Origin of the sequence: Agrobacterium sp. CNPSo 2736 (assembly GCF_004005385.1) — a bacterium.
GTDB classification, from domain to species: Bacteria; Pseudomonadota; Alphaproteobacteria; order Rhizobiales; family Rhizobiaceae; genus Agrobacterium; species Agrobacterium leguminum.
This window is the reverse complement of sequence record NZ_RZTX01000014.1, coordinates 57,000-112,511: the sequence shown is the minus strand read 5'-3', so window position 1 is coordinate 112,511 and position 55,512 is coordinate 57,000. Positions and strand designations below refer to the sequence as shown.

The 55,512-nt window shown below is 60.5% G+C and carries 55 protein-coding genes (2 of these 55 running past the window's edge); 30 read left to right on the top strand and 25 right to left on the bottom strand.

Features of this window, described 5'->3' with window-relative positions; genetic code table 11:
• Both EM858_RS20570 and EM858_RS20565 read left to right on the top strand, forming a co-directional pair.
• On the top strand, positions 1–818 hold the 3' portion of the coding sequence (locus EM858_RS20570) for a DMT family transporter (protein ID WP_003522862.1). Its footprint begins 85 nt before the window's first position; 818 of the gene's 903 nt are visible here — the last part of the coding sequence; its start codon lies beyond the left edge, outside the window; the stop codon is at positions 816–818.
• Between the two features lie 444 nt (positions 819–1,262).
• The gene (locus EM858_RS20565) at positions 1,263–1,478 is read left to right on the top strand and encodes a cold-shock protein (protein ID WP_003494703.1); all 216 of its coding nucleotides are present in this window, start codon (positions 1,263–1,265) and stop codon (positions 1,476–1,478) included.
• A 145-nt stretch (positions 1,479–1,623) separates the two neighbouring features.
• Here the strand turns inward: EM858_RS20565 and EM858_RS20560 are convergent, their stop codons facing one another.
• On the bottom strand, positions 1,624–2,268 hold the full coding sequence (locus EM858_RS20560) for an MBL fold metallo-hydrolase (protein ID WP_080816329.1): 645 nt from the start codon (positions 2,266–2,268) through the stop codon (positions 1,624–1,626).
• A gap of 231 nt (positions 2,269–2,499) precedes the next feature.
• Between EM858_RS20560 and EM858_RS20555 the strand changes: the two genes are divergently transcribed.
• From EM858_RS20555 to EM858_RS20535, 4 genes are all read left to right on the top strand, one after another.
• The gene (locus tag EM858_RS20555) at positions 2,500–3,099 is read left to right on the top strand and encodes a DUF1236 domain-containing protein (protein WP_127757815.1); all 600 of its coding nucleotides are present in this window, start codon (positions 2,500–2,502) and stop codon (positions 3,097–3,099) included.
• A 242-nt stretch (positions 3,100–3,341) separates the two neighbouring features.
• Complete coding sequence (locus EM858_RS20545) at positions 3,342–3,845, top strand: MarR family transcriptional regulator (RefSeq protein ID WP_127757814.1); 504 nt, start codon at positions 3,342–3,344, stop codon at positions 3,843–3,845.
• A gap of 2 nt (positions 3,846–3,847) precedes the next feature.
• The gene (locus tag EM858_RS20540) at positions 3,848–4,561 is read left to right on the top strand and encodes a response regulator transcription factor (RefSeq protein ID WP_003522866.1); all 714 of its coding nucleotides are present in this window, start codon (positions 3,848–3,850) and stop codon (positions 4,559–4,561) included.
• Between the two features lie 31 nt (positions 4,562–4,592).
• On the top strand, positions 4,593–5,972 hold the full coding sequence (locus tag EM858_RS20535) for an ATP-binding protein (protein WP_059757454.1): 1,380 nt from the start codon (positions 4,593–4,595) through the stop codon (positions 5,970–5,972).
• A gap of 131 nt (positions 5,973–6,103) precedes the next feature.
• Here the strand turns inward: EM858_RS20535 and EM858_RS20530 are convergent, their stop codons facing one another.
• The 4 genes from EM858_RS20530 to EM858_RS20515 all read right to left on the bottom strand — a co-directional run bounded on the left by EM858_RS20530 (position 6,104) and on the right by EM858_RS20515 (position 8,469).
• Positions 6,104–6,445 carry a tRNA-binding protein gene (locus EM858_RS20530; protein WP_003522868.1) on the bottom strand — a complete coding sequence of 114 codons (342 nt, stop codon included), beginning with the start codon at positions 6,443–6,445 and terminating at the stop codon, positions 6,104–6,106.
• A gap of 12 nt (positions 6,446–6,457) precedes the next feature.
• The gene (gene proC, locus EM858_RS20525) at positions 6,458–7,276 is read right to left on the bottom strand and encodes a pyrroline-5-carboxylate reductase (RefSeq protein ID WP_127757813.1); all 819 of its coding nucleotides are present in this window, start codon (positions 7,274–7,276) and stop codon (positions 6,458–6,460) included.
• A 1-nt stretch (position 7,277) separates the two neighbouring features.
• Complete coding sequence (locus EM858_RS20520; protein WP_003522870.1) at positions 7,278–7,778, bottom strand: YbjN domain-containing protein; 501 nt, start codon at positions 7,776–7,778, stop codon at positions 7,278–7,280.
• A gap of 427 nt (positions 7,779–8,205) precedes the next feature.
• On the bottom strand, positions 8,206–8,469 hold the full coding sequence (locus EM858_RS20515; RefSeq protein ID WP_003522871.1) for an accessory factor UbiK family protein: 264 nt from the start codon (positions 8,467–8,469) through the stop codon (positions 8,206–8,208).
• A 308-nt stretch (positions 8,470–8,777) separates the two neighbouring features.
• Between EM858_RS20515 and lgt the strand changes: the two genes are divergently transcribed.
• From lgt to EM858_RS20485, 6 genes are all read left to right on the top strand, one after another.
• Entirely contained in the window at positions 8,778–9,590 is an 813-nt protein-coding gene (gene lgt, locus EM858_RS20510) for a prolipoprotein diacylglyceryl transferase (protein WP_164865503.1), read from the top strand.
• Positions 9,591–9,605: 15 nt separating this feature from the next.
• Positions 9,606–10,706, top strand: a complete 1,101-nt coding sequence (locus EM858_RS20505; RefSeq protein ID WP_127757811.1) for a class I SAM-dependent methyltransferase — start codon at positions 9,606–9,608, stop codon at positions 10,704–10,706.
• A 151-nt stretch (positions 10,707–10,857) separates the two neighbouring features.
• Entirely contained in the window at positions 10,858–11,652 is a 795-nt protein-coding gene (gene pgeF, locus EM858_RS20500; protein WP_127757810.1) for a peptidoglycan editing factor PgeF, read from the top strand.
• A gap of 1 nt (position 11,653) precedes the next feature.
• Positions 11,654–12,805, top strand: a complete 1,152-nt coding sequence (locus tag EM858_RS20495) for a Xaa-Pro peptidase family protein (RefSeq protein WP_127757809.1) — start codon at positions 11,654–11,656, stop codon at positions 12,803–12,805.
• A gap of 89 nt (positions 12,806–12,894) precedes the next feature.
• Positions 12,895–13,644: a hypothetical protein gene (locus EM858_RS20490; protein WP_127757808.1), complete on the top strand. Its 750-nt coding sequence runs from the start codon at positions 12,895–12,897 to the stop codon at positions 13,642–13,644.
• 221 nt (positions 13,645–13,865) lie between these two features.
• Positions 13,866–14,798 (top strand): ribose-phosphate pyrophosphokinase, encoded by a 933-nt coding sequence (locus EM858_RS20485; protein WP_003522877.1) that lies wholly within the window; start codon positions 13,866–13,868, stop codon positions 14,796–14,798.
• Between the two features lie 250 nt (positions 14,799–15,048).
• Here the strand turns inward: EM858_RS20485 and EM858_RS20480 are convergent, their stop codons facing one another.
• The 4 genes from EM858_RS20480 to EM858_RS20465 are packed head-to-tail and all read right to left on the bottom strand — an operon-like array spanning position 15,049 to position 18,517.
• Entirely contained in the window at positions 15,049–15,897 is an 849-nt protein-coding gene (locus EM858_RS20480; protein WP_080816313.1) for a phosphatase PAP2 family protein, read from the bottom strand.
• The gene (locus EM858_RS20475) at positions 15,887–17,395 is read right to left on the bottom strand and encodes a glycosyltransferase family 39 protein (RefSeq protein ID WP_164865501.1); all 1,509 of its coding nucleotides are present in this window, start codon (positions 17,393–17,395) and stop codon (positions 15,887–15,889) included. The genes EM858_RS20480 and EM858_RS20475 overlap by 11 nt, the downstream gene beginning before the upstream one ends.
• Positions 17,370–17,657, bottom strand: a complete 288-nt coding sequence (locus EM858_RS20470) for a lipid-A-disaccharide synthase N-terminal domain-containing protein (RefSeq protein WP_031233742.1) — start codon at positions 17,655–17,657, stop codon at positions 17,370–17,372. Before EM858_RS20470 ends, EM858_RS20475 begins: the two co-directional genes overlap by 26 nt.
• Before the next feature lie 20 nt (positions 17,658–17,677).
• Complete coding sequence (locus tag EM858_RS20465) at positions 17,678–18,517, bottom strand: glycosyltransferase family 2 protein (protein WP_127757807.1); 840 nt, start codon at positions 18,515–18,517, stop codon at positions 17,678–17,680.
• 189 nt (positions 18,518–18,706) lie between these two features.
• Here EM858_RS20465 and EM858_RS20460 point away from each other — a divergent pair, with 189 nt between their 5' ends.
• Complete coding sequence (locus EM858_RS20460; RefSeq protein ID WP_127757806.1) at positions 18,707–20,971, top strand: methyl-accepting chemotaxis protein; 2,265 nt, start codon at positions 18,707–18,709, stop codon at positions 20,969–20,971.
• Positions 20,972–21,103: 132 nt separating this feature from the next.
• Here the strand turns inward: EM858_RS20460 and adh are convergent, their stop codons facing one another.
• From adh to EM858_RS20445, 3 genes are all read right to left on the bottom strand, one after another.
• Positions 21,104–22,621, bottom strand: coding sequence for an aldehyde dehydrogenase (gene adh / locus EM858_RS20455; protein ID WP_127757805.1), 1,518 nt, complete (start codon positions 22,619–22,621; stop codon positions 21,104–21,106).
• A 173-nt stretch (positions 22,622–22,794) separates the two neighbouring features.
• Positions 22,795–23,754, bottom strand: a complete 960-nt coding sequence (locus EM858_RS20450; protein ID WP_003522885.1) for a helix-turn-helix domain-containing protein — start codon at positions 23,752–23,754, stop codon at positions 22,795–22,797.
• Positions 23,755–23,859: 105 nt separating this feature from the next.
• Positions 23,860–25,944, bottom strand: a complete 2,085-nt coding sequence (locus tag EM858_RS20445; RefSeq protein WP_127757829.1) for a bifunctional diguanylate cyclase/phosphodiesterase — start codon at positions 25,942–25,944, stop codon at positions 23,860–23,862.
• Between the two features lie 305 nt (positions 25,945–26,249).
• Between EM858_RS20445 and EM858_RS20440 the strand changes: the two genes are divergently transcribed.
• From EM858_RS20440 to EM858_RS20420, 5 genes are all read left to right on the top strand, one after another.
• Entirely contained in the window at positions 26,250–26,858 is a 609-nt protein-coding gene (locus tag EM858_RS20440) for a 50S ribosomal protein L25/general stress protein Ctc (protein ID WP_003522887.1), read from the top strand.
• A 297-nt stretch (positions 26,859–27,155) separates the two neighbouring features.
• On the top strand, positions 27,156–29,543 hold the full coding sequence (locus tag EM858_RS20435; protein WP_127757804.1) for an EAL domain-containing protein: 2,388 nt from the start codon (positions 27,156–27,158) through the stop codon (positions 29,541–29,543).
• Positions 29,544–29,559: 16 nt separating this feature from the next.
• The gene (locus EM858_RS20430; RefSeq protein ID WP_127757803.1) at positions 29,560–30,273 is read left to right on the top strand and encodes a transporter substrate-binding domain-containing protein; all 714 of its coding nucleotides are present in this window, start codon (positions 29,560–29,562) and stop codon (positions 30,271–30,273) included.
• A gap of 89 nt (positions 30,274–30,362) precedes the next feature.
• On the top strand, positions 30,363–31,079 hold the full coding sequence (gene pth, locus EM858_RS20425; RefSeq protein ID WP_080816291.1) for an aminoacyl-tRNA hydrolase: 717 nt from the start codon (positions 30,363–30,365) through the stop codon (positions 31,077–31,079).
• Between the two features lie 7 nt (positions 31,080–31,086).
• Positions 31,087–31,539 carry a GNAT family N-acetyltransferase gene (locus EM858_RS20420; protein ID WP_127757802.1) on the top strand — a complete coding sequence of 151 codons (453 nt, stop codon included), beginning with the start codon at positions 31,087–31,089 and terminating at the stop codon, positions 31,537–31,539.
• 3 nt (positions 31,540–31,542) lie between these two features.
• Here the strand turns inward: EM858_RS20420 and clpS are convergent, their stop codons facing one another.
• Positions 31,543–31,854, bottom strand: a complete 312-nt coding sequence (clpS, locus tag EM858_RS20415; protein WP_026363868.1) for an ATP-dependent Clp protease adapter ClpS — start codon at positions 31,852–31,854, stop codon at positions 31,543–31,545.
• A gap of 241 nt (positions 31,855–32,095) precedes the next feature.
• On the opposite strand from clpS, the gene ychF reads away from it, so the two are divergent.
• The 3 genes from ychF (at position 32,096) to EM858_RS20400 (ending at position 34,436) form a co-directional block, all read left to right on the top strand.
• Positions 32,096–33,199 (top strand): redox-regulated ATPase YchF, encoded by a 1,104-nt coding sequence (gene ychF, locus EM858_RS20410; protein ID WP_035260423.1) that lies wholly within the window; start codon positions 32,096–32,098, stop codon positions 33,197–33,199.
• Positions 33,200–33,498: 299 nt separating this feature from the next.
• Complete coding sequence (locus tag EM858_RS20405; protein WP_127757801.1) at positions 33,499–33,972, top strand: MaoC family dehydratase; 474 nt, start codon at positions 33,499–33,501, stop codon at positions 33,970–33,972.
• Positions 33,969–34,436, top strand: a complete 468-nt coding sequence (locus EM858_RS20400) for a MaoC family dehydratase (RefSeq protein ID WP_003523106.1) — start codon at positions 33,969–33,971, stop codon at positions 34,434–34,436. The genes EM858_RS20405 and EM858_RS20400 overlap by 4 nt, the downstream gene beginning before the upstream one ends.
• 43 nt (positions 34,437–34,479) lie before the next feature.
• Here the strand turns inward: EM858_RS20400 and EM858_RS20395 are convergent, their stop codons facing one another.
• From EM858_RS20395 to petA, 5 genes are all read right to left on the bottom strand, one after another.
• Positions 34,480–35,022 (bottom strand): adenine phosphoribosyltransferase, encoded by a 543-nt coding sequence (locus EM858_RS20395; RefSeq protein ID WP_003494623.1) that lies wholly within the window; start codon positions 35,020–35,022, stop codon positions 34,480–34,482.
• A 92-nt stretch (positions 35,023–35,114) separates the two neighbouring features.
• A complete protein-coding gene (locus EM858_RS20390) occupies positions 35,115–35,507 on the bottom strand; it encodes a GFA family protein (protein WP_080818658.1) in 393 nt (130 codons plus the stop codon).
• 84 nt (positions 35,508–35,591) lie between these two features.
• Positions 35,592–36,503, bottom strand: coding sequence for a cytochrome c1 (locus EM858_RS20385; protein WP_127757800.1), 912 nt, complete (start codon positions 36,501–36,503; stop codon positions 35,592–35,594).
• Between the two features lie 22 nt (positions 36,504–36,525).
• Positions 36,526–37,848 (bottom strand): cytochrome b N-terminal domain-containing protein, encoded by a 1,323-nt coding sequence (locus EM858_RS20380; RefSeq protein ID WP_080816276.1) that lies wholly within the window; start codon positions 37,846–37,848, stop codon positions 36,526–36,528.
• Between the two features lie 14 nt (positions 37,849–37,862).
• Positions 37,863–38,441: a ubiquinol-cytochrome c reductase iron-sulfur subunit gene (petA, locus tag EM858_RS20375; protein WP_080816272.1), complete on the bottom strand. Its 579-nt coding sequence runs from the start codon at positions 38,439–38,441 to the stop codon at positions 37,863–37,865.
• A gap of 309 nt (positions 38,442–38,750) precedes the next feature.
• On the opposite strand from petA, the gene EM858_RS20370 reads away from it, so the two are divergent.
• A complete protein-coding gene (locus EM858_RS20370; protein ID WP_127757799.1) occupies positions 38,751–39,683 on the top strand; it encodes an endonuclease/exonuclease/phosphatase family protein in 933 nt (310 codons plus the stop codon).
• Between the two features lie 9 nt (positions 39,684–39,692).
• On the opposite strand, the gene EM858_RS20365 is transcribed toward EM858_RS20370, so the two are convergent.
• From EM858_RS20365 to EM858_RS20355, 3 genes are all read right to left on the bottom strand, one after another.
• Positions 39,693–41,561, bottom strand: coding sequence for an ABC transporter ATP-binding protein (locus EM858_RS20365; protein ID WP_127757828.1), 1,869 nt, complete (start codon positions 41,559–41,561; stop codon positions 39,693–39,695).
• Between the two features lie 293 nt (positions 41,562–41,854).
• The gene (locus EM858_RS20360) at positions 41,855–43,705 is read right to left on the bottom strand and encodes an ABC transporter ATP-binding protein (protein ID WP_065655704.1); all 1,851 of its coding nucleotides are present in this window, start codon (positions 43,703–43,705) and stop codon (positions 41,855–41,857) included.
• 380 nt (positions 43,706–44,085) lie between these two features.
• Positions 44,086–44,961 (bottom strand): phosphodiesterase, encoded by an 876-nt coding sequence (locus EM858_RS20355; protein WP_127757798.1) that lies wholly within the window; start codon positions 44,959–44,961, stop codon positions 44,086–44,088.
• A 246-nt stretch (positions 44,962–45,207) separates the two neighbouring features.
• Here EM858_RS20355 and EM858_RS20350 point away from each other — a divergent pair, with 246 nt between their 5' ends.
• Both EM858_RS20350 and EM858_RS20345 read left to right on the top strand, forming a co-directional pair.
• A complete protein-coding gene (locus EM858_RS20350) occupies positions 45,208–45,669 on the top strand; it encodes a tRNA (cytidine(34)-2'-O)-methyltransferase (RefSeq protein WP_174025446.1) in 462 nt (153 codons plus the stop codon).
• A gap of 172 nt (positions 45,670–45,841) precedes the next feature.
• Complete coding sequence (locus EM858_RS20345) at positions 45,842–47,494, top strand: Na/Pi cotransporter family protein (RefSeq protein ID WP_127757796.1); 1,653 nt, start codon at positions 45,842–45,844, stop codon at positions 47,492–47,494.
• 62 nt (positions 47,495–47,556) lie between these two features.
• Here EM858_RS20345 and EM858_RS20340 read toward each other — a convergent pair whose 3' ends face one another.
• Positions 47,557–47,832 carry a hypothetical protein gene (locus tag EM858_RS20340; RefSeq protein ID WP_003523094.1) on the bottom strand — a complete coding sequence of 92 codons (276 nt, stop codon included), beginning with the start codon at positions 47,830–47,832 and terminating at the stop codon, positions 47,557–47,559.
• A 129-nt stretch (positions 47,833–47,961) separates the two neighbouring features.
• Between EM858_RS20340 and hemF the strand changes: the two genes are divergently transcribed.
• The 3 genes from hemF (at position 47,962) to EM858_RS20325 (ending at position 49,679) form a co-directional block, all read left to right on the top strand.
• Positions 47,962–48,873 (top strand): oxygen-dependent coproporphyrinogen oxidase, encoded by a 912-nt coding sequence (hemF, locus tag EM858_RS20335; protein WP_127757795.1) that lies wholly within the window; start codon positions 47,962–47,964, stop codon positions 48,871–48,873.
• A gap of 123 nt (positions 48,874–48,996) precedes the next feature.
• Positions 48,997–49,266 carry a hypothetical protein gene (locus tag EM858_RS20330; RefSeq protein WP_127757794.1) on the top strand — a complete coding sequence of 90 codons (270 nt, stop codon included), beginning with the start codon at positions 48,997–48,999 and terminating at the stop codon, positions 49,264–49,266.
• A gap of 227 nt (positions 49,267–49,493) precedes the next feature.
• Positions 49,494–49,679 carry a DUF1059 domain-containing protein gene (locus EM858_RS20325; RefSeq protein WP_003523091.1) on the top strand — a complete coding sequence of 62 codons (186 nt, stop codon included), beginning with the start codon at positions 49,494–49,496 and terminating at the stop codon, positions 49,677–49,679.
• A 24-nt stretch (positions 49,680–49,703) separates the two neighbouring features.
• On the opposite strand, the gene EM858_RS20320 is transcribed toward EM858_RS20325, so the two are convergent.
• The 3 genes from EM858_RS20320 to EM858_RS20310 are packed head-to-tail and all read right to left on the bottom strand — an operon-like array spanning position 49,704 to position 52,221.
• Positions 49,704–50,960, bottom strand: coding sequence for a CCA tRNA nucleotidyltransferase (locus EM858_RS20320; protein ID WP_127757793.1), 1,257 nt, complete (start codon positions 50,958–50,960; stop codon positions 49,704–49,706).
• Entirely contained in the window at positions 50,957–51,595 is a 639-nt protein-coding gene (locus EM858_RS20315) for a CoA pyrophosphatase (RefSeq protein WP_080816253.1), read from the bottom strand. The genes EM858_RS20320 and EM858_RS20315 overlap by 4 nt, the downstream gene beginning before the upstream one ends.
• Positions 51,592–52,221, bottom strand: coding sequence for a DUF1285 domain-containing protein (locus EM858_RS20310; protein WP_127757792.1), 630 nt, complete (start codon positions 52,219–52,221; stop codon positions 51,592–51,594). The genes EM858_RS20315 and EM858_RS20310 overlap by 4 nt, the downstream gene beginning before the upstream one ends.
• Positions 52,222–52,396: 175 nt before the next feature.
• Between EM858_RS20310 and EM858_RS20305 the strand changes: the two genes are divergently transcribed.
• The 3 genes in view from EM858_RS20305 to EM858_RS20295 are tightly spaced (at most 36 nt apart) and all read left to right on the top strand, a layout consistent with a single transcriptional unit that may run on beyond the window.
• Positions 52,397–53,407, top strand: a complete 1,011-nt coding sequence (locus EM858_RS20305; RefSeq protein ID WP_065113889.1) for a MoxR family ATPase — start codon at positions 52,397–52,399, stop codon at positions 53,405–53,407.
• A 36-nt stretch (positions 53,408–53,443) separates the two neighbouring features.
• Positions 53,444–54,358, top strand: a complete 915-nt coding sequence (locus tag EM858_RS20300) for a DUF58 domain-containing protein (RefSeq protein WP_004430192.1) — start codon at positions 53,444–53,446, stop codon at positions 54,356–54,358.
• Positions 54,355–55,512, top strand: partial view of a DUF4159 domain-containing protein gene (locus EM858_RS20295; protein WP_127757791.1) — the 5' end (the start) only. It continues 1,653 nt past the right edge of the window; only the first 1,158 of its 2,811 coding nucleotides appear in the window; the start codon lies at positions 54,355–54,357; its stop codon lies beyond the right edge, outside the window. The genes EM858_RS20300 and EM858_RS20295 overlap by 4 nt, the downstream gene beginning before the upstream one ends.

The following is a 55,512-nucleotide window of genomic DNA, read 5'->3' as shown; positions in this document are numbered from 1 at the left end:
CCTCCATCGGCCCGTTCTGGTTCGTCGGCCTGCGTTTCGCCATCGCCGCCATCGCCGTGCTACCCTTCGCGCTCATGGAAACACGGTCGCTGAAATCGCCGCCGCGCCGGCGCGAAATCGGTAGCTTCATCCTCGTGGGTCTTGCCCTGTTCGGCGGCGCCACCACCCAGCAGGTCGGGCTCCTGACCACGACCGTCACCAATTCCAGCTTCCTGACCGGGCTTTACGTCATCTTCGTGCCTGTCATCGCCGTCGTGCTTTACCGCCGTCATCCCCACTGGATTGTCTGGCCATGCGCGCTGATGATGCTGGGCGGCATCTTCCTGCTCTCCGGCGGCGCATTCGAGGCACTGACCACGGGCGATATTCTCAGCATCATCTGCGCCTTCTTCTGGGCGATCCAGATCACGCTGGCCGGACGCTTCGTTTCCGAAAGCGGAAGGCCGCTGGCGCTTTCCTGCACCCAGTTCGCCGTTTGCTCCCTTCTTAGTTGCATGATCGGCGTTGTGTTCGAACCGATCAGCATGGCCTCCATCGAGGCGTCGCTGGCGGAAATCCTTTACGTCGGCCTCGTCTCCTCCGGCCTCGCCTTCGTACTGCAGGTCATCGGCCAGCGTTACACCACCGCCCCGCAGGCCGCGATATTCCTGTCCTCGGAAGCGCTTTTCGGCGCTTTGCTGGCTTCGGTGTTCCTGAAGGAAACCATTTCAGGCGCCGGCTATATCGGCTGCCTGATCATATTCGTCGCGATCCTGATCGTGGAACTGGTGCCGGAACTGACGCGCAAACGGCAAAAATCCATGGCTGGAGCGGCCTGACGCAAAAAGAACTTATTTTTCTCTTTCCGCCATAAATCCAGATAGGGCATTCAAATTTTGCCGTGAAATCCTGCGGCAAACGGCAATTATTTCATCAATTGTCGCTTCTGCGGAAAAAATATGCGATTGCGCGATGTTATTCTACCGCAGGTTTTTTATCTGACAAAAAGCCCGTGAAAACTTTTGCTTGCCAATTTTCGATAAACGCATCACTCTACCGCGGTTCGGGCAATTTGCGAGCATGGGAAGGCCTATAAATTTGCGCACTGGGGACGCTATAAACCTCGGGCGGTGGGACGAAAAACGTTGGATGAGAACGCCATTACTTCCCGCTGCGAAGGTCCATTTTCTCAATAGTCAAAAACTGCCTGCCAACGCCCACGCGGGGCAAAACTGTAATGCTGCCTGTAGCTGAACGCGGGCAGAGCGAAAAGGACCTGATGCATGGCCGAAACTGGCACCGTAAAATTCTTCAATACAGACAAAGGCTTCGGCTTCATCAAGCCAGACAATGGTGGCGCTGATATCTTTGTTCACATCTCTGCCGTACAGGCTTCTGGCCTGTCCGGACTTTCAGAAAATCAGAAAGTGAGCTTCGACACGGAACCGGATCGTCGCGGCAAGGGGCCGAAGGCAGTCAATCTGCAGATTGCTGGCTGACCCTAAAACGGCTTTCTTTTCTAGTTGAAGCCCGGCAGGAATGCCGGGTTTTTTTGTGCGGTCCAGCAGGACTTAGAGCATTTCCAGGAAAAGTGGAATCCGGTTTTCCGTCTGGAAATGCGGAAAAACTCTAATGGGCCGGCGCTCAGAGCCCTTTGAGATAGGGGTTGGTGAGCCGTTCCTCGCCCAGCCGTCCACCCGGACCATGGCCGCAGATGAAACCGACATCGTCACCCAGCGGCAGGAGTTTGTCGCGAATGGACGCCATCAATTGCTCGTGGTTTCCGCCCGGCAGGTCCGTGCGCCCCACCGATCCCGAAAACAGCACGTCGCCGACATGGGCGAAGTTCTGATCGCGGTTGTAATATATGACGTGGCCGGGCGCATGACCCGGGCAATGATAGACCTCGAAGACGTGGTCTCCAAATGAGACCTTGTCGCCTTCCTTCAACCATGTATCAGGCACCACATTCTTCAGACCGCTGATGCCGTATTTCTCCGCCTGCACCTCGATCCTCTCCAGCAGAGGCCGGTCGTCCTCATGCGGCCCGATGACCGGCAAGGAAAGTTTCGCGCGCAGTTCGTCGGCACCGCCGGCATGATCGAGATGCCCATGCGTCAGCCAGATTTCCTTCAGCGTGATGCCGTTTTCAGACACGACCTGCAGAATGACGTCCACATCCCCACCAGGATCGACGACGACGCCCTCCTTGGTGTCCTGATCGAACAGGATGGTGCAATTCTGCTCGAATGGCGTGACCGGAATAATGCCCGCCTGCAATTTTCCCATATCCTGTATCTCCTGTCTGAAAGCTCCCGCCTCCTATAGCCCGCGACCGGGTGCGGCACAATGGCGGCGGAAAAGACGCCGGCTTTCAGTGACTCTACCATTCTAAAAATCATCGTGGAAACAGTGCGATAGCAATGGATCTTCGGTTCTTGACGGGAATTGCCGGCAAAAAATGTGGAACGCCCCGATGGTTGCGACGTTCTAGCTCCAGTCTTGAAAGGAGTGAGACACATGGACAAGACGCTTAAAATGCTCATGGCTGGCGGCGCCTTCGCCTTGATGGCCGGTTTCGCGAACGCCGCCATGGTCGCCACCACCGCATCGGATATTTCCGTTCGCTCAGGCCCCGGTGAAGACTATCCCGAAGTGGGTCTGGCCACCCGCGGCAGCAATGCGGTTCTGGATGGCTGCATGGAAGGCAGCAGCTGGTGCCGCATCGAAGTCAACGGCCTGCGCGGCTGGGCCCATGCCGATTATCTGAATGTCATGTATGAGGGCTCCCCGGTCATTCTCGAACAGCGTCGCTCCGAACTCAGCGTGCCTGTCGTGACCTATGAAACGACCTCGAGCGTACAGGCTGAACCCAATGCCGGCGATCCGAATCTCGGCCGCGTCGGCGAGGTCGATCCGCCGCAATCGGTGATGACCTATATTGACGAACATCCCGCAGACACCGTTACTTATGACGGCGACATAGCCGTCGGTAGCGTGTTGCCGTCGGATACACGTCTCGTCGAAATTCCGGACTATGAATATCGTTACGTCCGGGTGAACGACGTGCCGGTTCTGGTCGAACCTTCGACGCGACGGATCGTCTACGTCTATCAGTAAACGCCCGACCGGTCATCAAGAGACGGATGAAGAGCGCGGAGTTTCCGCGCTCTTTTCTATTTCCAGTAAAGGCCACTCAGGATTCCAGTTGCACCCGCACCCGCGCCATATTATCCACCGCAACAGAAAATGATCGCGGCATTCTCCCGAGCGGACGCATTTTCGGCTATGTTTACAGAATATTGGCGCATCGACGCCTGTCAGCCTATGATCAGACAGCCGCAGAATATGAAGGAACCGCAGTGCCACCGCAATCGCTCAAAACCGCAGCCGCCAGGCAGACACCGGCACTCCCGAAGGTTGACGACGGCAAGATCGACTTCGACACGATCGAGGCGCTGTTTTTCGCCTATCGCGATTTCGTCTCCGATCCAGATGTCATTCTGTCGAAACTTGAATATGGGCGGGCGCATCACCGTGTGGTCTATTTCGTCAGCCGGCAGCCGGGCATGACGGTGGCGGATCTGCTAGATACGCTGCAGATCACCAAGCAGAGCCTTGCCCGTGTGCTGAAGCAATTGATCGACGACGGTTACATCCGCCAGATGGCGGGCCCGGAAGACCGCCGCCAGCGCAGGCTTTACCCAACGCTGACGGGCCGCGAACTGGCGCTGGCGCTGAGCGAGCCGCAATCGCGCCGCATCGACCGCGCGCTGGAAGGTCTGGGGCCGGACGCCCGCGCCTGCGTGCGCAAGTTCCTGGCGCAGATGCGCAGCCCGACGACGACCACCGTGGAGGACGAGTGACGATGGCGACAGCACCGACAAAACGTCCACCGGCGGATGACGATGCGGCCCACCTCCTGATCGTCGACGACGATGCCCGCATTCGCGATCTCCTGCAGCGCTTTCTGGGCGACAAGGGCTATCGCATCTCCGTGGCTGCCGATGCGGCCGAAGCCCGGCGCAAAATGGTGGGCATCCGTTTCGATCTGCTCATCCTCGACGTGATGATGCCGGGCGAAAACGGGCTTTCGCTGACCCGCTCGCTGAACGAGGACAAGTCCGTGCCGGTCATCCTTCTGACCGCCCGCTCGGAAGCGGATTCGCGCATCGCCGGGCTGGAAGCGGGTGCGGACGATTATCTCGCCAAACCTTTCGACCCGCGCGAGCTCGTCCTTCGCATCAACAATATCCTGCGGCGCAATACCTCGCCCGATACGCCCAAGATCGAACAGATCATGTTCGGCCCCTACAGCTTCTCTATCCCCAAAAAGGAATTGCGGCGCGGCCCCGAAACGATCCGCCTGACGGATCGCGAACAGGAGATCATGCTGCTTTTTGCGCTGCGCGCCGGCGATACCATTCCCCGCCACGAGCTGGTGGAAGCGGAATCGGAAGTGGGCGAAAGAACCATCGACGTGCAGATCAACCGTCTTCGCCGCAAGATCGAGGACGACCCTGCCAATCCTGTCTATCTGCAAACGGTGCGCGGCATCGGTTACCGCCTGAGCGTGGACTGACGAGCACCCAACGAAGGGCGAACGCACGGCCATGGCGAGCCTCGATTTTCTCAGCACGGTCAGAAACAGCGGCGCGGCCAAGGCCTGGCGCATGTCCGGCAGATGGCTGCGCCACTGGCTGCCAACCGGCCTCTACACCCGTTCGCTACTCATCATCATCCTGCCGATGATTCTGCTTCAGGGCGTGGTCGCTGCCGTCTTCATGGAACGCCACTGGCAGCTCGTGACGGAGCGCCTCTCCGCCGCCGTAACGCGCGACATCGCCGCGATCATCGAGCTGCTGCAGACGGACCCGGAAGAAGACGACTATCAGCGCGTCATCCGCATCGCCCGCGACAAGCTGGATCTCAGCGTTTATATCGAACCGAAGACAGACCTGCCGGCCCCGAGACCGGAGCCGCTGTTTTCGATCCTCGACAGGATCCTCGCGGATCAGCTGACGCAGCAGATCGGCAGGCCGTTCTGGATCGATACCTACGGCAACGGCTCGTTGGTGGAAATCCGCATCCAGCTCGAAGACAAGACCCTGCGCGTCTTCACCCGCCGCAGTTCGGCCTATGCTTCCAACACTCATATCTTCCTTGTCTGGATGGTGGGTGCATCGCTGGTGCTGATCGCCATCTCCATCCTCTTCCTGCGCGGGCAGATCAAACCAATCGAAGCGCTCGCCAAGGCGGCAGAAAACTTCGGCAAGGGCCAGAAGATCAGCGGTTATTCCCCGCGCGGTGCGGATGAGGTGCGGCGCGCGGGCCTCGCCTTCATATTGATGCGCGAGCGCATCGAACGACAGATGGAGCAGCGCACCGCCATGCTGAACGGCGTCAGCCACGACCTGCGCACCATTCTCACCCGCTTCAAGCTGCAACTGGCGCTCGCAGGGGACAATCCCGACCTCGAGGGGCTCGACAAGGATGTCGAGGACATGCAGTCGATGCTGGAGGCCTATCTGACCTTCGCCCGCACCGATGTCGAAGAGGATGTCGGCACGCTGGAGCTTCCGGCCCTTCTCGAAAAAATCGGCCATGATTTCGAGCTGCACGGCAAGAAATTCAGCTACGAGCTTTATAATATCGAGAGGATCATCGCGCGGCCGAACGCGCTGTCCCGGCTCGTCGCCAATCTGGCCGAAAATGCACGGCGCTACGCCGGCAATCTCCACATCGATATCCGCAAGGCGCCGCGTTCCATCATCATGACATTTGACGATGACGGGCCGGGCATTCCGGAGAACTCACGCGAGGATGTGTTCAAGCCGTTCTTCCGGCTGGACGAGGCGCGCAACCTCAATGCTTCGGGCACCGGCCTTGGCCTTTCCATCGTCCGCGATATCGCCCGCAGCCACGGCGGCGATGTGACGCTCGATGAAAGCCCGATGGGTGGATTGCGGGTAATCGTTAAAATTCCGGCTTAGAGTTTTTTCGGCGCATTTCCGGACGGAAAACCGGGCTCCACTTTTCCTGGAAATGCTCTAGAGCACCGGGTCGAAAAGTGTGACCCGGACTTGCCTTTTCCGTCACTCCGGCACTGAGCCATCGTGTTCCATCAGCACATTTTCTCGCCGTTCGGCACCGGGCGCTCGACGGCGGCAAGCACGATATCGCCGTTGGCATCGGCAAAACCAAGCGTCAGGACTTCGGACCGGAAAGGGCCGATCTGGCGCGGCGGAAAATTCACCACGCCCAGAACTTGCCGGCCGACAAGGCTTTCCAGCGTATAATGCACCGTGATCTGCGCCGAGGATTTCTTGACACCGATCTCCGGCCCGAAATCGATCTTCACCTTGAAGGCAGGCTTACGCGCCTCGGGAAAAGGCTCGGCTTCGATGATGGTACCGACGCGGATATCGACCTTCTCGAAATCGGCATAGGAAATTTCACCGCTCATGGCCCGCCCCTTTCAGCCCGCCAGTTCTTCGGCGCGCGTTTTTGCGGCAGCGACCGCCCTGTCGAACAGCGGCTGCATACCGTCTTCGGCCATCAAAACGGAGAGCGCCGCAGCCGTGGTGCCGCCCGGCGAGGTCACATTCTGGCGCAGGCGCGCCGCCTCGTCGGAGGACTGATGCAGCAGCTCGCCGGCGCCGGCCACGGTTTCGCGTGCCAGACGCATGGCAACATCCGCCGGCAGACCGGCCTTGCGGCCGGCTTCGGCCATGCATTCCACCAGATAGAAGACATAGGCCGGGCCGCTTCCCGAAACTGCGGTCACCGCGTCGATATCGCTCTCGGCATCCACCCATTCAACCGGGCCGCTGACTTTCAGCAGCCCGTCCACCACCGTTTTAAGCTCCGGCGTCACCAGCTCGTTGGCATAGGCACCCGTGACGCCACGGCCGACCATGGCCGGTGTGTTGGGCATGGCCCGCACGGCGGCAACCTTGCCGAAATGCGAAACGAATGTGCCGATGGTCGTGCCCGCCGCAATCGAAACGACGACCGTATTCGGGCCCAGCAAAGGTTTCAGTGAGGGCAGCACGGCTTCCATCATCTGCGGCTTCACCGCCACGAAAAGAATACCGGCCTTGACGCCCTCGGGCACGCTTTCGCTATGGGCGGCTCCGGCTTCCGCAATCGTCGTCCGCATGGCGTCGGAAGGGCGCGGATCGATGACGATGACCTGCGATCCCGGCACACCCTTTTTCAGCCAGCCTGAAAGCAGAGCGCCGCCCATGTTGCCGGCGCCCACCAGGACGAGCGGCCCGGAAGCCTTATACACCATCTTACGCTTCTCCGACGGTCTCGAACATGACCGCTTCGATTGCACTTTTCGCATCCAGCCCCGACCAGACGACGAACTGGAATGCCTGATAATATTGTTCGCAGGCCTCCAGAGCGCTGGAAAGCAGCACTTCCACCTGCTGGTTGTTCGGTTCGGCGCCGCCGGCCAGAAGCAGGGACTGACGGAAGATCACCACATCTTCCTGCCGCCACAGATCGAAATGCCCCATCAGCACCTGACCGTTGACCTGAGAGAGCAGACGAATGACTTCGTTGACGCGCTGGTCCGGCACCTTGATGTCGAAGGCGCAGGCAAGATGCAGCGCCTCGAACTCTTCCATCCATGAAAAGGAGACGTGATAGTCGGCCCAGTGACCGGCAACAGTCATGGCGATCTCATCTTCGCCCGAACGTTCGAACGACCAGTCGTTCGAGGCGGCGACGATCTCGATCATGTCCACGGGATTGGACTGACGCTCAATTTCAAATTCTATCAGACTCATGCGGCACCTTCTCAGCCGGTAGGAATGTCCTGTTTTGAACGCCGGGCACAAAACGCACATACAAACCGGGATAAACATTTGAGACGATTGCCCGACACCACCAGAATTACGCATTCACCCTGTCTGGAGCTTACCAGGTCTTTTCGAATCATCATTTAAAATCAGTGTATAATGGCCGAGTCCTGCTGCCACCCCTTCCCCGCCATTTTTGCTTTTTGAACAGTGGATATCTCCTCCCCCATCACCTCAGGCGAGATACATAAGCGACTCTGCCGATTGCGTTTTTTGGAAGTGTCCACAGGCCCCAAAAAATTCGCGCCGGAGACCTGTTTTTAACAACCGGGAGTCATTTCGGGCGGAATGGGCCGAAAACAAAAAGTCCCGGAATCGCAAGCGATCCGGGACCCTTCGGAAAAAGCGCCAAAAATCAGTCTTTGGCGGCGGAAAGCTTCGCTTCCAGAGCCTCGATGCGGGCTCGCAGCGCGTCGTTTTCATCACGCGCCTGAATGGCCATTTCGCGAACGGCATCGAATTCCTCGCGCCGGACGACATCGAGGCTGTTCAGCCAGCGATCCGCCTGCGCATGAAAAGCGGCTTCGGCTTCCTTGCGCACACCCTGCGCCGCGCCGGCCGCATCGGTCATCAGCTTGGCGAATTCATCCAGAAAACGGTTGGTGCCTGTCGTGCTCATGGCGCTCATCCTTCGTCGGTTCAGGGGCATCGTTTTGCCCGCTGTTGCTAGCCTTCAGGTAGGCACTCCATCGCCGCCTTGCAAGCGAAATCGAAAAATCGCAAGAGCCTGCATGACCTACGGTATCTTGAACCGGAGCTTGAAGAATCACCTTGACCGCCGCCATCGCAATCGCCATTTTCCTTGGCGTCAGGGAGACCGGTGAGCATCATCGCCCGGCCCCTTTAGGCAATGGCTTGTTCCGTTGTCCACCCCGCAACGATGACGGAATATACGGATTGTCAGCCGCTCCCACTCAACTCGCCATCATGCCCTTCCCCAATATCGATCCGGTAGCGCTGTCCCTCGGCCCGCTCTCGATCCACTGGTACGGGATCGCCTATGTCGCGGGCATCATGCTCGGCTGGTTTTATGCTCGCCGCCTCGCCCGCACGGATCGCCTGTGGCCGAACGAGACGTCGCCGATCTCGGCGCAGCATCTTGACGATTTCATCCTCTGGGCAGCCGGCGGCATCGTGCTCGGCGGGCGCATCGGCTACATCCTGTTTTACGATCTCGCCGCGGTCGCCGCCAATCCCATCAGGGCGATCGAGATATGGAATGGCGGCATGTCGTTCCATGGCGGCCTGATCGGCACCACCGTCGCCATGATCCTTTTCGCCCGCAAGAACGGCATTCCGGTCTGGAGCATGTTCGACGTCGTCGCGGCCGTAGCACCCATCGGCCTGCTGTTCGGGCGCATCGCCAATTTCATCAATGGCGAATTGTGGGGACGCATCGCCGACGTGCCATGGGCGGTCGTCTTCCCGACCGGCGGCCCCTTCGCGCGGCATCCGAGCCAGCTTTATGAAGCGGGTCTCGAAGGCCTCGTGCTCGTCATCGTTCTGGCAATCGCCATCTATGCCTTCAGGGCGCTGAAGACGCCCGGCGTCATCACCGGCATCTTCGTCTGCGGTTACGCGCTGTCGCGCATCTTCGTGGAGTTCTTCCGCGAGCCGGACGCGCAGATCGGTTATCTCGCCGGCAACTGGCTGACCATGGGCATGGTGCTCTCCACCCCCATGTTCGCTCTCGGCCTCTGGGCGGTTCTGCGGGCGCGCAGCGCGGCAAAAAGCGCCTGAACGGTATGACCCGCCATGACGACACCGCTCGCGCAACGCATCAAATCACTTATCCGGCTCAACGGTCCGCTTAGCGTTACCGACTTCTTCTCGCTCTGCCTCGCCGATCCGGAGCACGGTTATTACAGGAGCCGCGAGCCCTTCGGCCGTTCGGGCGATTTCATCACCGCGCCTGAAGTCAGCCAGCTTTTCGGCGAAATGCTCGGTGTTTTCGTGGTCCATGCCTGGCAGAGGCACGGCGCACCCATGGAAACACAACTGGTGGAGATCGGCCCCGGCCGCGGCACCATGATGTCGGACATGCTGCGTGTGATCCGCCGCATCGCCCCGCCGCTTTACGAGACGATGCGGGTGCATCTGGTCGAAACCAGCCCACGCCTTTCCGCCATCCAGAAGGAAACGCTGGCCGCACATGCGGACAGACTGACCTGGCACGACAGTTTCGACGACGTGCCGGAAGGTTTCCTGCTCCTCGTCGCCAACGAGCTTTTCGACGCCATTCCGATCCGGCAATTCATAAAGACACCGCAGGGTTTCCGCGAACGGGTCGTCAGCCTCGACGCCAATGACGAACTTGTGTTCTCGACCGGGCTTGCCGGCATAGACCCGGCCCTGCTGCCGCCGCAGCCTGAACGACAGCCGATTGGCGCCGTATTCGAGATTTCGCCTGCCCGCGAAGCCGTGATGACCGCGATCTGCCAGCGCCTCTCCGCCCATGGCGGCACGGCGCTCGCCATCGATTACGGCCATCTGGTCGCCGGTTATGGCGATACGTTGCAGGCCATGCGCAACCATGCCTTCGACCCGGCGCTTGCGCATCCCGGCGAAGCCGATCTCACCAGCCATGTCGATTTCGAAAGCCTCGTGAAAACGGCCGAAGCAACCGGTGTACACGTCAACGGCACCCTGAGACAGGGCGACTTTCTCTATGGCCTCGGTCTCAAGGAACGCGCGGCCGCGCTTGCCGCCAAGGCCACGCCGGACCAGACGCTGGAAATCGCCGAAGCGGTCAACCGCCTCGCCGGCGAAGGTGCCGGCAAGATGGGGGAACTTTTCAAGGTCATCGCCGTTTCAAGTCCCGCGCTTCATCTCCTGCCGTTTCGCGCGGTGGATTGACAGCGCAATCACCTCTGGGCCAACATCGCCGCGACACACGAAGCAGGCACACTGCATCACACACGCCGCGCAACGCCGCGGCAACCGGAAACATCTCGCTCAACCGTACCTCACTGGCCAACAGCGATATTCTCCAAGGAACTCCCACACCATGCAGAACGCAACGCTGCCGCTCCCCCTCCAGAGTCCCCTGCTCGCCGACTATAGCAAAAACCGTATCCGCCACGGTTTCTTCACCCGGCAGGGCGGCGTATCGGAAGGGCTTTATCAGGGCCTCAATGTCGGTCTCGGCTCGCATGACGAACCGGAACGGGTGCAGGAAAACCGTCGGCGCGTGACGCAATGGTTCGGCCTGTCGGCGGAGCGCCTCGCCACCGTTCACCAGATCCATTCCCCCGATGTCCTCGTGGTCGATGAAACCTATGACGGCAGCCGCCCGCAGGCCGACGCCATGGTAACGGCAACACCGGGTTTCGTGCTTGGCGTGCTGAGCGCCGATTGCGGCCCGATCCTGTTTGCCGATGCGGAAGCCGGCGTCGTGGGTGCGGCCCATGCTGGCTGGAAAGGCGCGCTGTTCGGCGTGCTCGAAAACACCATCGAAACCATGACGACACTCGGCGCCAGCCGGGAGCGTATCGCCGCCTCGCTCGGCCCTTCGATCAGCCAGAGCAATTATGAGGTCGGTCCGGAATATGTGGCGCGTTTCACCGATATCGATCCGGCCTATGCGAATTATTTCGCCGGGACGGAGAAGGAAGGTCACGCGTTATTCGACCTCAAGCAATTCACCATCGACCGGCTGACGAAAGCCGGTGTGAAGGCGGAAAATCTCGGCCTCTGCACCTATCCCGACGAACATCGCTTTTATTCCTACCGCCGCACCACCCACCGCGCCGAACCCGATTATGGCCGGCAGATTTCCGCAATCGCAATTCTGGAGGACTGACATGGCCCTGCATTTCGAGCTTTCGGAATTCGATTCCCGCCGCGAGCGTCTGCTCGCGAAAATGGCCGAGGAGAAACTGGACGCCCTTCTGCTTTTCGCGCAGGAAAGCATGTATTGGCTGACCGGTTACGATACGTTCGGCTATTGCTTCTTCCAGACGCTGGTGGTCAAATCGGATGGCTCCATGACGCTTCTGACCCGCTCGGCGGATCTGCGCCAGGCCCGCAATACCTCCATCATCGAGAATATCCTGATATGGGTCGACCGGCCCAATGCCGACCCGACGCTCGATCTCAAGAACCTGCTGAGCGATCTCGACCTGCTGGGTGCAAAGATCGGCGTCGAATACGACACCCACGGCATGACCGGCCGCGTCGCCCGCCTGCTGGACAATCAGCTCGCCAGCTTCTGCCAGATGAGCGACGCTTCCTATCTGGTCAGCACCCTGCGGCTCGTCAAAAGCCCGGCCGAGATCGCCTATGCGCGCAAGGCGGGCCAACTGGCCGATGCGGCGCTGGACGCGGCATTGCCGCTCATCAAACCGGGTGCGGACGAAGCCGCAATTCTCGCGGCGATGCAGGGAGCGGTTCTGGCCGGCGGCGGCGATTATCCAGCCAATGAATTCATCGTCGGTTCCGGCGCGGATGCGCTGCTGTGCCGTTACAAGGCCGGCCGCCGCAGGCTCGACGCCAAGGATCAGCTGACACTGGAATGGGCCGGTGTCAGCGCCCACTACCATGCCGCCATGATGCGCACTGTGGTGATCGGCGAACAGGATTTCCGCCAGAAGGAGCTCTACAGCGCCTGCCTGCAAAACCTCACCGCCATCGAAGAGGTGCTGCGGGCGGGCAAGACGTTCGGCGATGTCTTCGACGTCCATGCCCGCGTTATGGATGAACGCGGATTGACCCGTCACCGGCTGAACTCCTGCGGTTATTCGCTGGGCGCGCGCTTCTCGCCGTCCTGGATGGAGCATCAGATGTTCCACGCCGGCAATCCGCAGGAGATCACCGCCGACATGACGCTCTTCGTGCATATGATCGTGATGGATTCCGATTCCGGCACGGCCATGACGCTCGGCCAGACCTATCTGACCACGGACGGCGCGCCGGAGCCGCTCTCGCGCCACAACCTCGATCTTCTCACAGCTTAAATCGCCGCCGGGTTTGACAGAGCGGGAAAACCGCCCTTACATTGCGCCACCTTGGGCAAGAAGGAGCGGAACATGAGAGGGAAAATCGCATGAGCCGGACGGGGTTCCCCCCCCTTTTTCCGGCCATCATTGTTCCAGCGATGATGCTGGCCCTGTCAGGCTGCAACACGACGGAAGCGCTGACACCGCAGGTGGATGTCGGCCACAATGCCTCGCAATCGACACCCGTGACCCAGGGCGATCTCGACCAGATGGCCGCCGCCGCCGACCGCGCCCCCACGGGCGCTCCGGCAACCGCAACATCCGTTCCCGCCTATGCACCGCAAAACTCGCTGCAGGCGCAGGCACAGGCGCTGTCCAACGGCAGCCAGTACGGCGAACCGCTTCGCCAGAACCAGACCGGAACCCAGCCACCCGCCGCCGCTCAACCCGCACCCGCACAGCAGACGGCATCGCTTGCGCCCGCCTCTTCCGCAAACTCCATCCGCTTCCTGCCGATCATCGGAGCGCCGGTTCAGGCGGTGACGCCGCTGTCGCGCCAGCTCGGGGCCGAAGCGCGGGCGAAGGGGCTGACCATCCGGGCCTCCAACGACAATTCGGCTGAAAACATCCTGAAGGGATATTTCTCCGCCTTTGCCGATGGCGCCAAGGTCAATGTCGTTTACGTCTGGGACATTCTGGACGCCAATGGCGTGCGGCTTCACCGCCTGCAGGGGCAGGAAACGGTGGCGGCAAAAGGCAGCGATCCATGGGCCGCCGTGACCGACAGGGTCATGCAGGATATCGCCGCAAAAACACTCAACGACTATTCGTCTTGGAAGCAGTCTCAACAGGGATGAGGTGAAAACGGCGGGAGAAGTCACAGAGATTTCACGAAAATCATTGCGAAAGCGCGGAGTCCTCTTGCAATCGGAAGCAACAGCGCTATTAAGGCGCGCATGGCAACAAGGCGTATCCGGCAAAGGCTTTTCAGCCGGATGTTCCTCCCCTTGAACGACGCTTGGTTACGGTGGATTGAGCCCCGTGATGCAAGGCGATGGCATGGAAACAGGCGGCCGCAATGAAGGTTTTCGCAGGCAATTCGAACCGGCACCTTGCCGAAGCGATCTGCAAGTATCTTAACGTTCCTCTCGGAAATGCCACTGTAAAGCGGTTTGCTGACCAGGAAATATTCGTAGAAATCAGCGAGAACGTGCGCGGCGAAGACGTTTTCATCGTCCAGTCCACCTCCTTCCCGGCAAATGATCATCTGATGGAACTTCTCATCATGATCGACGCCATGCGCCGCTCCTCGGCAAAACGCATTACCGCGGTGCTTCCCTATTTCGGTTACGCCCGCCAGGACCGCAAGGCCGGTCCCCGCACCCCGATTTCCGCCAAGCTCGTCGCCAATCTGATCACCGAAGCCGGCGCCGACCGCGTTCTCACGCTCGATCTCCATGCCGGCCAGATCCAGGGTTTCTTCGATATCCCCACCGACAATCTCTTCGCAGCGCCCATTCTGGCCCGCGACGTGAAGGACCATTACGACACCAACAATGTCATGGTCGTTTCGCCTGATGTCGGCGGCGTGGTTCGCGCCCGTGCCCTCGCCAAGCGTCTCGACTGTCTTCTGGCCATCGTCGACAAGCGTCGTGACCGTCCGGGCGAATCCGAAGTCATGAACGTCATCGGCGATGTCTCCGGCAAGGACTGCATCCTCATCGACGACATCGTCGATTCCGGCGGCACGCTCTGCAACGCCGCTGAGGCGCTGCTGAAAAAGGGCGCCACCAGCGTCACCGCCTATATTACCCACGGCGTGCTTTCCGGCGGCGCGGTTGCCCGCGTGGCCTCCTCGAAGCTGCGCGAACTCGTCATCACTGACAGCATCCAGCCGACAACCGGTGTCCAGTCCGCGCATAATATCCGCGTGGTCAGCACCGCTGGCCTGCTCGGCGAAGCGATCAACCGCACCGCACAGGAACAGTCGGTTTCCGGCCTGTTCGACTGAGCAGCTGCGGAAAACTCGGCAATCCTTCTGGGGCCAGCCGAATTGCCGCCCGGTTCAGATTTCCGGGCAGGCTGCGGTCCATCTTGAAATCGCCGGTTCCCTCGACGTCATCCTCGGCCCTGTGCCGAGGACCTAGTCACGTTGAATAAAATCAACAGGTCGCAGATCCTCGGGGACAATCCCAAGGATGACGCAGGAGTGTCTGGCGCGCTTCGCCATTCACCTCATTGAAGCGAACTCGAAGTTTCTTTTAAGACGATGCCGCACCCGCATCCGGCGGCCGTTGCAGACGTGAGGCTGCGGCCTTTATTTTCGGCCACCAGCGCCGAACCCGGGTCAGGACGGCATGGCGACCGTTACGCCAGATACTGACCGTATCGGCTGTGACCGCATCGCCGGTAAACAGATGGCGATGACGTCCGATCACCAGCGCCCGGTAGAGAAACAGGGTCGTGAGGGCGGAAAACAGGATGGACATCACCACATCGCTGAGGAAATGCCCGCCGGCCGCGATGCGCAAGCCGGACATGAGAACGACCATACCGGCAGCGATGCTTCCCATAACCAACCGCCCGCGGCGTTGCAGCCGGGGCCAGACGAGCACGCAGAGCGGCAGGAAGAAACTGGCGATCAGCGCGGTTTCGCCGGAAGAAAACGAGCAGTTCGAATAACATTGCGCACTGTACTGGAAAGGCGGCGTGAAAAGCTGCTGCCCGCCGAATTCGGTGACGCTGAATGGGCGCGCGCGACCGATGGTCGCCTTCAGCACACCATTGACGAGAAGCCCGGCGCAGAGGATCACCGGCCCGCACAGGAAGGCCCAGACCCGCCAGCCGGTTCTTTGCAGCGTGCCCAGCCGAAGATTGCCGACAAGAATCACGAAAGCCAGAAGGGTGGCAAGCTCCGTACCTTCGCGCAGCGTATCCCGCAACCATTCGGGAAACGGCTCACGGCCGGACCATGGCTGCTCGACGGGCGAGAAAAACAGGGCGGAGAATCTGAGATCGACGGAGGGAAAGGTCGCGAACAGGATGACGAGCGCCAATGTGGCGAATGTCACCCAGATCGTGATCCGCATATGCGAAAGATCATTGTCCATTGCTGCCCTCCGGCATGCATCGCGGCAGCAGGCGCCAGAGGCCGATTTCCCTGCCCTCGAGGAAACCCGGTCCGGCGGTCCAGCGAGCGACAGGCGCCTCGCCGGCAAGGCAGGCCGGCAGGCCATCCGCACTTGCCAGGAACAGGGGATTTTTCGCCTCGCCAGGTTTCAGCGGGTAAAGAAGCGCATAGTGGCTGGAAGGCACGCCGGTTTCGGGCAGTGCGCGCGTCATCACCTGCTTCTCATCCCGAAGCTGATAAAAAAGCTCGGCAAGTATCGAACGGTCGGTAGCGACGATGGCGTCCGCACCCGCCTCGCGCGCCCGTAACAGGCCGGTCGACACCAGCTCGGCGCGCCCGAGATACCGCGCCATCGCCAGTTCACCTTTCGGCAGGCGCAATTGCGTTCCAGCAATGGTCATCAGCGGCAGCGCGATGGCCACGATGCTACCAAGTACAAGCGTGGACACGGTAAGCCAACGCCGCGACGCCAGGACCGGCACCGCCAGCAGCACGCCGGCCGCATAGGCCCCGACCGCCCAGTTGGCGAGCGCCCGCGACATCAAACCCTGCGCGGTAATCAGAAGAATGATCGGCACCGAAAGAGCGACCAGCGCCCGGGTTTCGGCATTTTTCGCACGAATTGTTGCAACGATCATGCCGACGAAAACGAATGGTCCGACCACACCCGCCTGGGAGAAGAAGAATTCCAGCGCGGAACCGATCTTCAGCTGGACGCCATGCCAGTTCGCATTATCCGCCGTATGGCGTGCGGTCATGAAATCATGCGCCGCGTTCCACCACAGATTGGGCGCGATGACGGCAGCGCAGACCAGCGCAGCAATGACCGCGTCACGCAGCCGGATGCGCCATGCCTCACAAAGCCAGCCGGCAGCGATGAAGCAGGGCAGAAAATAGATCATCGCATATTTCGACATCAGCCCGAGGCCGAAGCAGAGACCGAGCGCGATGCTCCAGCCCAGCGCCGCCCTGCCCTCGCGGCGGGCCAGCGCAAGCTTCCGCACGGAGATCATCGACAGCACGATGAACAGCATCATCGGCGTATCGGTCGAGATCAACAGGCTGCCGAGCGTTACGGCCGGCAGGGTCAAATAGATAAGGGCGGCCAGGGATGCCAGCCTGACATCATAGATCATGCGGCCGAGCGCAAGAATGGCCGCCGCCGCGACGCCATGCACCACAGGCGCGGCCAGCCGAACCTGAAACGTGCCCTCACCGCCGCCCAGAATGGTTGCCGCGCGGATAAGCCAGCCGATCAGGGGTGGCTTGGAATAGGCGCCGAGCGCCATCTCCCTGCCCCATAGCCAATATTGCGCCTCATCCACGAAAAGGTCGGTGCGATTGAAGGCCAGCCCAACGACGCGCAACGCGGTTACAAGGACAATCGCCGCGAATGCAAATGTCAGCCATCGACGCTCATCGCCTGCCTGCGCATAAGGCAGGGTCGCCGCCTCATGCATGCTGGCGGCGTTCTGCATGAATCAACCAGAGATTTCGGGCATAGATGAAAAGGCCGGACGCCTGACCCAGAATAAAGACCGGATCGCGCCGCCAGATGGCGTAGGAAAGCAGCACCAGACCGCCGAGAACGGAAAAATACCAGAAGGCCACCGGAATGACCGAGCGGTTCGCCCGTTCCGAAGAAATCCATTGAACCAGAAAACGCATGGTAAACAGCATCTGGCCCATGAAGCCGGTGCAGACCCACAGAAATTCCTTCCAGCTGTTCACATGCAGCATGGACCATAAAGCCGGTGCATTCACGGCGATGTCTCCGTTTTGAAAGTTTCAGCCCAGCTTGACCGCTTTCGCCGGCGCAGTAGCCAGGCGACGCCGATCAGGTCGTGGATGCCGACAAGCGCGCGGCCGATATTGGTGTAATGGGAATTTCCGTGCAGCCGCGCCCGGTGTGTGACGTCGACATGGGTGACCTGCCAGCCGTCGCGATTGAACAGCGCCGGGAAATAGCGGTGGTGATGATCGAAATAGGGCAAGGCGAGATAGGCATCGCGGCGGAAGGCCTTGAGCCCGCAGCCGGTGTCGCGCGTGCCGTCCTTCAATATCCGCGCCCGAAGCCCGTTGGCGAAGCGGGAGGAAAGGCGTTTTCCAAGCGTATCGCGCCGGCCGACACGCTGGCCGGCCACAAGGCCAAGCCGGCTGGGAGCGGTGGCGGAAAGAAGCGGCGCGAGAAGAGCCGGCAGATTGTCCGGCGGGTTCTGCCCGTCTCCATCCAGCATGCAGATGACCGGCGCACGCGCCGCCTGCACACCGCTGTGGATCGCCGCAGACTGTCCGCCCTGACGATCATGGCGGACCAGCCGCAGCATCGGGTAACGATCGCCAAGCGCAAGCACCGCATCGACCGTGCCGTCCGAAGATGCGTCGTCCACCACCACGATCTCGAAGGCGCCGACAGGCTGGCAGGCGGCAAAAATCTCCGCCACGAGCGTTTCCACACTCGCTTGCTCATTGTGCATGGGCACGACAACGGCGAAATCCGGCCTCGGTTTCACGCTGGCTCCGTCATATCCGTCCGCATTCAGTCCGCAGACATCATTGATAGTGGCGAGAGAAGGAGCGCGGAAAGCTTGCATGAACATGAACAGCCGTTGAACTTCACTCGATATGCGCCCGTTCTATTGCAGTTTTATTACGGGAAACGCGTCAGTGGCGGCCGGCTATTTTTTCACGGCATGCGGGAAACAATCGTACAATTCCCAGCACTTTTAACGCGGCCGTAAACAATTTTTGCCACGGTATGACCACGTTTTTTGGGGGGAGGAAACAGGATGCCGGGTGTAAATCCGACTGCTGTCAAAGCTAAATCATTGTCGATAAAGGCCAAATTCGCGGCGCTCGTCACGGGCGCAACGCTGGTTTCATGTCTTTCCGTGGGGCTGTTGTCCTACGAGATGGGGAAGTCGGGACTGATCGACGCCAGCGAAATCAGGCTCGAAACGGTTGCAGGCAACCAGTCCAAGCAGCTTGATGCCTATACTTTGCGCGTCGAACAGAGCATTTCCGAACTGTCGCAGAACGCCGCGGTCGCACAGGCGCTGGAAACGATGACCACCGTTGTACCGACGGAAAGGGATGCGATCATCCAGGCTTTCCGGCGCGAGGGCGTCTCCGAAGAGGAGCGCGCCTCCTTCAATGGCGAAGGCCTGCGACTGCTTTACGCCATTCGCCACGCCACCATCAACGCCGCCATCGCCAGCGTCTGGCGCAACACCCGTGTCAGCGACATCTATGTGATCGACAAGACCGGCCTCATTATTTACACCGTGACCAAGGGAAAAAACTTCCTCACCAGCGTGACGGAACCGCAGAACGCCGCGATCAAGGAGCTGTTCGACCGCATCGAAGCCGGCAAGGACGGCGTCGTCAGCACCACCGGCTTCAGCGGCGGCGAAAATGATTCGGCCATGATCGGCATGCCGCTCGCCGTCTCCAACTGGGGCCAGCTCCAGCGCAAGGGCGCCGTCATCATGCGCATCGCCGCCGATCGCATCGGCGCGGTGGTAACGCCCGAGGAAACCGGCAAGACCATCGATGACGCCGTTCTCCTGAGCGCCGACGGCAAACGTCGGGCCGGCGTACTGTCGGGCGGCGCTGATGCTGCCGTTTCTCAAAGTCTCGCCGCCCTTTCCAGCGCAAACGACGCCGGAACGGTGATGGCGCAGACACCTGCGGGCAACATCTTCTATGCCTATCGCCCGGTCTCCGTCTTCGGACAGAAACATCTTCTGGCCATCGGCCAGCAGGAAAGCAAGGTTCTCGCCGCCGCCAACGATCTCGCCTTCTGGGCGACGGTCGCGACACTCGCCGTGCTTGCAATCATGACGCTGATCGGCATTTTCGTTTCCGCAAGCCTGACCAAGCCGCTGACCGGCCTTGCGGGGCTGATGGAGCGCCTGAACGGCGGTGAAAACAACATCGAGATCAAGGCCGTTTCCCGTGGCGATGAGATCGGCATCATGGCGCGCGCGCTGGAATCCTTCCGTCAGGGCATTCTGGACAAGCAGCGCATGGAAGCCGAATCCCATCGCAAGGGCGAAGAACTGGACGAGGAACGCGCCCAGCGGGAAATGGAAAAGGCAAGAAGCGCGAAAGAACTGGAAGAGGCTGTCGACGCACTTGCCACCGGTCTTGCCAATCTCGCGGCCGGCAGGCTCGATCTCCGCATCGACAAATCCTTCGTGCCGTCGCTCGATCATCTGCGCATCGACTTCAACAACTCCATGGCGGGCCTGGAAGCGACCATCTCCAACATCGGCGAAAGCGCCAATGCCATCCGCTCCGGCTCCGGCGAACTGAAAAGCGCATCGGAAGACCTGTCGCGGCGCACCGAACGCCAGGCCGCAGCACTCGAGGAAGCGGCAGCAGCACTCGGAGACATGACGCAGGCCGTCAATCTCTCGCTGTCGCGCTGCAATGTTGCCGTCGAGGCGACGGCGGGCACGATGCAGGATGCGCACAAGTCCACGGCCGTCGTTAAAGAAGCGATCGTCGCGATGGAACGCATCGAGACCTCGTCGGCCAAGATCCGCCAGATCATCGACGTCATCGACCAGATCGCCTTCCAGACCAATCTGCTGGCGCTGAATGCCGGTGTGGAAGCCGCGCGCGCCGGCGAAGCCGGCAAGGGCTTTGCCGTTGTGGCGCAGGAGGTTCGTGAACTGGCCCAGAAATCGGCAGCTGCCGCCCGGGACATCACCACGCTGATCGCCACCTCGGCGGGCGATGTGGAAAGCGGCGTGGCGCTGGTGCTGAAGACCGGTGAAAGCCTCGAGCAGATCCAGAAACGCATCCAGTCGGTCAACGACCAGATCGGCGAGATCGCCACCGCATCGCGCGAACAGTCCGGCCGCCTCAGCGAAATCAACGCCTCCGTCAACGAACTCGACCACGTAACGCAGCAGAACGCGGCCATGGTGGAGGAAACGACGGCCGCCGCCTTCTCGCTATCCAGCGAGGCGGACGGCCTGACCGAACAGGTGGGGCAGTTCTCGGTCGGCGGCCCCCGCCAACGGGACCAGCGTTACGCGGCATAAACCGCAACGAAAAAAGGCCGGAGGCAAAACCTCCGGCCTTTCTGTTTGAAGCCGGGTTCCCAGGGGCCGAAGCCCCTGGGAACACGCCGGCGATCTGGCACCACAGCCCCTCGCCGGCTTCCGGGGAGGACCTCAGAAGAAACCGACCTTGTTCGGGCTGTAGGACACGAGCAGGTTCTTGGTCTGCTGGTAATGGTCGAGCATCATCTTGTGGGTCTCGCGACCAATGCCCGACTGCTTGTAACCGCCAAAGGCAGCGCCCGCGGGATAGACGTGATAGCAGTTCGTCCACACGCGGCCCGCTTCGATGCCACGGCCGGCCCGATAGGCGATGTTGGTATCGCGGCTCCAGACGCCTGCGCCCAGACCGTAAACCGTGTCATTGGCGATTTCGAGCGCCTCTTCCACCGTCTTGAAGGTGGTGACGGAAACGACAGGACCGAAGATTTCCTCCTGGAAAATCCGCATCTTGTTGTTGCCTTCGAAGACCGTCGGCTGGATGTAATAACCATCCTTCAGATCGCCCGTGAGCGTCTTGCGGTCGCCGCCGGTCAGAACCCTGGCGCCTTCCTTCTTGCCGATCTCCAGATAGCTCATGATCTTGTCGAACTGTTCCTGCGAGGCCTGCGCGCCCAGCATGGTCGACGGATTGAGCGGATCGTCCTGGCTGATGGCCTGAACCCGCTTGATCGCCTTTTCCATGAAGCGGTCATAGATCGATTCATGCACCAGCGCACGCGACGGGCATGTGCACACCTCGCCCTGATTGAGCGCGAAGAAGGCGAAACCTTCGAGCGCCTTGTCGAGGAAGGCATCGTCCTCGTTCATCACATCGGCGAAAAAGATGTTCGGCGACTTGCCGCCCAGCTCCAGCGTGATGTTGGTAACGTTGTCGGCCGCATAACGCATGATTTCCTTGCCGACCGAGGTGGAACCGGTAAAGGCGATCTTGGCAATGCGGTTGCTCTGCGCCAGCGGCTTGCCGGCTTCGAGCCCCGTGCCGTTGACGATGTTGAGGACGCCGGGCGGCAGCAGGTCTTCGATCAGTTCCATCACGATGAGAATCGAGGCCGGTGTCTGTTCGGCAGGCTTCAGCACCACGCAATTGCCGGCGGCAAGCGCCGGTGCAAGCTTCCACGCGGCCATGAGGATCGGGAAGTTCCACGGAATGATCTGGCCGACGACGCCGAGCGGCTCATGGAAGTGATAGGCGACCGTATCATTGTCGATTTCGCCGATCGTGCCTTCCTGGGCGCGGATGCAGCCCGCGAAATAACGGAAATGGTCGATGGCGAGCGGAATATCCGCATTGGTGGTTTCGCGCAGCGGCTTGCCGTTATCCCATGTTTCGGCCCGGGCGATGAGATCGAGATTGTCCTCGATCCGCTGGGCGATCTTGAGCAGGATGTTGGAGCGCTCGGTTATGCTGGTCTTGCCCCATTTGTCGCGAGCCTTGTGGGCTGCGTCAAGCGCGAACTCGATGTCGGATGCGTCCGAACGCGGCACTTCGCAGATCTTGTGGCCGGTGACCGGCGAAAGATTATCCATGTAGCGGCCGGATTTCGGCTCCACCCATTTGCCGCCGATGTAATTGCCGTATTTCAGCTTGAAAGGCGCTTCGCCCGCTTTCTGCTGAACCTGAATGTTCATGATTTCATCCTCCCTGATGAAAACGATCCGCAGCGGACCGCATGGGAGGAAGGTGGGCCTAGATGGCGCGGTTCGGTAGAGGGGCGGCGCGGTTCCGCAGCGCACATTGTCTCACATCTGCGACAAAGGCGCCTCGATCCGGCATGATTGGCCGGAACGCACCCACACGCACCTTAGTGCACGTCGAATTTCTTCATCTTGCGGTGAAGCGTGGCGCGGCTGATGCCGAGCAGCGAAGCGGCCTGCGTGACATTGCCGTTGGTGCGCGACAACACCCGCCGCAGCGCCGAGCGTTCCGCTTCCGCAAGATCGGAACCGCCATCGTGGCGCTGTTCCTGAAGAACGTCGGCGGCGGGCAGTCCCTGCGCGATGCGGGCGTCGTCCAGCTTCAGTGCAAGGCGTGCGGCACGGGTCGCACCCAGCACGAGATCGTCCTGATCCACGGCCAGCAGCGACAGCGCCGCTCCGAACCCGCTCGGCACCACGACGATGCGCGCACCCGGAAAGGCACGGCGGAAAAGATTGCCCTCGATACGCTGTGCCGCATCCTTCACCGCCTGGGTGACGAAGGAGAAAGTCATCTCGTTGATGTCGTCGCGGCAGGTGGAAATATCGAGCGCGCCCGTCACCCGGCCGGTGTGATCGCGGATGGGAGCCGTGGTGCAGCAGAGTTCGGTATTCGACGTGAAGAAATGCTGATCGCGATAGACGACCACCGAGCGCTCATCCACCAGCGCCGTGCCGATACCGTTGGTGCCCACGCTCTCTTCACTCCAGACCGCCCCGGACCAGAGGCCAAGCGCCCGGAAATCTCGATCGTCGCCCGAAGCGCCGCGCCGCTCCAGCGCAACGCCCTGCGCATCGGTCAAAAGCAGGCAGCAGCCGGATTTGCCGACGCTTTGGAAAATGCGGTCGAGTTCATCCGTGCTTTCGGCGATCAGGCCGGCCGCACTTTCGCGGGCGCGGCGGAATTCATACTCGCTGAGAAAGATCGGCTTGCGGTTTTCCTCCGGTGCAAGATGATGTTTGACCATGCAGCGACGCCAGGAGGCGACAATCGGAGAACTTGCGGCGGCGGAACGATGGCGCGCGGTTTCATACACGCGTTCCGCATGGGCGATGTCTGTCGGCATACGCTCCTCCCAAAGCTTTTCGGCGATGGTGCGCTGGAAGCGGCCATGTTTCAACAAAAAATTTCGCGACCGGCCTTGCCGGGCGCGGCCGCGGGCTGCGCCAGACTATCGGACCGCCTTGAAATAACGCCGGCCGGCGGTCACGTCCGTTTCATCTTCGGCAGAGAGGAACGTGTCGTCCACGAGATTGGCGATGGAGGTCAGCGGTCCGGGCTTGCCGAAAAAGAAGCCCTGCACCTGCAGGCAGCCTTCACGCCGCAGGAACTCGATATGGGCCTTGGTTTCGACCCCTTCCGCAAGCACCGGAATATTGAGGCTATGCGCCAGGATGAGCGTCGAGCGAACGATCGCCTCCGACTGCACGTTGGTCGACAGGCCATCGATGAAGGCGCGGTCGATCTTGATCTTGTCGAAGGGGAAGCTCTGCAGCGTCGAAAGCGAGGAATAGCCCGTGCCGTAGTCGTCCATGGCGATCTTGACACCGAGCGACTTGAGTTTGCGGATGGTGACGAGCGCGTGGCGATGGTCGGCGATGATGCTGCCTTCGGTGATTTCCAGTTCCAGCCTTTCCGGCGCGAGCCCCGTCTCGGCGAGAATTTTCTCAACCTTGTCGGGGAAATCATTATCCGCAAGCTGCTGCGGCGCGACGTTTACGGCAATGGCGAGCGATTTTTTCCACTGAGCGGCCTGCGCGCAGGCTTCTCTCAGAACCCATTCGCCCAGTTCGACGATAAAGCCGGTCTGTTCGGCGATCGGAATGAACTCGGCCGGGGAGACCATGCCGCGTTCGGGATGGTTCCAGCGCAAAAGCGCCTCGAAACCGACGATGCTACCGCTTTTTGTGTCGTTCTGCTGCTGGTAATAAAGCTCGAACTCTTTATTGGCGAGGCCGCTGCGCATGGCGATGGCAAGCGCATTGCGCTCACGCGCGGCCTCGTCCATGGATTTGTCGTAGAAGCAGATCGTATCGGAACTGCCGCTTTTTGCGCGGTACATGGCGACATCCGCTTGAGCCATCAGCGTATCGGCATCGATGGAGCCGGTATTGCGAACCGATATGCCGACGCTTGCGCCGACCGAAAATGTCTGTCCGTTCCATTCCACCGGCTTGCTGATCTGCTCGATCAATCGCTGGGCGAACTCCGCGCCGTCGGCACGGGTGTAATAGGAATGGGTCATCGCCACGAATTCATCGCCGCCCATGCGCGCCAGAAACTCCCCGGTCTTCAGCACGGAACTCGCGCGGTCGGCAATGGCGCGCAGCACGGCGTCGCCCGCCGCATGGCCATGCACGTCATTGATTTCCTTGAAACGGTCGAGATCGATGGACAGAAGCGCGGTATGCGCGCCCAGCGAGACATGGCGTGTGCGGCGATTGAGATGTTCGATGAATGCCGCCCGGTTGGGAATGCCCGTCAGCGGATCGTGCAACGAAAGATGGCGATAGCGGGCAACCGCCTGCTGGGTGGACTGGGCGTCGATGACATAGGTGGAGAGCCCGAGCGCCAGAAGCAGAAGCGTCACCGCAATGGCGCCTCCGCCCATGATGGCTGGCGGCAGCAGGTTTTCCGGAATGACGATGCGCGGGTCGAAGGCGAAGGACATCGACGCCATGCCGGTATAATGCATCGAGGCGATGGCCAGGATGAGAAACGCCACCGCGCTATACTGGCAGAAACGGTTGAGGGGCCGGGAAATGCGATTGACCGCAATGGCGCCCAGCACCGCCCCCAAAATCAGCGAGGCGACGACATAGGCCCGATCCCAGAAAATCATGCCTTGAACATTATAGGCGGCCATGCCCGTGTAATGCATCGCCGCAATGCCGAGGCCGAGGACGACTCCGCCGGCTTCCACCAGCACGCTGCGCCCGCCATAGGCGGAAATGCCGAAACCGGCAGTCGTCGTGGTAATGGCGATCAGAAGCGACAGCCCGGTGAGATAGGGATCGTATCCGACATCGCCCGCTGCGACATAGCCCAGCATCGCCACGAAATGGGTGGTCCATATCGCAGCCCCGCCATTGACGCCCGCCAGAAACAGCCAGTTGACCTTCTGCACCCCCGTCGCCAGCCGTGCTTTCGAAAAAAGGCGCATCGAAACGAAACTGCCCAGCATGCAGACGAAGACCGCTGCGGCGGTGTATCGATAGTCGTGATCGATGGTGAGGCACTGGAGAACTTTGAGCATTGTCATCTACGCAATTGGAATTTTGCATAGCCTTATCATTCGCCAAGTTTTCACCGGGTTTATATGCATGGATAAGCATATATTAAAGGTTGCAACAAGCGAGTGAATTAGTAAATTCTAATAAAATTATAAAGCGGCACCCATCAAAAACGGGCCGCTCTTGTCTTTATGCCCCGTTTGTATTATAGCGCCCGCACCCGTGTAGACACCCTTGGAGGCAACGCGGGCGGGATGGCCTTTGGCCTCTCCGGTTCAGGCCGCTTCGTTCGGCATGAACTCTCCATATAACCTCGAAAGGAATTGCCATGAGCAAAGAATCGTATGAGCTCAAGGCCGAGGCGCGCGAACGAGTTGGTAAGGGGTCCTCTCGTGAACTTCGCCGCAACGGTTTGATTCCCGCTGTCATCTATGGTGACAAGCAGGCCCCCATTTCCATCGCGCTCTCGACCAACGAAGTCACCAAGCGTATCCACGCTGGCGGTTTCATGACGACGGTTGCGATCATCGACGTCGACGGCAAGAAGATCAAGGTTCTCCCGAAGGACTACCAGCTTGATCCGGTCCGCGACTTCACCATGCACGTCGACTTCCTGCGCGTTTCGGGCAACACGCTCGTCAACGTCGAAGTTCCGGTTCACTTCGTCAACGAAGAAAAGTCGGACATCAAGATCGGCGGCGTTCTGAACATCGTTCGCCACACGGTGGAATTCCACTGCCCGGCCAACGACATTCCGGAATTCATCACGGTCGATCTCGCTGGTCTGAAGATCGGCGACAACGTCCACATTTCGAATGTGAAGCTGCCGAAGAACATCACGCCGGTTATCGCCGACCGTGACTTCACGATCGCAACGATCGTCGCTCCGGCCGCTGGCGTTGCAGAAGAAACGACCGAAGAAGCTTCCGAGGAATAATCGGCGGCCGCAAGGCCGGACAGCTTTGAACAATGAGGCCCGTTCCGTTTTCGGAACGGGCCTTTTAGTTTTTATGAACTTTAAAACCAGAAAGCTTGCCATCCTCACCTGATACGGAACCCGTTTCAGTGTCGATTAACACTTCCATGAAACGATACCCTCGCGCTGTCGTGAAACACCGGCCGGGCTGAGGAAATGCGTGGGAAAACAGGCTTTTGCCGAAAATCCTCGCAAAACCCTCCGGGCGGACGAAGCGGAGCGCAGCAAGTCTGGGGCAAAGGGTAGCTGCAATCGAACATGGCTCATTCCGTCGAAAGTCGCTTTATCGCGATTGTTTCCGGCGCACTTCTTACAGTGGTCGCCCCGCTCTTCACGCTTTTGCTGACGCTCTCCTACCACGAGGCCATTCGCAGCCAGCGTAACCACCTTGAGATTCTGCTTTCGACCAATGCGCAGGCGCTGGCCCGGCCCCTGTGGGACCTTGATGACGACACCATAAACCAGATTACCGGCACCCTCATCTCCGACCCCATGATCAGGATGGTCGAGGTCAGGGATACGTCCGGCCAGCTCGATATCGTCCAGACGGCCGGCAGCGACATCATTCAGGATGCAGCCTTAACGACGCGCGAAGTGACCTATAAGACCACGAAGGGCTCCGTCACCGTCGGGCAACTGACGATCTATTACGACAATGTCAGCCTTCTGACCTCTTTGAGCCGCACCGAACTGGCCTTCATCACGATTTTCATCCTCGCCGTCCTTACCATCGTTCTTGCCGCCATCGCCGGCAACCGCTTCATGGTCATCCGCCCGCTGATGCGGCTGGCGGCCGCCATCGAGGCGACGCGGCGTCTCGGCTCGCGCCACCACGTCGACTGGCGTTCGAAGGACGAAATCGGCCGGCTGGCGAAAAGCTTCAACGAAATGCAGACCCAGCTCGAAAAGGAAGAGCTGGAGATCAAGAATGCGCATGAGCGTAAGACGGAAATCTACAACCGCACGCCCGCCATGCTGTTTTCGCTCGACAGGCACGACCGCATTGCCGCCGTCAGTGACTATTGGGTGCAGGCGACCGGTTACGACCGCACCCGGATACTCGGCCTGAATTTCGCCGATCTCATCCATCCCGATGACAGGCTTCTGTTCCAGCAGCGCAAGACGGCTCATCCCTTGCCCGATGCCTCGCATAGCGGCATCACCGTGCGTTTCCATTGCATGGATGGCAGCGTCATGGATGCGCTCATCCTCGAAAAGGCCCTCGATTCCGGCGATGCGGCCCATCAAAGCACCTGCCTCTGTGTCATGACGGACGTGACCGAACTGCGCCAGTCGGAAAAGCGCAACCGCCAGCAGGCCATTTCCGACCACCTGACCGGCCTTTTCAATCGCCAGGGCTTCGAGGCCATTCTCGACCTGCAGATCCGCGATGCGGACCGCAATGGCAGCGAGCTGGCCTGCCTGTTCATAGACCTCGACCGGTTCAAGGCGATCAACGACAATCTCGGCCATGCCGCAGGCGACGCCGTTCTCAAACAGTTCACGCTGAAGCTCGAGCCGCTGCTGACGCCGCTGGACAGCGCATCGCGGCTTGGCGGCGACGAATTCGCCATTCTTCTGGCTGGCGACAAGGTGGAAGAGCGCGCCCTGCAATTCTGCGAGCGCATCTGCGCCATGCTGGACACGCCCTTCGAGATCGAAAGCAACAGCATCCGCCTCAGCGCCAGCATCGGCATGGCGGTCTATCCCCTTCACGCCGCGAGCGCCTCCGAGCTTTTGCAGAATGCCGACATGGCCATGTATACCCGCAAGCGCACGGGCAAGAACGGCTCGCAGGTCTTCGACAGTTCGATCATGGATCGGGCGCGCGAACATGCCGAACTGGAACGGGATATCGCGCAGGCGCTTTCCGAAGACTGGTTCGAGGCCTATTTCCAGCCGATTCAAAACCTCGCCACCGGCCAGACGGCGGGTTTCGAAGCGCTGCTGCGTCTCAACCACCCGGACAAGGGCCTGCTTTCCCCGGCCGCAATCGTCAGCCTTGCGGAAGAAAACGGCACTATCCACCGCATCGGCAATGTCATTCTCGATCAGTCGATCGCCAATCTCGCCAGGCTGTCGCGCCTGCCGGGCATGGAGCAGACCTATGTGGCGGTGAATTTCTCGCCGTTGCAATTCGAACCGGGATTGCCGACGCGCATTGCCGGCGTTCTGCACCGCCACGGCATTCTTCCCAGACGGCTGGTCATCGAGATCACCGAAGCCGTTATCATGAAGGACGATCCGCAAATCCGGGCGATCCTCAATGCCATCCACCAACTCGGCTGCCGCATCGCTCTGGATGATTTCGGCACGGGTTATTCCTCGCTCAGCTATCTCAGCCGTTTTCCGGTCGATATCGTCAAGATCGACCAGTCCTTCACCCGCTCTATCTGCGACGACAGGATGGACATCAGGCAGCGCAACCGCATGCTGGTCGAAGGCATCGCGGCCATCTCGCACAAGATGAATTGCGCCGTCATTGCCGAAGGCGTCGAGACGGAAGAACAGAAAGCGCTTCTGACCGATATAGGTGCTGATTTCGGGCAGGGTTATTTCTTCGCACGTCCGCAGCCGGTCGAAAGGCTGATCGCCTCACTCGACACGGCGTCCGGGCAAAACCGCGCCACGGCGCGGCAAGCATGAACCGCAGGGGGCAGCCATGGGATTGATCCGCTTTTGCCTGATCTTTCTTGCGCTCGCCACTCCGGCCAGCGCGGCCAAGCTCTTCCTGACCACCGAGGTCTATCCGCCCTATAATCTGCAGGCCAGCGACGGCAGCGTGCGGGGTGTCTATTTCGACCAGCTCAGAACCGTGCTCGAGGACACCGGCACCAGTTACGAAGTCGCCGTCATGCCCTGGGCGCGGGCCATCGCACTGGCCAGAACGCAGGCCATGCACTGCGTCTTCGCCGCTGCGAGAACACCGGAGCGGGAAAAGCAGTTCAAATGGGTCTCGCCGATCCATGTCGACCGCAACATTCTCGTGGCGCGCCGCAACGCGAATATCGAAGCCTCCAGCCTTGAGGAAGCCAGGAAATATCGGGTGGGAACCCAGCGTGGAGATTACACCGAAGCGCTTCTGGAAAAGCTCGGTTTCCCGCAGGTGGATGTCGGCGCGGATTTCGAGATCACGCTTCACAAGCTGAAGGCCGGCCGCATCGACCTGATGCCGATGTCTGAAAGCACCTTCAAAAGCCTGCCCGCCGACACTTTCAGCGAAGTGATAACTCTCTCGCGGCAGCAGCTTGGGCTTGCCTGCAACAAAAGCGTGCCCGACGAGGTCATCGCGAAATTACAGGCCCGGCTGGACAGGCTGATCGCCGATGGAACGCAGCAGCGGATATTCGACCGCTACAATCTCGTCAGCCCCTGAGCCCATCCTAAACTCCATAAAAAGATTGACAGCCGGCGGTTTTCGGGGTGGTGACAACAGCATCATCTGGCAACACGCGGACATGCCCCATGAAGATCATCGCAGGCCTCGGCAATCCCGGCGCGCAATATGCGGGAAACCGTCACAATATCGGCTTCATGGCCGTCGATGCGCTGCAGCGCCTGCCGTCCTTTGCGCCCTGGTCGAAAAAATTCAAGGCGGAGATTTCCGAAGGCGAGATCGGCGGTGAAAAGGTTCTGCTGATGAAGCCGCTGACCTATATGAACCTTTCGGGTGAATCCGTCGGCGAAGCCATGCGCTTCTTCAAGCTTGCGCCGGCAGACATCATCGCCATCCATGACGAACTGGATTTGCCGGCCGGCCGCGCCCGCATCAAGACCGGCGGCGGCCATGGCGGCCATAACGGCCTGAAATCGCTCGACGCTCATTGCGGCAAGGACTATCGCCGCCTGCGTCTCGGCATCGGCCATCCCGGTGACAAGGAGCGTGTGCACGGCCATGTGCTCGGCGATTTCGCCAAGGCAGACCGGGTCTGGCTCGATCCGCTTCTGGACGCCATTGCCGATAACGCCGCCATGCTGGTGAAAGCCGAGGATTCGCAGCTGATGAACAAGCTGGCGCTGGCCACGGGCAGCAAGCCGGAAGCCGAAAAGCCGGCCAAGGCAGCCAAGCCCGCCGCACAGTCCCACATCCATCAGGCACGCAACAGCGCCCAGCCGAAAAAGCTACCGGAAACCGGCCCGATGGCAGAAATGCTGAAACGCATGTTCAGCAAGAAGGACTAGATCGCGAATGTCTTCGGAGCCCTCCGTCCTTCGCGCAGCCGGAGCCGGCGATCTGGCCGGATTGCTTGACCTTTACCGGGCGCTCAATCCGTCCGACCCTGAAATGACGGCAGAAGAAGCGAACACGGCTTTCGCGGCCATGCTCGCCCAGCCGGGCCTGACCGTGTTTCTTGCGACCGAAGGCGAAGAAACAGTCGCCACCGCCACGCTCCAGATCGTTCCGAACCTGACGCGCGCCGCCCGTCCCTATGCCCTTATCGAAAACGTGGTGACGCTGGAAAACCGTCGCGGCCGCGGATATGGCCGCGCGGTGGTGCGCCATGCCGTCGAGGCGGCTTTTGCGGCGAACTGCTACAAGGTGATGCTGCTGACCGGCCGGCAGCGTCCGGAGGTCCATGCATTTTACGAAAGCTGCGGTTTCGTGCAGAACAAGACGGGCTTTCAGATAAGGCAGGATTAACGCTCACTCCTCCGGCTCGGTGGTGAACATCAGCGGAAATCCCGCTTCCTTGCCGAGGTCGGTCGCTTCCTTGGCCTTGGTCTCGGCGATATCGCGCTCGCAGACAACGACGACCGCGCTGCCGAAGCGGTGCGCCGTCATCATCACCCGGTGGCCGGTCTCCTCACTCATGCGGAAGATGGCTTTCAGGACGACGGTCACGAAATCGCGCGGCGTATAGTCGTCATTCAGCAGAATGACCTTGTAGAGCTTCGGCCGCTCCAGCTTCGGTTTGACTTTCGGTTTCGGCTTGAGATCGACAGGACTGTCACTCATCATGGTCGCTCGTGCCTGTCGCTCATCGCGGTTGTTCATGGGAAAACCCCGTTGATGACGAAAGATCGATCGCTTGACCCGCTTATATTGCGCCGCAACCGTGGCATCGGCAACCCTGCCCGAAATTCCGCACCATTAAAGGGGCTTTGCCCGCACAAATCAGCCCGCGGGCTTGACCTTGCCCTGCCGTTTCCGCAAAAGGCTCCTCAACGAATTCTTTCAAACGGACAGGTTTCAAGCCATGGGCTTCAAATGCGGTATCGTTGGATTGCCAAATGTCGGCAAGTCCACTCTCTTCAACGCGCTGACGAAAACGGCAGCGGCGCAGGCGGCCAACTATCCCTTCTGCACCATCGAGCCGAATACCGGCGAAGTGGCGGTTCCGGATGCGCGCATGAAAATCCTCGCCGACATTGCCGGCTCGAAGGAAATCATCCCCACCCGCATCTCCTTCGTCGACATCGCCGGCCTGGTGCGCGGCGCATCGAAGGGCGAAGGCCTCGGCAACCAGTTCCTCGCCAATATCCGCGAAGTGGACGCCGTGGTTCACGTTCTGCGCTGCTTCGAGGATGACGACATCACCCACGTCGAAGGCCGCATCAACCCGGTGGCCGATGCCGAAACCATCGAGACCGAGCTGATGCTTTCCGATCTCGAAAGCCTTGAGCGCCGCACGGAACAGACCCGCAAACGCGCCACCGGCAAGGACAAGGAATCGCTGGCGCAGCTGCCGCTGATGGAAGCATCGCTCAAGCTTCTGAACGAAGGCAAGCCCGTCCGCACCCTGCTCTCCACGCTGGATGCCGAGGAACTGCGCATCCTTCAGGGCCTCAACCTCCTCACCGCGCATCCGGTTCTCTACGTCTGCAACGTCGCCGAAAGCGATGCCGTCGACGGCAACGAACATACCAAGGCCGTTGCTGAAATGGCGAAGGCCCAGGGCGCCGAATCCGTCGTCATCTCCGCGGCGATCGAATCCGAGGTCGCGCAGCTTCCCGATGAAGAGGCGAAGGAATTCCTCTCCGCCCTCGGGCTCGAGGAGGCAGGCCTCGACCGCCTGATCCGCGCCGGCTACAAGCTGCTCGATCTCATCACCTATTTCACCGTCGGCCCGAAGGAATGCCGCGCCTGGACCATCGAGCGCGGCACCAAGGCCCCGCAGGCCGCCGGCGTCATCCACTCCGATTTCGAACGCGGCTTCATCCGCGCCAACACCATCGCTTACAACGACTATGTCGCCTTCAAGGGCGAAGTCGGCGCGAAGGAAGCCGGCAAGGCTCGCGACGAAGGCAAGGAATATGTGGTTCAGGACGGCGACGTCATCCACTTCCGCTTCAATACCTGATCCGGCCTTTGGCGACTTCGATAAGGTCCGCCAAGAAGGGTAACCGAACATTGCGGCACGGTTTCTTCTCCCCCGCCGGGGAGAAGGTGGCCCGAAGGGTCGGATGAGGGGGCAAGCTCTCCGAATATCTCTACCCTGCCCCCTTATCCCGCTGCCGCGACCTTCTCCCCCTCGGGGAGAAGGAACAAGCAGCACCCGCTCGCCCCATTCCTCCGCATCGCATCCCCGATTTGACCTTTACGTAAAGGGAAAAATCATTTTAGATGCCGCCGATATTGACTGTGCGAAGGGAGGAAACCATGACGCCGGTCGCGCCATATGCCTATGAGGATTTTTCCGTCGGTCGGGAATTTCCGTTGGGCCCGCAATCGATCTCCGCAGAGCAGATCATCGCCTTCGCCAGCGAATTCGACCCACAGCCGATGCATCTTTCCGAAGAGGCTGGCCGCCAGAGCATTCTCGGCGGACTGGCGGCTTCCGGCTGGCATACCTGCAGCCTGTTGATGCGGATGATGGCGGACAGCTACATCTCGAATTCGACCTCACAGGGCAGCCCGGGCATCGATTTCGTCGACTGGAAAAAGCCGGTTCTGGCGGGCGATACGCTTGTCGGAAAATCCATAGTGCTGGAACAGCGGCCCTCCGCTTCGCGCCCCGGCATCGGCCTCGTGAAATTACGCCACGAGCTTTATAACCAGCGCGGCGTTCTGGTATCGCACGGCGAAAACACCGTGATGTTCCTGATGCGCGGCGATGGAGGCGTTGCAGCATGAAACTGGCAGAACTTTCTCCCATCGGCGAACGCGTCACCCTCGATACGCTGCATTTTTCCGCCGAAGACATCATCCGTTTCGCCCGCGATTTCGATCCGCAGCCCTTTCATCTCGACGCGGAAGCCGCAAAGAACAGCGTTTTCGGCGCTCTCTGCGCTTCCGGCTGGCACACCGGCGCAGGCTGGATGAAATGCTTCCTCTCTCACTGGGCCAAAGAGGTGAAAAGGTTGAAGCTACAGGGCCTTGAGCCGCCCAAACTCGGCCCCTCCCCCGGCTTTCGCGAACTGAAATGGAAAAAACCGGTCTTTGCCGGAGACGATGTCACCTATTTCGTGACCCTGCTCGACACCCGAGCGCTGGAATCCAGAGCTGGCGTCTGGCTGAACACCACATTTAACGAGGGCGTCAACCAGTCTGGAGAGACGGTGCTGACCTTCCAGAGCGGCGTTCTGGAATTCGAATAGAAAAGCATCGGGGCAATAGCGTCACCATTGCCCCGTTACCATCTCAGTGGCCGGAAAACTCCACCAGCGTCCGCACCTCGACACCGAGGTCTTCCAGCTTCTTGCGGCCACCGAGATCGGGCAGGTCGATAACGAAACAGGCGGAAACGATCTCTGCACCCATCTGCCGCAGCAGCTTGACCGCGCCTTCAGCGGTGCCGCCGGTGGCAATCAGGTCGTCGACCAGAATGACCTTTTCGCCCGGCTGGACCGCATCCACATGCATTTCCATTTCGTCGACGCCGTATTCAAGGCTGTAGGCGACACGGACGGTGGTGTGCGGCAGCTTGCCCTTCTTGCGGATCGGCACGAAACCGGCAGATAGCTGATGCGCCACCGCACCGCCCAGAATGAAGCCGCGTGCTTCCATGCCGGCGATCTTGTCGATCTTCGTTCCCGCATAGGGCTGCACGAGTTCGTCCACGGCACGGCGAAAAGCGCGGGGGTTGCCGAGCAGCGTCGTGATGTCACGGAAGATGATGCCCGGCTTCGGATAGTCGGGAATGGAGCGGATGGCAGCGGAAAGCTCCGAAGCGATAACGGTCATGGTATTTCCAGTTGAGATAAGGGAAATGGATCAGAAGGTTCGGGCCACCCTATCAACTTGACGGCTGCGGACCAACTAAAAAGGACCGGCGCTCATTCCGCCGGCGACATTCCCTCGATCCGCGCCCAGGCAGGGCAGACATCCTCGAAGGAATGCGACAGGGGCCGCAGCGCCTCGTCGTCCCTGTCATCGAAACTTCCCGAGACCAGCGCAACCGTCGGCGCGTCGTCGATGGCGCCAAGCGTGCTGCCGCAGATCGGGCAGAAGGCCCGGCTGGAATAATCGGAGGATCGGAAAGTCGAAGGCGCGCCGCCCTCTCCCGTCCATGTCACCGCATCCTTCTCGAACTCCACCCAGGCAAGGCTGGGGGCGCCAGAATGCCGCTGGCAGATATCGCAGGAGCAAGTGTGCGGATTACCGGGCTCGCCCTTCGCTTCGAAGCGGATGGAGCCGCACAGGCAGCCGCCGTTACGAATTTTCGTCATTTCCACCATCCCTCTCGACACATGAAAAGGCCCCCACGGAAGACCGTGGGGGCCAATGACTGACAGGCATCTTCTGAATGCCGATCAATGTTCCTTGTTGGCGTAGACCGATTTCTTGGTGAGATAGATCAGCGCCGTGAAGATGAACAGGAACACCATGACCATGAAGCCGGTGCGCTTGCGCTCTTCCAGATGCGGTTCTGCCGCCCACATCAGGAACGCAGCAACGTCCTTGGAATATTGGTCCACGGTCTGCGGTGCGCCGTCGTCATAGGTTACCTGATCGGCACTGATCGGCGGCGCCATCTTTAAGGAAGTGGCGCTGACGAAGTACGGATTGAAGTGCGTGCCTTCCGACACCTTGTACTCCGAACCATCCGGGTTTTTTATGCCGGCAGGCGGATCCTGATATCCGGTCAGCAGCGCATGGATGTAATCCGGGCCGCCTTCCTGGTAACCACCGACGATCGGGATCATGTCGATGATGAATTGCGGAAAGCCGCGCTCCACGCCACGCGCCTTGGCGAGCAGCGACATGTCGGGCGGGGCCGCTCCACCGTTGGCGGCAGCGGCCGCCTCATGGTTGGGGAAAGGCGAAGGGAAATGATCGGAAGGCACGGCCTTGCGATTGTACATTTCGCCATCGGCGTTCGGCCCGTCCTGCACTTCATATTCCGCGGCAAAAGCCTTCACCTGCTCGTCCGAATAACCGAGATCCTCCAGCGTGCGGAAGGAAACGAGGCTCATGGAATGGCAGGCGGAGCAGACTTCCTTATAGACCTTCAGGCCGCGTTGCAGCTGGCCCTTGTCGTATTTGCCGAAGGGTCCGGCAAAGGACCAGCTCTGTTCCTCGGGCTTGATGACCGGGAAGTGATTGCCGGCGATCGCATGCGTGGCCTGGGCGGCGAGATCGTGGCTCTCCTCCGCCGCCGAAGCGACGGTGACGGAACAGCCGATGGCGGCGAAAAGCGCGATGCTCGTGAGAAGCGTCTTCATTGTCGTCATCCTTCCTTCGCGCTCAGACTTCGGCAGCCGCAGATGCGGCACCCGTCTTGGCGGCGTTCTTTTCGAGAACGGCCTCGGTAATCGAATTCGGAATACGCCGGGGCGTTTCGACCAGACCGAGGATCGGCATGATGACGAGGAAGAAACCGAAGTAATAAAGCGTGCCGAGCTGCGAATAGCCGACATAATTGCCTTTCAGCTCGCCGGTGAGCAGGCCGATCAGGCCAGTTCCTTCCGCCGGGCGTGAACCCAGCCAGCCGAGCATGATGGCATTGACCACGAACAGCCAGAAGAACATCTTGTACCAGGGGCGATAGACGGCGGAACGCACCTTCGACGTATCGAGCCAGGGCAGGAAGAACAGCACGACGATCGCGCCGAACATCACGAGAACGCCGCCCAGCTTGGAATCGATGATCCAGATGTTGAAGGTGATGGCGCGCAGCATGGCGTAGAACGGCAGGAAGTACCATTCCGGAACGATATGCGCCGGCGTCTTCAGCGGATCGGCCATGATGTAGTTGTCGGGGTGGCCAAGGAAGTTCGGCATGTAGAATACGAACCAGGCATAACCGATCAGGAACACGGAAACGCCGAGTGCATCCTTCAGCGTCGCATAGGGCGTGAAGGGAACCGTGTCGGTCTTGCTCTTCACTTCAACGCCGGTCGGGTTGGTCTGGCCGGTCACATGCAGCGCCCAGATGTGCAGGATCACGACGCCTGCGATCATGAAGGGCAGCAGATAGTGAAGCGCAAAGAAGCGGTTCAGCGTCGGCTGGTCCACGGCAAAGCCGCCGAGCAGGAACTGCTGGATCCATTCGCCGATGGCGGGGAAGGCCGTGAAGAAGCCGGTGATGACGGTTGCGCCCCAGAAGGACATCTGGCCCCAGGGCAGAACGTAGCCCATGAAGCCCGTCGCCATCATCAGCAGGAAGATCACGCAGCCGAGAATCCAGAGGATTTCGCGCGGGGCCTTGTAGGAGCCGTAATAAAGGCCGCGGGCGATGTGCAGGTAAACCGCGATGAAGAAGAACGACGCACCGTTGGCATGCATGTAGCGCAGCAGCCAGCCGTGGTTGACGTCGCGCATGATCTTTTCGACGGAATTGAAGGCGACCGTCGTTTCGGCCGCATAATGCATGGCCAGCACGACGCCGGTGAGGATTTGCACCAGCAGCATGACGGAAAGCATCGCGCCGAAGGTGTAGGCGTAGTTCAGGTTACGCGGGACAGGATAGGCAACGAAGCTGTCATAGATCATGCGCGGCAAGGGAAGCCGCGAATCGATCCACCTTTCGATGCCGGTGGACGGCTGATAACTGGAATGACCACTCATGAATATCTGTCCCCTTATCCGATCTTGATCACGGTATCGGATGTGAATGCAAATGTCGGGATGGCGAGGTTTTCCGGCGCCGGACCCTTACGTATGCGGCCCGCCGTATCGTAGTGCGAGCCATGGCAGGGACAGAACCACCCGCCGAAATCGCCGGCCTGGCCGAGCGGAACGCAACCGAGATGGGTACAGGAACCGACCATGACGATCCAGTTTTCCTTGCCCTCGCCGGCGGAGCGGTCGATATCCGTCGCCTGCGCGTCGACGGCGATGTTGGCATTGCGCGCCACGGGATCCTTCAGATCGCCGAGAGCGACGGCCTTGGCTTCCTCGATTTCCTTCTCCGTGCGGTTGCGGATGAAAATCGGCTTGCCGCGCCACTTCACGGTAAGCGACATGCCCGGCTCGACGGCCGTGACATCCACCTCGATGGAGGCGAGCGCCAGCGTCGATGCATCGGGACGCATCTGGTCGATAAAGGGCCATGCGACGGCGGCAGCACCGACAGCGCCCGCCATTCCCGTCACTAGGTAAAGAAAATCGCGACGGGTCGGTTCACCCGAAGCGTCGTGATTGGTTACGTGCTCGCTCACCGCTACACCATCCTCTGCGCTGTTTTTGCCGTAAATCGCATGAGTCCTCCCGCTATGATTTGATCCAAGACAAACTCCGTCCCATCGTCCTGGTCATTCTCGCGGCATTTGAGAAACCGCGTCATGTGTTTGATCGCAAAATATTGACTGACTTGGCAAGAGCAAAGCACACAAAGCTGCCGTAATTCTGCCGGAGGGGGCCGATTTGGCTCGCATTTTTTCGCCGTCCTTGGCAGGCGGGCAACATTGTGCGCATCCATGCACCATGTTAGGAGACTTCAAGGGAGAGCGCGGAAAGCAGGGATTCGGATGACGGCGAAGCTCTCTTGCATGGTCTCCACGGCGGTGGCTGCCGTTCTTTTCGTCGCCAGCCTGCGTTATGTGACGGATTTCTGGCTTCTCGCCTTCGTCACCAGTTTCCAGCTGCACATCGCCATCGTCTGTATCCTGCTCTCATGCCTCGTTTTCTGGCTGACGCGCGACGCGGTTTCGGCGCTCCTCGTCGTCTGGTCGCTTGCGCTCGCCATCCATGCCATTGCCATGCTTCAGGAATTTTCCACATCCGCCACCCCCGCGCCGGGCGCCAAACCCTTCCGGCTGCTCTCCTTCAACGTGCTGATGGACAATGCCGCCAATGCGGATGCAATTGCCGAGAAGATTGTCGAATCGGGTGCGGATGCGGTCTATCTCTTCGAGGCGGCGGCGCTGAAATCGGCCCTGCCGCGTCTTCAGCAAACCTATCCGCACAGGCTTGGCTGTTACACCGGAACGCCCGGATGCGATCTGGTCATCCTGTCAAAAAGACCGTTGCTGGAAGGCCGTTTCCACAGCCTCAGCGATCTTCGGCGGGACCGGTTCGCCATAGCCCATATCGATCTCGACGGCACGGAGCTGACGATCGCTGCCGGGCATATCACCAAGCCCTATTTCGACGATTATCATCGCGATCAACTCGATGAAGTGAGTGAAATTCTCTTTCGCGTCACCGGGCCTCTCATTCTGGCCGGAGATTTCAATTCGGCCAGCATCGCCCCTGACATGCGCGCTTTCCTCGCCGCCAACGATCTGAAGAAAGCGATCTTCGAACCCGCCACATGGCCGACGGAGGCCGGCCGCTTCGGCATCGCCATCGACCACATCTTCGCCCGCGAACCGGCGACGCTGATGAAAACCACCCGCCTGCCCGACAGCCTCGGTTCCAATCATTATGGCCTGATGGCGGATTTCATGATCGGGAAATAGCCAAAGGCCTTATTGCGCCGCTTCGTCCGCGGCAAGGAAACCGCCCGACTGCCGCGCCCAGAGTTCCGAATAAAGACCGCCCTGCATAACGAGATCGGAATGGCTGCCCTGTTCGACGATGCGCCCCTGATCCATCACGATCAACCGGTCGAGAGCCGCGATGGTCGACAGGCGGTGGGCGATGGCCAGCACCGTCTTGCCCTGCATCAACTCGTCCAGATTGCTCTGGATCGCCGCCTCCACCTCCGAATCGAGCGCCGACGTCGCCTCGTCTAGCACGAGGACCGGTGCGTCCTTCAGCATCACGCGGGCGATTGCGATGCGTTGGCGCTGGCCGCCGGACAATTTCACGCCGCGTTCGCCCACATGTGCGTCGAACCCCTTGCGGCCGCGCTGATCCTCGAGCCTGGCGATGAAATCATCCGCCTTGGCGCGCCGCGTCGCCTCCTGCAATTGCGCTTCGGTGGCGTCGGTGCGGCCGAACAGGATGTTGTCGCGAATGGAGCGATGCAGCAGCGACGTATCCTGTGTGACCATGCCGATATGGGCGCGCAGCGATTCCTGCGTCACCCTGGCGATATCCTGCCCGTCGATCAGGATTCGGCCTTTTTCGACATCGTAAAAACGCAGGAGCAGATTGACGAGGGTGGATTTTCCCGCCCCGGAGCGTCCGACGATGCCAACCTTCTCGCCCGCCCTGATTTCGAGATTGAGATGGTCGATGACACCGTTCGCGCGCCCGTAATGGAAGCTGACATTTTCGAAACGGATGCCCGGCTTCCTGACCTCCAACACCGTCGCCTCCGGCGCATCGACGAGACCGATCGGCTGCGAAATCAGCTCGGCGGCATTCTGCACCGTGCCGAAATTGCGCATGATGCCGTTGAACTGCGTCATCAGCCGCCCGAGCAGGAAATTGAGGCGCAGCACCAGCGCCAGCGTGAAGGCCACCGCACCGGAACTGATCTTGCCGGAAAGCCACAAATCGATGCAGAGCGCCGCCATGGAGGTAATCATCACGCCGGACAGCAGCGCCATGGAGGCGCGCACGCCGGTGATGAACCGGGTGAATGTCATGGTCGCATGCTGGAAAATGTCGAAACCCTGCCGCATGTAGCGGTCATTGGCGTCGTCGCGCCCGAACAGCCGGAGCGTCTGGATATTGCTATAGGCATCCACCATGCGGCCGGAGAGCATCGAGGCGGCTTCCGCCGTTTCTTTGGAATGGTAGCGGATGCGCGGCACGAAATAGCGCGCCAGCAGCGAGAATATGCCCACCCAGACGACGACGACGACCGCAAGCCGCCAGTCCAGCCCGCCAATCAGGAACAGCATGGAAACGGAATAAATGCCGACGAACCACACGCTTTCCATCAGCGAGGTGACGAGATCGCCCGCCGCCTGCCCGCCCGACCAGACCTTGGTGACGATGCGGCCGGAAAAATCGTTCTGGAAAAAGGTCAGCGATTGCCGCGCCACGTGCATATAGGATTGCCAGCGCACCAGATTGTAAAAACCGGGCGTGATGATCTGCTGATCAACCAGCGCCGTTACCATGGTGACGATAAAACGCACGACGCCGATAAGCACCAGCATGCCCACCAGCTCGCCGCCATGGGCCGCAAGCAGCCCCGCCCAGCCCTCTTCCGGCTTTACCGTCGAGAGAATATCCACCAGCCGCCCGACGAACCAGAACAGCGCCGCCTCGATGGCCGCGGTCAGCCCGCCGAGCACCAGCATGGCGAAAAACGGCGCCTTGGCCTGCGAGATGTAAAACCAGATAAAGGCGAACGTGCTTTCAGGCGGCCGCAAATGGTCCTTGCGGGCGAAGGGCTTTATCCAGTTCTCGAAAAACTCGAAGATGCGGGTAATAACCATGATCCGGATATAGGCGGATTCCCGGAGCGGGAACAGCCGCGAAGGCTTCGGGAAGAGATTATATTTCGGTAACATTCGGGGAATGAAAAAGGGCGGGGAATGTTCCACCGGCCTGAGACTGATGACAACCTTCCTTCACGCCGGGCGTCATCCTCGGGCCTGTCCCGAGGATCTAACCACCTGTCCAATATTCAACGGTGGCAGATGCTCGGGACAGGCCCGAGCATGACGGAGGAGAGGTTTTCAGCATTTGTTGTCAACCTGAGGGCGGGAAACCCGCCCTCCGTCTTTCCTTACTCTGCCGCCACTTCCGCCTCATGGTCGGCGATGAAGCCGCCGGACTGGCGCCGCCACAGGTCGGCATAGATACCGCCCATCGCCACCAGTTCCGCATGGCTGCCCGCCTCCACGATCCGGCCCTTGTCGAGGATGATGAGCCGGTCCATTTCCGTCAGCGTCGACAGGCGGTGGGCGATCGCGATCACCGTCTTGCCTTCCATCAGCGAGAACAGGTTTTCCTGGATCGCCGCCTCGACTTCGGAGTCGAGCGCCGAAGTCGCCTCGTCCAGCACCAGGATCGGCGCGTTCTTGAGGAAGACGCGGGCGATTGCGATACGCTGGCGCTGGCCGCCGGAGAGCTTCACGCCGCGTTCGCCCACCTGCGCATCGAGGCCCTGACGGCCATGCATGTCGACAAGGGTTTCGATGAAGTCCCAGGCATTCGCCCGCTTCGCCGCCGCGATCACCTGCTCGTCCGTGGCTTCGGGGTGACCATAAGCGATGTTATCGCGGATCGACCGGTGCAGCAGCGAGGTATCCTGCGTCACGACGCCGATCAGCTCGCGCAGGCTGTCCTGCGACACCTTGGAAATGTCCTGCCCGTCGATGGTGATCCTGCCCGCTTCCAGATCGTAGAAACGCAGAAGCAGGTTCATCAGCGTCGTCTTGCCCGCACCCGAGCGCCCGACCAGACCGACCTTTTCGCCCGGTTTGATGTCAAGCGTCAGCCCGTCGATAACGCCCTTGTTCTTGCCGTAGTGGAAACGGACATTGTCATAACGGATCGCGCCCTGCGGTGCGGCAAGCTGAGGTGCCTTCGGAACGTCGACGATATCGTGCGGCTTCGTCATCATCGACATGCCGTCATAGACCGTACCGATATTTTCGAACAGCGAGGTGACTTCCCACATGATCCACTGCGACATGCCGTTGACGCGCATGGCAAGGCTGATGGCGATGGCGACCGAACCGGCCGTGACCGAACCCTGCATCCAGAAATAAAGACCGAGCGCCGCCGTGGAAAACAGCACCAGGGCGTTGTTGAGGTCGATCAGGATGTTGAAGCCGGAAATCTTGCGCATCTGGCGGTGAACCGTGCCGAGAAACACGTTCATGCCCTCACGCGCATATCTTTCCTCGCGCCCCGCATGGGAAAACAGCTTGATCGTCGAGATGTTGGTGTAGCTGTCGACGATCCGGCCCGTCATCATCGAGCGTGCATCGGCCTGCTCCTGCGCCAGCCGGCCGAGCTTCGGCACGAAATAAGCGAGGATGGCCATATAGATACCGAGCCAGACCAGCAGCGGAATGACCAGCCGCCAGTCCGCCGCCGCGACCATGAACAACATCGAGACGACGAAGCTGATCGCATAGACGAAGACGTCGATCACCTTCAGCGCCACTTCGCGGATCGCCAGCGCCGTCTGCATCACCTTGGTGGAAACACGGCCGGCAAACTCGTTGGCGAAGAAGTTCATGGAATGGCGCAGCAGGAAACGGTGCATCTTCCAGCGCGCAATCATGCCGAAATTGCCGGCAAGCGTCTGGTGCATCGTCATGGTGTGGATCGCGCCCATCAGCGGCAGCACGAAGAGCACCAGCGCCGCCATGCCGATCAGATGCCAGCCCTCATCGGCAAAAAACGTCTCGCGATTGGCCGTGGAAAGCCAGTCGACGATATTGCCGAGGAATTTGTAGAGCATGGCTTCCGCAATCGCGATGCCCATGGACATCAGGCCGAGCAGCAGGAGCCATGGCCATGCGGGCTTCACATAATGCCACAGGAACGGCAAAAGCTTCTTTGGCGGCACGGAGGGCGCCGAAGAGGGAAAAGGATCGAGGCGTTTTTCAAACCAGCCAAACATAGGCCAAGCTCCGGCAATCAATCGCTCCATCGTGACATGGTGAGCGGACACAAATATGGCTCACGACGGAACGGAAAAGTCTTTGGACATGGCCGTGACAGCCACATGACGAATCGAAAAATGGGAAACGCGGGCGAACCGCGGAGCAACACCTAAGCCAGCAGCGGCACGACTGGGGCCGGGAGGCGAATGCGAATGTCATTTGGCATGAGAACCTCCCTTGGCTGGTGTTGAAGATATGGCCTTGTAGCGCAAAATTTAGTCAATGACCAGTCGGAAAGACACCGAATACGCGAGAAAACACGCAGGTGCCGCCCAAAGGCGAACGGGCGGAGATGACCCCGCGAGGTCTCCGCCCGTTAAACGATGCGCACGTCGCCCTATTCGGCCGCGTCCTGCGCCTCCGCGCTTTCATAGCCCGCAATCAACTCGACCATTCCGGCCTGCGTATGCCGCTTCAATTCCCGGCGATCGCTGGGCTGCGGCGCAAAGGTAACGGTCAGCCCCGTGTCCCTTATCGTGCCGATGGCGAAGGACGCACCGGACAACATGCGCACGCCCTCATGCAGCCAAAGCGGATCGGTGGCGAAATGCTGGCCGATGCCGACCACGACGGGAATGCCCTGCCAGTGCGACATGCGGTCGTAATGGATGTGGCCCGCAAGAATGCCGATGACATCATGCTCGAACAGCACCTCGTCCAGCGCCTCGGTATCCGCGAAGGAAAGCGATTCCCACTCCGCCTCCGGGCGGTCGAAATCGAGCGCCGGCGCATGGTGCATCACCAGCAGCTTCGGCAGTTCGGGGTGGCTTTCAAGTTCGTCCTCGAGCCATTCGATCTGCCCCGGCTCGAAAGCACCGCCGACCTTGCCCGGAACGCTGGTGTCCATGACAATGATGTGGATGCCGGCAATGACCTCGGCATGGTCATAGGGCTCGTCCAGATCCTCATGGCGGTCGAGCATGACCGGATAAAAACCGTCGCGGCGGTCGTGATTGCCGAGCGCGAAGAGCACCGGCATATCGAGTTCCGCTTCCGCCATCAGCCGCTTGAGTTCCTCATAGCTGCCGGCATCGCCCCTGTTGGTCAGATCGCCGCTGGCGACGATGAATTCAGGCGGCGGCACGAGCGCCTTGATCTGCGCAAGCGTCGCGGAAAGCGTGGCCGAGGTCTCGGAATAAAGATCATCGTCCTGCACCTGCGGATTGCCCACATGCAGATCGGTCAGATGGACGAAATTCACCCGTTCGGACATGATGTCCTCCTGTTGTTGCGTGCAGAAAATCCGGCTCGAAACGGCCTGTCCCGACCATTCACGATGGTCCGGGCAAACCCGACGATGCGCTGGTGAATGGGTATCCGCCCTGTATGTCACGCGAATGAACATTGAGCCGGGAACAACGCCTCAAAGGGACTTTTCACAGCATAGCTGTCGCCCGGCCCCTGCCCGTGATAATCGGACGGGCACCCCAATCGCAGTGAGACGTCCATGCCCGATACCATGCCCGAAATCAGGATCGCCCTTTACCAGCCCGATATTCCCGGCAATACCGGCACCATCCTGCGGCTGGCCGCCTGTCTCGGCCTCGGCGTCGATATCATCGAGCCGGCGGGTTTCGATATTTCCGACCGTAATCTGAAACGGGCGGGCATGGATTATATCGCGGCGGCGGCGCTGACGCGCCATGTCAGCTGGGACCGTTTCGAGGAATGGCGGGCAACCACCGGCCGCCGTCTCGTTCTCGCCTCCACCAAAGCCGCCCTGCCCTATACGAAGATCGACTACCGCAAGGATGACATCCTGCTTTTCGGCCGCGAAAGTGCGGGCGTACCGGACCATGTGCATGAAAAGGCAGAGGTGCGAATCATCATCCCCATGGTGGCGGGACAGCGCTCCATCAACGTCGCCATGTCGGCGGCGATGATCGCCGGCGAGGCTTTGCGCCAGGTGGCATGGGCATAGGCGCCATTTTTAACGCCAATTTTTCGGGCAAATACAAAATTTGACCGTTTTTACTTCAAAACTGTCGCAACCCGGCCTGTACCCGGGGCATCGAGGCTCCTATACTAATTAGCCGGACAATAAAAATCGTGCTCGCCGGAACCATCCGCCGGCGGGTGTGAGGAGACGTCGCATGCAATCCACCATTGTCATCGTCAACCTTCTCGGCGCAGTCGCGCTGCTGCTCTTCGGCCTTGCCCAGGTCAAGGATGGCGTCACCCGCGCCTTCGGCATGAAACTGCGAAGCGTGCTGGCCACCGGCACCCAGAACGGTCCGCGCTCCTTCTTTTCCGGCTTCTTCGCCACCGTCGCGCTGCAAAGTTCGACGGCGACCGCGCTTACCGTCGCCTCCTTTGCTGAACGAGACCTCATCAGGCCGCGCATGGCACAGGTGGTGCTGCTCGGCGCCAATGTCGGCACCGCCGTTACCGCATGGATCGTGGCAGCCGGGGTGGAGTGGCTGTCGCCGCTGTTGATCCTTGCGGGCATTGTTTTGAAAAAGGGCAGTTCCAACGCCCGGCAGGGCGGCGGAACGGCGCTGATCGGCATCGGCCTCATGCTTTTGTCGCTGCATCTGTTGAGCGGCGCGACAGAACCGATGCGCGCCTCGCCGGCTCTCGGCGTCTTTATCGGCCTGCTTGACGGGGCATGGCCCGTCGCGCTGATCTTTTCCGCCGTGCTCGCCTTCGTTTCGTCTTCCAGCCTTGCCGTCGTGGTGCTCATCCTGTCGCTGGCCGCCACCGGCACGCTTTCCACCGGCCTCATCATCGTGCTCATTCTCGGCGCCAATCTCGGCGGCGCCATTCCGCCGGTCATCGCCACGCTTTCCGGCCCCGCCTCGGCGCGGCGCATCACCATGGGCAACCTTCTGGTGCGCACCATTGGCTGCCTCATCGCCCTGCCGCTCGCCTCCTATGGCGCGGAGTTCCTGCAGCAATTACCGCTTTCGCCCGCAAAACTGCCGGTCGACGCCCATCTGATCTTCAACGTCATTCTGGCGGCGCTGGCCTGGCCCTTCTCCGGCCTCCTGTCCGACCTGATGGCAAGGCTGGTGCCGGGCGATCCGAAAGCCGAAGACGGCCCGAATTTCCTCGACCAGCAGGCGCTGGACATGCCGGTCGTGGCGCTTGCCAACGCCACCCGCGAAGTCTTAAGCGTCGGCGACAGCATCGAGCGGATGCTGATCCGCGCCGAAAACGCCTTCAAGCATAATGATCTCGCACCGCTTCAGGAGGTTTCCCTGCTCGAAAACAAGGTCGACCGCCGCCAGCAGGAGGTGAAGGTCTATCTGTCGCAGCTGGGACGCAAGGGGCTGTCCGATGAAGAAGCGCGCCGTTCGATCGCCATCATCGACTACGCCATCAACCTCGAACATATCGGCGACATCATCGAAAAGGGCATTTGCGAGCAGATTCGCAAGAAGGTGTTGAACAGCTTCAAATTTTCCGATGACGGTTATGAGGAATTGAAAACCCTGTTCGACATGACCATCGAAAACCTGCGCGCCGCCCAGAGCATTCTGGTAACCGGCGATTTCGAGCTGGCCCGCAGGCTGATGGAAAGCAAGGTGGATATACGCCGCCTCGAAAAACAGTCCTCCAACCGCCATCTGGAGCGGCTGCGCGACGGGCTGGCGGAAAGCATGCAGACCAGTTCGCTGCATCTCGACATGCTGCGCGACCTCAAACGCATCAACGCCCATATCGTCACGGTGGCGCATCCCATTCTGGATGAAAGTGGCGTGCTGATCGAAAGCCGCCTGCGTTATGCCGAGCCCCGCGCCTGAAAGCATTTCCGGGAAAAGCGGTTCCCGGTTTTCCGTCCGGAAATGCGAAAACGCTCTAAGTTTCAATCGGCCGAAGGAAGCCGCCGCATGGTGAATTCGATGCGGTCGCCTTCCAGTTGCCGCCAGCTTTCCACTTCCGTCCAGTAGGCCGCTTTCGGAAAGCTGTCGAACCATTCGCGCGCCTTGGCGCGGGCTTCCTCGCGTCCGAGACAGAAGGTCTGCCGCACGAACATGCCATTGCGCGTCTTGTCGTCGCCCGAGCCTTCACGCGCCTTGCGGTGATTGGCGATCCTGCGCTTCAGCCCGTCCAGGGGCGGCGGTCCGGTAAATTTCGTCATGATATTCACCTCTGGCACCTACATCGATAAAGATAGTGCCCGCATGTGAACTTGGCGAGTCGAATTTGTGCGCGGGGCCTGCACCTGCTAGACGCGACAGGGAATCGACTTCACCAAAGGAGAATACGCATGGAACGGCCAATCTTGCCGAAGGGCTTGCCCGACGACATCGAGGACAAGAAGGCCCTTGCCCAAGCCTGGTTCCAGCATCTGCGCGACACCATCGTTAACTCCTTCGAGACTCTCGAAAACGACCTGACCGGCCCTCTTTCCGACCAGGAGCCCGGCCGTTTCGTCCAGAAAGACTGGCTGCGCGACAATGGCGAGGGCGGCGGCGGCAAGATGTCGATGATGGAAGGCCGAGTCTTCGAGAAGGTCGGCGTCCACACCTCCACCGTCTATGGCGAATTCTCGCCGGAATTCCGCAAGCAGATACCGGGTGCGGAAGAAGACCCGCAGTTCTGGGCTTCGGGCATTTCGCTCATCGCCCATCCCGTCAACCCCAATGTGCCGGCGGTGCACATGAATACCCGCATGGTCGTCACCACCAGCCACTGGTTCGGCGGCGGTGCGGATCTGACGCCGGTGCTGGGACGCAGACGGACGCAGGAAGACCCGGACAGCCAGCTTTTCCATCGCGCCTTCGAAATCACCTGCAACCGCCATCCGGTTGCCGATTATCCGCGCTACAAGACGTGGTGCGACGAGTATTTCTTCCTGAAGCACCGTAACGAAGCCCGCGGCATCGGCGGCATCTTTTTCGACTGGCTGCACCCGCAGGAGGAAAATGGCGGCTGGGACGCCAATTTCGCCTTCGTGCAGGATGTCGGCCGCGCCTTCAATCTGGTCTATCCGAAAATCGTCCGGGCCAATTTCAACCAGAACTGGACGGAAGAAGATCGCGACGAGCAGCTCATCCGCCGCGGCCGCTATGTGGAATTCAACCTGCTTTACGATCGCGGCACGATCTTCGGCCTCAAGACGGGCGGTAACGTCGAATCGATTCTCTCCTCGCTGCCGCCGGTGGTGCGCTGGCCCTAAAAAACCTCACGCAAATTTGACGCTCATCAGCCAATTTGTCGCAAATAGCGCAAATTAGGACTTATGGAAAAATCAAGGCAATGATAGTCTCCTCCCCGCAGACGTACTGGAGGAGCTATCGTCATGATTACTTCGAACAGCATGCCTATCTCTGCTTCCCCCGAGGGAGCGCCACAATCCATCGATACCCCGGAATTGATCGACCGCCTGGCAGCGGAAATGCGCGCCACGGGTGATCGCGAACTGCCGCATTCCTTTTATGTCGAACAGGTAAAACGCACCCTTGCCGGACAAAAAACGGCACGGCGGGCAGCCAATGACGAAATGCCTCGTACAAAAATTCCGGCAGCCGGCACATCCTCTGTTTTCCAGTGCTGGGCGATGCCCGAATAGGGGCCTGAATAAGGTCGAACGACGCCGCTCTGGAACATAAGCGGTGAACATTCGTTTCCTGTCGGAGGGACAGCAGGCAATTGAATGCTGTCCCTCGCTCTCGCACATTCTTCCTGTCGAAAATCGATTCCGGTTTTCGACAGGAAGAATGTGCAGACTCAAGATGTTAGAGCGTCCTTTATGCGTCCGAACGGGCGCATGGCGCTCTAAAACAGGGAGGCAAGACCATGAGACTGTTTGAATGTGGAACGCTCGTGCCCGGCTGTGCCTGGCACACGCGCGCAGATGACGACGCCGAAGTTGTGCGTCGCACCGTGGAACATATGCGATCGGCGCACGGCGAAACCGTGATCCGCGAGAACATGATCGAAAATATCAAATCCCGCATTCGCGACGAGGCAAATGCGGCCTGAGCCGCAACGCCGCCGTCGCTGACCTCAATTCTCCAGCATATCCTTCAGCCGGGCGGTCAAAGCTGCCCGGTCGAGTGAGAAATTGACGTCGATCCACTTTTCCTCGAGGCTTTTCAGCACTTCGCCCACCTTCGGGCCGGCCTCGACGCCCGCGGCCATCACATCCGCACCGCTCAGCGGAAAGCCCGGTTTGTGGAATTTTTCCGCTCGCGCCAGCAAAGTCGAAAGCCGCGCCACTTTCTGCATGGCGGCGTCGCCAGCCGAAAGATCGGCACGGGCCGAAGCAAGCGCCAGTTTCAGCCGTGTCTTCACGCCTTCGACGCCCTGACGATAAAGCAGCCGGTCGAGCGCCGTTTCCTTCAGCTCGGGATCAGCCGCCGGAGCCGAAGCCCAATGGGCAAGATAACCCGCCTCGGCTTTCGACAGCCGGAGGCGCGCGGCAAGGGCGGCCAGCCTGTCCCTGTCCGGCGGCACGATGGCGGCAAGCCGCAGCAGCGGGTCCACTGCCCAACCGAGAGCCTGCTCCGTCGCCACCAGCCCGTGGATGGCGTCGATGCCCCATTTTTCCGTTTCGGGCAGAATTTCCGCCAGAACACCCGATTGCCGCATCCACAAAAGAGCGCGGGAAGGATCGCGGGCGGAAAGCAGCTTTTTCAGCTCGCTCCACACCCGCTCGGCCGAAAGGGTGCCCAGCTTATCCTTGGCCCGCGCGCTCGCCCGCAAGCCGTCCGCATCCGGGCGACCGGAGCCATAATGGGCGAAAAACCGGAAAAACCGGAGAATCCGCAGGTAATCTTCCGAAATCCGCATCGCCGCATCGCCGATAAAGCGCACCGTGCCGGTCTCGATATCGGGAAGACCATCGACAAGGTCGATGATCTCGCCCCTTTCATCGGCATAGAGAGCATTGATGGTGAGGTCGCGCCGCTCGGCGTCGGTCTGCCAGTCGGTGCCGAAGGCTACCTGTGCGTGGCGGCCATTGGTTTCGACATCGCGGCGCAACGTCGTCACCTCGAAACCTTCGCCATCGATCACCAGCGTTACGGTGCCGTGCTCGATGCCGGTCGGCACCGCTTTGATGCCCGCAGCCTTGGCCCGAGCAACAACCACGTCAGGGGTCAGCGTCGTCGCCATGTCGACATCGACGACAGGCAGGTCCATCAGCGCATTGCGCACCGCGCCGCCGACGATCCGCACCTCGCCGCCATCGGCATTCAGAAGCGTAAAGATGCGCTTCAGCGCCGGTTTTTCAAACCAGTCCCGCCCGGCAAGGCTATTCATGTATAAAACCTCTCGTAAATCGTTCGGACGATGCCCGCCGTAATGCCCCAAATATACCGTTCACCATAGGGCATTTCGTAGAAAAACCGCTCCTTCCCCTGAAAGATGCGACTGCCGCGGCCGTGATTGGCCGGGTCCATCAGGAAGGACAGCGGCACCTCGAAAACCTCATCCACCTCAGTGGGATTAAGTGTCAAATCAAAGCCGGGGCGGACGACTGACAGCACCGGCTTGATGCGAAAACCCGTCCCGGAAATATAATCCGGCAGCCGCCCCACCGTTTCCACGAAAGAACGCGACAGGCCGATCTCCTCTTCCGTCTCGCGCAGCGCTGCCTCTTCCGGCGTGCGGTCTTCGGCATCGATGCCGCCGCCGGGAAAGGAAATCTGGCCTGAATGCTGGCGCAGGGTTGCCGTGCGCTGGGTGAAGATCACCCGCGCATCGTTGCCATCGTCGATAACCGGTATCAGCACTGCGGCATCCTTCAGCCGGATGCCGTTGCCAGACAGCACCACGCCCGGATTGAGCACGTGGTCACCATTTTCCCGCTCGGCCACGCCCTCGCCTTCCTGCAGCACCCGGCGGCGGAAATCGGTGGCGGTAAAAGCCTTGAGGCCCGTTGTCATCATCGTCATTGTGAAAGCCGTTCCAGTTCCTTGGCGGGCATCACCGGAAAGATCACCCCGCCCGAGCGCACCGCAAACATGTCGACGCCATCCACGTCGATCACTTCGCCGAGTGCCGCGAGATCATACATCACGGCCCGTGAGACGAGCGCCTCCAGCCGGCCGCGCACCAGAAGATAGGGTTTCAATTCGCGGTTTTCACCGAAAATTTCAAAGCGCAGCGGATGCTCCGGCCCCGCCTCCACCACGTCGCCGACATTGGTGCGAAAGGTCAGCAGGGATTCGCCATCCGCACCAGCCGCAGTCACCGTCATTTCCACGGCGACGAAGGGTGCGTCCACCACCCGGATGCCGACTTTTTCCACAGGAGTTACAAGATAGGTTTTACCATCCTCATCCTTGCGCAAAACCGTGGAAAACAGCCGAACCAGAGGTGCCCGCCCGATGGGTGTCCCGAGGTAGAACCACGTGCCGTCAGCACGGATTTCCATGTCGAGATCACCGCAAAAAGGCGGATTCCAGCGCTCCACCGGGGCCGGCCCGCGCTTGCCATCGCCGCTCTGTTCGGCGGCGCGGGAAATCATCGCCGCAAGCCCCGCCGCATCATCAGCCGAATTTATCGTCTCCGCCGCCATATTCGAGTCTCGCTTTGCCGATAAGGAAATACTAAGTCACGACATAGTCATTCGAATGGCGCTTGTCAGCGGCCAAGAGAGCAATAAGCTAGATGCAGCGCAAAATCCGCCCCGGTTGGCAACCAGCAAAACCGGGATGCGAATGCGACAGCGGCGAAGGTATGAGGAGAGCGACATGGGCGTGATGAATACCGGCGAAACCCTCGATGAAAAGGCCATCGTCGCCTCGGCCGAAAAGGCGCTTTCCGACATAGCGGCCATCCGCACGGAGGTCTCCAAGGTCATTTTCGGCCAGGAAAAAGTGGTGCAGAACACGCTTCTCGCCATCCTCTCCGGCGGCCATGCGCTGCTCGTCGGCGTTCCCGGCCTCGCCAAGACCAAGCTCGTCACCACGCTCGGCACCGTGCTTGGCCTCGATGCCAACCGCATCCAGTTCACACCGGACCTGATGCCTTCAGACATCCTCGGTTCCGAAGTCATGGATCAGGACGAGAACGGTCGCCGTTCCTTCCGTTTCATCAAGGGTCCGATTTTCGGCCAGCTGCTGATGGCCGACGAAATCAACCGCGCCAGCCCGCGCACGCAGTCCGCACTTTTGCAGGCCATGCAGGAATATCACATCACCATGGCCGGCCAGACCTATGAGCTGCCGAAGCCGTTCCACGTTCTCGCCACCCAGAACCCGCTGGAACAGGAAGGCACCTATCCGCTGCCCGAAGCCCAGCTCGACCGTTTCCTGCTGCAGGTCGATGTCGGTTATCCCGAGCTTGCCGCCGAACGCCAGATCCTGCTCGACACGACGGGCACCGCCTCCGGCGAAGCACGCGGCGTGATCGGTGCCGAGCGCCTGATGGAAATCCAGGCCCTCATCCGCCAGATGCCGGTCAGCGACAAGGTCGTGGACGCGATCCTGTCGCTCGTCCGTTCCGCCCGCCCCGGCCATGGCAACAAATTGACCGACAAACACGTTGTCTGGGGTCCGGGTCCGCGCGCCGGCCAGTCGCTGATGCTGACGGCCCGCGCCCGTGCGCTCTATGAAGGCCGCCTCGCCCCCTCGCTGGACGATGTCCATGCGCTGGCCGAGCCGGTGCTGGAACACCGCATGGCGCTGACCTTTGCGGCCCGCGCCGAAGGCATGTCGGTGCGCGATGTGATTGCGGCCCTCGTGGAGCAGGCAAAGAATTAAAAGACGCGTGCCTAACCTTTCGCGAAAGGAGTGCCTGTGGCATCCATCGGCCAGATCGTAGACAAGACGCCGGGTAGCGAAGTTCTGGCGCGCGCGCGCCAGCGTGCCGCACTGGTGCCGGACTGCATGGTCGAGGCAAAACGAATCGCCAACACCGTCACCGCCGGCTGGCACGGCCGCCGCAAACGCGGCATCGGCGAAAATTTCTGGCAATTTCGCCCCTATGCCGAAGGCGAAAGCCTGTCGCGCATCGACTGGCGGCGCTCGGCCCGCGACGACCATACCTATGTGCGCGACCGGGAATGGGAGGCAGCCCACACCATCTGGCTCTGGGCCGACATGTCGCCGTCGATGATGTTCAAATCCACCCTCGGCTCCGTCTCCAAGGAAAGCCGGGCGCTGGTGCTGATGCTGGCGCTGGCGGAAATCCTGGCGCGCTCTGGCGAACGCATCGGTTGCCCCGGCATCATGGAGCCGGTCTCGGCCAGAAACGCCGCCGAACGGCTGGCCGCCGCCATCATGCACGCGCCGCTGACAACGGGTATGCCGGAAACGGGCATGATCCGCGGCGCGAGCGACATCGTTCTGATTGGCGATTTTCTCGATGATGCGAAAAATGTGATGGAGCGGATTTCGCCTCTCGCCCGGCGCGGCCTGCGCGGCCATGTGGTGGAAATTGCCGATCCGGCCGAAGAAACCTTCCCCTATTCCGGCCGTACCGAATTTACCGATCCGGAAACCGGCGAAAAACTGGTGTCTGGCCGCGCCGAGACCATTCGCGAGGATTACACCCGCGCCTATCTCGCAAGACGCGAGGCGCTGTCCTCGTCGCTGCGCCGTCTCGGCTGGAACTTCGTCTTCCACCGCACCGATCATCTGGCTTCCGAGGCGCTTGTGGCCGTTCACATGTATCTTTCCGGCGCACCGGCACAGGGCGGTGGGCACCGATGAGCGCATTGCCTTTCGTCTTCACCAGCCCCTACATTCTCTTCGGCCTGCTGGCATTGCCCGCCATCTGGTGGCTGCTGCGGCTCACCCCGCCGCGCCCCAAGGCGGAAGTGTTTCCGCCGCTGAAAATTCTGGCAACGGTGCTGAAACGCGAGGAAACGCCCTCGAAAAGCCCGTGGTGGCTGACCTTTTTGCGCATGGCGCTTGCCGCCGCCGTGATTTTTGCGCTCGCCGATCCGGTGGTGAACCCGCGCAACAACAGCATCGCCGGCAGCGGCCCGCTGGTGCTGGTGGTCGATAATAGCTGGGCTTCCGCGCCCGACTGGGAAAGACGCGTGGCCACCGCTCAGGCCCTGATCGGCGATGCGGAGCGGGCCGACCGCCCCGTCTCCATCAGCTTCACCGCCGATGCGGAACATGACGCCGTACCGGGAACGACAGCCGTTGCATTGGAAAAGCTCGCCGCAGCAAAGCCGAAGCCGCTCGTTCCAGATCGTATCCGCACGGCGGAAGCCATCACCGAGGCGCTGAACGGCACGGCCCCCGGCACGATCGCCTATATTGCCGATGGTGTTCAAACCGCGCAGGATGAAAGCGCGATGAGAACGCTTGCCAGCCTCTCCCCCGCCGAATTCCGCATCGTGAAGGGCGACGGCAAGGCGATCACCGCCATTACCGGCGCCACCAACAATGCCGATGCCATGAGCGTCACACTGTCGCGGCTCGATACAGCCGAAGCCACCCGGGTAACCGTCAATGCGCAGGATAGTCAGGGCCGCATTCTCGCCAACGGCATCGCGAATTTCGCGCCCGGCGCGGCTGAAACAACGGCGACGGTGGAAGCACCCTTCGAACTGCGCAACGATTTCGCCCGCCTCTCCCTCGAAGGCGTGTCGACGGCGGGTGCGGTGCATCTGCTGGATGACGGTTTCCGCCGCCGCCGCGTGGCGTTGCTGGCCGGCGAAACCGGCAATGATTTCCAGCCATTGCTGCAGCCGCTTTATTATATCAGCCGTGCGCTTCAGCCTTTCGCCGATCTCATCCCACAGCGACAGGCCGATCTGGCGCAGGCGATCCCCGAAATCCTGCAATCCAATCCTTCGGTTATTGTCATGGCCGATATCGGCCGTCTGCCGCAGGAAACCTATGAGCCGATG

What these genes read in the sequence shown, in the direction of transcription:
- EM858_RS20370 (WP_127757799.1), top strand. Translation starts at nt 38,751, where the DNA reads ATGACGGCGAAGCTCTCTTGCATGGTCTCCACGGCGGTGGCTGCCGTT.
- EM858_RS20390 (WP_080818658.1), bottom strand. Translation starts at nt 35,507, where the DNA reads ATGACGAAAATTCGTAACGGCGGCTGCCTGTGCGGCTCCATCCGCTTC.
- EM858_RS20560 (WP_080816329.1), bottom strand. Translation starts at nt 2,268, where the DNA reads ATGGGAAAATTGCAGGCGGGCATTATTCCGGTCACGCCATTCGAGCAG.
- EM858_RS20505 (WP_127757811.1), top strand. Translation starts at nt 9,606, where the DNA reads ATGACGACACCGCTCGCGCAACGCATCAAATCACTTATCCGGCTCAAC.
- EM858_RS20470 (WP_031233742.1), bottom strand. Translation starts at nt 17,657, where the DNA reads ATGCTGCATGTGAACAGCTGGAAGGAATTTCTGTGGGTCTGCACCGGC.
- clpS (WP_026363868.1), bottom strand. Translation starts at nt 31,854, where the DNA reads ATGAGTGACAGTCCTGTCGATCTCAAGCCGAAACCGAAAGTCAAACCG.
- EM858_RS20465 (WP_127757807.1), bottom strand. Translation starts at nt 18,517, where the DNA reads ATGTTCATGCAAGCTTTCCGCGCTCCTTCTCTCGCCACTATCAATGAT.
- EM858_RS20405 (WP_127757801.1), top strand. Translation starts at nt 33,499, where the DNA reads ATGACGCCGGTCGCGCCATATGCCTATGAGGATTTTTCCGTCGGTCGG.
- EM858_RS20490 (WP_127757808.1), top strand. Translation starts at nt 12,895, where the DNA reads ATGAGCCGGACGGGGTTCCCCCCCCTTTTTCCGGCCATCATTGTTCCA.
- EM858_RS20325 (WP_003523091.1), top strand. Translation starts at nt 49,494, where the DNA reads ATGAGACTGTTTGAATGTGGAACGCTCGTGCCCGGCTGTGCCTGGCAC.
- EM858_RS20435 (WP_127757804.1), top strand. Translation starts at nt 27,156, where the DNA reads ATGGCTCATTCCGTCGAAAGTCGCTTTATCGCGATTGTTTCCGGCGCA.
- adh (WP_127757805.1), bottom strand. Translation starts at nt 22,621, where the DNA reads ATGAACATTCAGGTTCAGCAGAAAGCGGGCGAAGCGCCTTTCAAGCTG.
- lgt (WP_164865503.1), top strand. Translation starts at nt 8,778, where the DNA reads ATGCCCTTCCCCAATATCGATCCGGTAGCGCTGTCCCTCGGCCCGCTC.
- EM858_RS20555 (WP_127757815.1), top strand. Translation starts at nt 2,500, where the DNA reads ATGGACAAGACGCTTAAAATGCTCATGGCTGGCGGCGCCTTCGCCTTG.
- EM858_RS20355 (WP_127757798.1), bottom strand. Translation starts at nt 44,961, where the DNA reads ATGTCCGAACGGGTGAATTTCGTCCATCTGACCGATCTGCATGTGGGC.
- EM858_RS20445 (WP_127757829.1), bottom strand. Translation starts at nt 25,944, where the DNA reads ATGCTCAAAGTTCTCCAGTGCCTCACCATCGATCACGACTATCGATAC.
- EM858_RS20565 (WP_003494703.1), top strand. Translation starts at nt 1,263, where the DNA reads ATGGCCGAAACTGGCACCGTAAAATTCTTCAATACAGACAAAGGCTTC.
- EM858_RS20420 (WP_127757802.1), top strand. Translation starts at nt 31,087, where the DNA reads ATGTCTTCGGAGCCCTCCGTCCTTCGCGCAGCCGGAGCCGGCGATCTG.
- EM858_RS20365 (WP_127757828.1), bottom strand. Translation starts at nt 41,561, where the DNA reads ATGGTTATTACCCGCATCTTCGAGTTTTTCGAGAACTGGATAAAGCCC.
- EM858_RS20385 (WP_127757800.1), bottom strand. Translation starts at nt 36,503, where the DNA reads ATGAAGACGCTTCTCACGAGCATCGCGCTTTTCGCCGCCATCGGCTGT.
- hemF (WP_127757795.1), top strand. Translation starts at nt 47,962, where the DNA reads ATGGAACGGCCAATCTTGCCGAAGGGCTTGCCCGACGACATCGAGGAC.
- EM858_RS20450 (WP_003522885.1), bottom strand. Translation starts at nt 23,754, where the DNA reads ATGCCGACAGACATCGCCCATGCGGAACGCGTGTATGAAACCGCGCGC.
- EM858_RS20540 (WP_003522866.1), top strand. Translation starts at nt 3,848, where the DNA reads ATGGCGACAGCACCGACAAAACGTCCACCGGCGGATGACGATGCGGCC.
- EM858_RS20515 (WP_003522871.1), bottom strand. Translation starts at nt 8,469, where the DNA reads ATGAGCACGACAGGCACCAACCGTTTTCTGGATGAATTCGCCAAGCTG.
- EM858_RS20530 (WP_003522868.1), bottom strand. Translation starts at nt 6,445, where the DNA reads ATGAGCGGTGAAATTTCCTATGCCGATTTCGAGAAGGTCGATATCCGC.
- pgeF (WP_127757810.1), top strand. Translation starts at nt 10,858, where the DNA reads ATGCAGAACGCAACGCTGCCGCTCCCCCTCCAGAGTCCCCTGCTCGCC.
- EM858_RS20340 (WP_003523094.1), bottom strand. Translation starts at nt 47,832, where the DNA reads ATGACGAAATTTACCGGACCGCCGCCCCTGGACGGGCTGAAGCGCAGG.
- EM858_RS20330 (WP_127757794.1), top strand. Translation starts at nt 48,997, where the DNA reads ATGATTACTTCGAACAGCATGCCTATCTCTGCTTCCCCCGAGGGAGCG.
- EM858_RS20430 (WP_127757803.1), top strand. Translation starts at nt 29,560, where the DNA reads ATGGGATTGATCCGCTTTTGCCTGATCTTTCTTGCGCTCGCCACTCCG.
- EM858_RS20460 (WP_127757806.1), top strand. Translation starts at nt 18,707, where the DNA reads ATGCCGGGTGTAAATCCGACTGCTGTCAAAGCTAAATCATTGTCGATA.
- EM858_RS20380 (WP_080816276.1), bottom strand. Translation starts at nt 37,848, where the DNA reads ATGAGTGGTCATTCCAGTTATCAGCCGTCCACCGGCATCGAAAGGTGG.
- EM858_RS20400 (WP_003523106.1), top strand. Translation starts at nt 33,969, where the DNA reads ATGAAACTGGCAGAACTTTCTCCCATCGGCGAACGCGTCACCCTCGAT.
- pth (WP_080816291.1), top strand. Translation starts at nt 30,363, where the DNA reads ATGAAGATCATCGCAGGCCTCGGCAATCCCGGCGCGCAATATGCGGGA.
- proC (WP_127757813.1), bottom strand. Translation starts at nt 7,276, where the DNA reads ATGGTGTATAAGGCTTCCGGGCCGCTCGTCCTGGTGGGCGCCGGCAAC.
- EM858_RS20315 (WP_080816253.1), bottom strand. Translation starts at nt 51,595, where the DNA reads ATGACGATGATGACAACGGGCCTCAAGGCTTTTACCGCCACCGATTTC.
- EM858_RS20480 (WP_080816313.1), bottom strand. Translation starts at nt 15,897, where the DNA reads ATGGACAATGATCTTTCGCATATGCGGATCACGATCTGGGTGACATTC.
- EM858_RS20475 (WP_164865501.1), bottom strand. Translation starts at nt 17,395, where the DNA reads ATGCAGAACGCCGCCAGCATGCATGAGGCGGCGACCCTGCCTTATGCG.
- EM858_RS20350 (WP_174025446.1), top strand. Translation starts at nt 45,208, where the DNA reads ATGCCCGAAATCAGGATCGCCCTTTACCAGCCCGATATTCCCGGCAAT.
- ychF (WP_035260423.1), top strand. Translation starts at nt 32,096, where the DNA reads ATGGGCTTCAAATGCGGTATCGTTGGATTGCCAAATGTCGGCAAGTCC.
- EM858_RS20495 (WP_127757809.1), top strand. Translation starts at nt 11,654, where the DNA reads ATGGCCCTGCATTTCGAGCTTTCGGAATTCGATTCCCGCCGCGAGCGT.
- EM858_RS20485 (WP_003522877.1), top strand. Translation starts at nt 13,866, where the DNA reads ATGAAGGTTTTCGCAGGCAATTCGAACCGGCACCTTGCCGAAGCGATC.
- EM858_RS20310 (WP_127757792.1), bottom strand. Translation starts at nt 52,221, where the DNA reads ATGGCGGCGGAGACGATAAATTCGGCTGATGATGCGGCGGGGCTTGCG.
- EM858_RS20520 (WP_003522870.1), bottom strand. Translation starts at nt 7,778, where the DNA reads ATGAGTCTGATAGAATTTGAAATTGAGCGTCAGTCCAATCCCGTGGAC.
- EM858_RS20305 (WP_065113889.1), top strand. Translation starts at nt 52,397, where the DNA reads ATGGGCGTGATGAATACCGGCGAAACCCTCGATGAAAAGGCCATCGTC.
- EM858_RS20320 (WP_127757793.1), bottom strand. Translation starts at nt 50,960, where the DNA reads ATGAATAGCCTTGCCGGGCGGGACTGGTTTGAAAAACCGGCGCTGAAG.
- EM858_RS20345 (WP_127757796.1), top strand. Translation starts at nt 45,842, where the DNA reads ATGCAATCCACCATTGTCATCGTCAACCTTCTCGGCGCAGTCGCGCTG.
- EM858_RS20360 (WP_065655704.1), bottom strand. Translation starts at nt 43,705, where the DNA reads ATGTTTGGCTGGTTTGAAAAACGCCTCGATCCTTTTCCCTCTTCGGCG.
- EM858_RS20395 (WP_003494623.1), bottom strand. Translation starts at nt 35,022, where the DNA reads ATGACCGTTATCGCTTCGGAGCTTTCCGCTGCCATCCGCTCCATTCCC.
- EM858_RS20535 (WP_059757454.1), top strand. Translation starts at nt 4,593, where the DNA reads ATGGCGAGCCTCGATTTTCTCAGCACGGTCAGAAACAGCGGCGCGGCC.
- EM858_RS20440 (WP_003522887.1), top strand. Translation starts at nt 26,250, where the DNA reads ATGAGCAAAGAATCGTATGAGCTCAAGGCCGAGGCGCGCGAACGAGTT.